Source organism: Rhodococcus sp. GXMU-t2271 (assembly GCF_041414735.1).
Taxonomy (GTDB): Bacteria; Actinomycetota; Actinomycetes; order Mycobacteriales; family Mycobacteriaceae; genus Rhodococcus; species Rhodococcus indonesiensis.
Map to the genome: position 1 here is coordinate 1 of NZ_JAUIZP010000037.1, position 56,985 is coordinate 56,985.

Below are 56,985 nucleotides of genomic sequence, written 5' to 3' on the forward strand. Positions count from 1 at the left end.
GGCCGTCCGCGGGGTGAGCGGTGGTGATCAGTGGTGCGTGGCCAGTCCGCCGTGTCCGTGCATCCGCGCGTTCATCGCGGGCAGTGCTGCTACCGCGACGACCACGGTGAGCACGCCCACCACCCAGGCCGTCCAGGATGCACCGCTGTACTCGGTGTAGCCCATGACCCAGGGGGAGAGGAACAACAGCACGCCGAATACACCCATCGCGTAGTCGATCGCTGCCATCGTGGGCCGGACGATCTGCGCGAGTCCGGTCAGCGCGATCAGCACGCCGAGAACGACGAGGGTCCACGTCGTCGTGGTGTCGGTGGTGACCCACAGGGGGGACAGGGCGGTGAAGACGCCCAGGATCACGGCCACGTAATCCTGTAGCCGGCTGTCGGAGAACATGTCGAGCCTCCTAGTGCGTATCGGGTCCTGTCTTCGGTATAACCCTGATCGACCGGTCGGTCAACGGTCGGGACGTTGCACTGCGGTAACGCTCGAGCGCAGGTGAGAGGCGGTTTTTACAGGGAAGTGACCGGGCGGGGAATGATCTCCGCGCCCGGCATGTTCCACTAGATCGTTGCCTTGGTCAACGAACTGTCGACTGTTCCCGCGAGTTCCGAGGAGGTCCGATGCCGGAGCCGACGCCGGGTCGCTCCCTGCCACGCCGTCACGGTTTCCTGGCGGTCGGCACGGCCAGCTTCCTGCTCACCGCGTCGTCGTCCGCTCCCTCCCCGCTCTATCCGCTGTACCAGCAGCAATGGGGCTTCTCGCCGGGAATGCTGACCGCCGTCTTCGCCGTGTACGCCCTGGCCCTGCTCGCCACCCTGCTGACGATCGGCTCGATCTCCGACCAGGTCGGCCGCCGGCCCGTGCTGATCGGAGCGCTACTGCTGCTCGTGGTGAGCATGGGCGTGTTCATCCTTGCCGACGACGTAGGCTGGCTCGTCCTGGCCCGCGTGCTGCAGGGCCTCGCGGTCGGGGCGGCCACCGGAGCCGTGAGCGCCGCCGTGATCGACCTGCAACCGAGCCCCAGGCTCGGATCGTTCGTCAACAGTGTCGCGCCGTCGCTCGGGCTCGCCCTCGGTGCCGCCGGCGCGGGACTGCTCGTGCAGTTCGCGCCCTTTCCGACTGTGCTCGTCTACGTCCTCGTCGTCCTGATGGCGCTGGCGCTGGCCGCCGTGCTCGTCTTCGTCCCCGACCGGGTACCCGCGCCGGGCTTCGCTACCCGCCGGGCCGCGCTGCGCAGCCTGCTGCCGAGTGCGTCCGTGCCGGCCGGGGTGCGGGGCCCGTACCTGGTGATCCTGCCGGCCCTGCTGTCGGCGTGGTCGCTCGGCGGGCTCTACATGTCTCTCGGACCGTCGATCGTGGGTACGGTCTTCGGGATCGGCAACCGCCTCGTCGGCGGGCTGGCGATCTTCACGCTCTTCGCGTCCGGTTCGGTGGCGGCGACGATGCTCCGCGGTCTCGATCCGCGGCGCGTGGTCGTCGCGGGGACCGCGATCCTGGCCACCGGCGTCGGCGTCGTCGTGACCGCCGTGCTCGGTGGGTGGGCCGTCGCCTACTTCGCCGGGACCGCCGTCGCGGGCTTCGGCTGGGGTGCGGCGTTCCTGGGAGCGATGAACGTCATCGGCGGTCTGGCGGCACCGCACGAACGCGGTCGCCTGTTCGCCACCACGTTCGTCGTCTGCTACCTCGCGTTCTCCGTGCCCGCGGTGATCGCGGGCCTCGCGACCGGCGCGTACGGGCTGACCGCGACGACGCTGGGCTACGGCGGCGCCGTGATCGTGCTCGCGCTCGGCGCCGGGGTGGGTGTGGCGCTGCGCGGCCCGCGAAAGCCGGCCGCCCAGCTGGTCGAGGCGCCGGTCCTCGTCCGCTGAGACGAGGACCGACGAGGGACCCGTCTCAGAAGACGATCTTGACGGTGTCCGTCACCGGGCGGGCCTGGCAGCCCAGGACGTAGCCTGCCTCGATGTCCTCGGGGTCGAGGATCTCGCAGTGCTCCATCTCGACCTTGCCGTCGAGGACGGTGCACGCACACGAGCCGCACTCGCCCTCCTGGCAGGAGTACGGCACGTCGAGTCCCTTGGAGAGCATGATGTCGACGAGGGTCTGCGACCGCGGCCACGGAATCGTGTGGGTCTCCCCGTCCAGCTCGACCTCCACCGTCGCGGCGTCGGCCGCCTCCTCGTCGCTCACCTCGACGGGGGTGTGGTCGGCGAACGGGTCTCCCGCGAGAGAGTTGAACACCTCCGCGTGCACCTGCGTGCGCGGCATGCCGGCGATCTGCAGCGCTCGGTGCACGGCATCCATGAACGGGCCGGGGCCGCACATGAACGCCTCGTGGCTGCTGAACGGGGCCGCCAGGGTGGCGAGCTGCTCGGCGGACGGCAGGCCCTGCACGGACTCGAGCCAGTGCACGACGGTCAGCCGGGTCGGGTACTTCTCGGCCAGGGAGCGCAGCTCCTCGGCGAAGATGACCGACGCCTCGTCGCGGTTGGCGTAGACCAGCACGACCTTGCCGGACCCCTGGGTCAGTGCCGACTTGAGGATCGAGACGACCGGGGTGATGCCGCTGCCCGCGCCGAACAGCAGGAAGTCGTGGTCGAGGGACTTCGGGGTGAAGACGCCCGACGGCGGCAGAACCTCGATGCGGTCACCGGCGGAGATCCGGTCGCACAGCCAGTTGGACCCGTAGCCGTCGACCGTCCGCTTGACCGTGACCTTGGGGGCGTCGTCGGTGTACGGGGAGCTGGCCAGCGAGTAGCAACGGGCCACGGAGCCGGTCTGCTCGCTCGGGATGCGCAGGGTCAGGAACTGTCCGGGCTTGTACGCGAACTTGTCCTGGAGCTCGGCCGGCACGTCGAAGACGATCGAGCGCGAGTCCGGCGTCTCCTCGATGACTGCGGAGACGGTCAGGATCGCGGATCGCGAGCCGTGCGGCACCTCGACTGTCGTCATGGCCAGGTCGGTCCTTCCGTGGTGCGGGTGAAGCAATCTAGAACGCGTTCTAGTTTCAGGATATCAGCAACAGAACGCTACCGGGACGGGGCGCGTCGGGCTGCGGTCGGCTCCCGATCAGCGGGAACGGACCCCTGCCCGATCGGGCAGGCCGGCCCGATCGACCGGACGGCTTCGGGGCCGCGACCGGACGGTTCGGGCGCGAAGCCCTTTCCGTGGGCGTGATCGAGACCGAAGGTGGAGATGCGAAGAGACGCCGGTCACACCGGACGCCGCATTCGAACCACCACTTCCGGCCGACACATCAGGAGAGACGCGATGGCCATCGAACTCAACCAGATCTGGGACTTCCCCATCAAGGAGTTCCACCCCTTCCCGCGGGCACTGATGGGTGTCGGCGCCCACGACATCATCGGTGTCGAGGCGAAGAACCTGGGCTTCAAGCGCACCCTGCTGATGACGACCGGTCTGCGCGGTTCGGGCATCATCGAGGAGCTGATCGGCAAGATCGAGTACCAGGGTGTCGAGGTCGTCCTGTTCGACAAGGTCGAGTCCAACCCCAAGGACTACAACGTCATGGAGGCCGCCGCCCTCTACCAGCAGGAGAAGTGCGACTCCATCATCTCCGTCGGCGGCGGCTCGAGCCACGACGCCGCGAAGGGCGCCCGCGTGGTCATCGCCCACGACGGCCGCAACATCAACGAGTTCGAGGGCTTCGCCAAGTCCACCAACAAGGAGAACCCGCCGCACATCGCCGTCTCGACCACCGCCGGCACCGGCTCGGAGACCTCCTGGGCATACGTCATCACCGACACCTCCGACATGGACCACCCTCACAAGTGGGTCGGCTTCGACGAGGCCACGATCGTCACCCTCGCCATCGACGACCCGCTGCTGTACTACACCTGCCCGCAGCACTTCACCGCGTACTGCGGCTTCGACGTCCTCGCCCATGGCTCCGAGCCCTTCGTCTCGCGGCTGGACTTCGCCCCGTCGCTCGGCAACGCTCTGTACTCGATCGAGCTCGTCGCCAAGCACCTGCGTGAGGCCACCTTCGAGCCGCGCAACCTCAAGGCCCGCGAGGGCATGATGAACGCCCAGTACATCGCCGCGCAGGCCTTCAACTCGGGCGGCCTGGGCATCGTGCACTCCATCTCGCACGCCGTGTCCGCGTTCTTCGACAGCCACCACGGCCTCAACAACGCGATCGCCCTGCCGCGCGTGTGGGAGTACAACCTGCCCTCGCGCTACGAGCACTACGCCCGCATCGCCACCGCGATGGGTGTCGACACCCGCAACATGACCACCGTCCAGGCGGCGGACGCCGCGGTCGAGGCCGCCATCCGGTTGGCCAAGGACGTCGGCATCCCCGACAACTTCGGTCAGGTGCGCGTCGACTCGTACGAGAAGAACCGCATGAACACCGGCAAGTACGCCGGACGCGGCGACGTCATCAAGGGCGACGAGAAGACCGTGCGCGCCATCTCCGAGCACATCCAGGGCGACTGGTGCACGCCGGGCAACCCGCGCGAGGTGACGGTCGAGTCGATGATCCCCGTCGTCGACCACTGCATCAACCGGGCCTACTGACCCACCACCCGACCGATCCGTGTCCGGGGCGGGGCGACCCGCCCCGGACATACCCACCTCGAGTGCCGACGACGACACAGGAGCACCGATGACCAGCTTCACCAGCGGACCGGAACTCGCCGACGCGCTGCGCCGCCACGACTACATCGCCGACGACGAGTTCGCGGTCGTCGTCCACCTCGCCACCGCGCTCGAGCGGCCGCTGCTGCTCGAGGGCCCGGCCGGCGTCGGCAAGACCGAACTCGCCAAGGCGCTCGCCGCCGTCGGCGGGCGCAAGCTGGTACGGCTGCAGTGCTACGAGGGTCTCGACGACAGCCGGGCGCTGTACGAGTGGGACTACGCCAAGCAGCTGCTGCACGTGCAGATGCTGCGGGATCGCATCGGCGAGCAGCTCGCCGCCTACCCCGAGGTCGCCGAGGCGTCCCGCTTCCTCGCCGCGCAGGACTTCGGCCTGTATTCCGAGACATTCCTGGCCGTGCGTCCCCTGCTCGAGGCGATCCTCTCCCCGGAGCCGGTAGTCCTCCTCGTCGACGAGGTCGACCGCACCGAGGAGTCCATGGAGGCGCTGCTCCTCGAGGTCCTCGCGGAGCGGCAGGTGACCATTCCGGAGGTGGGCACCTTCACCGCCCGGTCCGCGCCCTGGGTGATCCTGACCTCCAACGACACCCGCGAACTCTCGCCCGCCCTCAAGCGCCGCTGCCTGCACTACCACGTCGGCTACCCCACCCCCGAACGTGAACGCGAGATCGTCACCGCCCGCGCCCCCGAGGTCGACACCGTCACCGCCGGCGAGGTCGTGGACCTGGCCCGCACCCTGCGCGAACTGCCGTTGCGCAAGAGCCCGTCCATCTCCGAGGTCATCGATGCCGCGCGTGCCGCCACCGTGCTGCGGCGCGGCGGCGGCGACCACACCTCGCTCCGGCAGATCCGGGACATCCTGCTCGCCGCGCTGCTCAAGTACACCGGCGACGCCGACCTCGTCCGCGCCCGGCTGGACGGTGACACCGCACTCGCCGCACCGACGACCACCGCGCCGGCGACCACCGCGCCGGCGACCACCGCACCGAGGACCACTGTGGGGACCACTGTGGCGACGACGACCGCGCCGACGACCACCGAGCCGGCAGGGGAGCGACCCGAGCGGGCCACGGTCGCCTCCCGGCCCGCCAACACCACCACCGCGGTGTTCCGCGGGCGCGGAGGCGGGGGCAGCGGTGTCGGTATCGGTGCGCGGCGGTGACCCCATGCCGGTGACACCGCCCACGACGACGCCCGTGACACCGCTCGCGGCGAAGTCCGTCACGCCGCTCGCGGCGAAGTCCGTCACGCCGCTCGCGGCGATGCACCCGTCGTACCCCCTCGACGTGGTGGCCGCCGTCTTCGGCCGCCTGCTGCGACGGCACGGGGTCTCCGCCTCGCCTGCCGAGACCATCGAGGTCCGCCGTGTGCTCGGACTCGTCGGTGCCCGCGACCGCGAAGTGCTGCGAGCCTGCCTGCGTGCGGTGTGCGCGAAGTACCCGCACGAGCAGGCCGGTTTCGACCGCGCCTTCGACGCGCTGTTCGCCGCGGCGGACAGCGTCGGTGCGGCAGACGGGAAGTCCTCGCCGCGAGCACAATTCGCCGAGTCCCTGCCGACCGCGCTCGAGCTCGACGACGATCCGCAGGTCGCGCGCTACGCCGAGTACAACGAGCGCGCCGCGGAGGTCGGCGACCACTTCGACACCCCGGAGGCGGACAAGGGCTTCAATCCCCACAAGGACGACGACGACGTCTCGATGACCTCGTCCGACGCGGCGCTGTCGGTCGACACGGGCGCCGACTCGGGACGGCGCGGGGTCACCTACACCGTCGACGTGGATCGGGCCGGAGCCGCAGCGGTGGGCGAGCTGGCCGCGAATCCGGGTGCCGCCGTCGTCGGGTCGCTGTCATGGGACGATCCCGAATCCATCCTCGCGTGGCTCGACGCCTACGACCCGCGCCGTGCCTACGGCGACGACCACGCCGACGAGCCACTCAGCGCGGCACAACTGAACCGGCTCGTCGAGGCCGTCGAGGCGTTCGTCGCGGCACTGTCGCAGGCCGGGCTCGGCGGCCCGTTGCCGGACGGCGAGCCCGACGCCCCCGCCACCGCCGGCGACGTCGCGTCCCGAGCCGAGATCGAACTGGCGTGCCACGAGGTGCTGCGCCGCATGCGCGGCCCGGCGCGGCCGGTGCCGCGCGAGCTGACCCGTGGCCGCCTCGACATGCGTCGCACGGCGCGTGCCGGGATGCGCACCGAAGGTGTGCCGTTCCACCTGATCGTGCGCGCCCCACGTCCCGACCGGGTCCGGTTGCTCATCCTCGCCGACGTATCCCTGTCGGTGCGCCCGATCACCGCGTTCACCCTCCGCCTGGCGCAGGCCATGCACGGCCGTGCCCACCGCTGCCGCGTCCTGGCGTTCGTCGACCGGCCCGTCGACGTGACGCGGGAACTGCTGGCCGCCACGGGCGACGGCGCCCTCGCGGCCGTGCTGGCGCATCCCGGCCTCGACCTCGAGGCGAGCAGCGACTACGGCCGGGTGCTCGACGAACTGCTCACCGAGCACGCCGGCATCGTCGACTCGCGCACGAGTGTGCTCGTGGTCGGCGACGGCCGCTGCAACGGCCTGCCCGCCCGCGCCGACCGGCTCGCCGACCTTCGTCGTCGCGTGCACCGGCTCGCCTGGATCACCCCGGAACCGCAGCGCTACTGGGCCCAGGCGACGTGCGCGATGCCCGAGTACGCCCAGGAGTGCGATCGCGTCGTCGTCGCCCGGGACGCCGCCCAGCTGCTGTCGCGGGCGGCGGAACTCGGGCACGCCCTGCGGTGAGCGGGAGGCGGGGTCGCGCAGCCGCGGCCCGGCCGGTCATCCGCTGCTCCTGTCGGATCAGCGGAGAGCCGGGGGCCGAGCGGGTGTTCTCGGCCGACGGCCGGCCCGCGGTAGACCGGCGGTACCTGCCCGAACGGGCAGGTACCGCCCCTGCCGTTCGGCCCGGTGCCACGCCGTCGGGTAGGGGCTAGGCTCGGAAGCCACGTAAGCTGGATCACAGCAATCGGGATCGTCAGGAGTGCGCAGTGGCCGTCGCATCGGAGCACACCGCGACGACGCTGGCCAAGTTCCATGCCCCGGAGATCGTGTTCGGGGTCGGATCGCTGGTCGAAGCGGCGCACGCGGCGGTTCGGCTCGGCGCGGTCCGGCCCCTGCTGGTCACCGACCCGGGGCTGATCGAGGCCGGCTGGGTCGACGAGCTGCACGGCCATCTCGTCGAGCAGGGCCTCACGCCGATCGTGTGGGGTGATCTCACCCCCAATCCCAAGGACCACGAGGTCACCGCCGGGCACGAGACGTACCGCGTGCACGGCTGCGACGTGCTCGTCGCGCTCGGGGGCGGCTCGGTGATCGACGCCGCCAAGGGCATCGCGGTGCTCGCCGCCAACGGCGGCAGCATCCTCGACTACGAGGGCGTGGACCGGGCGGCCGTTCCGATCCCACCGATGGTGGTGGTGCCCTCGACCTCGGGCACGGGCGCCGACGTCTCCCAGTTCTGCGTCGTCACCGACACCGTCCGGGGCACCAAGATCACCATCATCGGTCGTTCGCTGGTCCCGGACCTGACCGTGATCGACCCGCGGCTGCTGACCACCATGCCGGACGAACTGAACGCGGCCACCGGGCTGGACGCGCTCACCCACGGCGTGGAGGCGTTCGTCTCCCGCGCCCACAACCCGCTCACCGACCACCACGCCCTGCGCGCCGTCGGTCTCGTCACCGACACGCTGGTACGCACGATCGAAGAGCCCCGGGAGATGGCGGCCCGATCGATCATGGCCCAGGCCAGTCTCGAAGCCGGGCTGGCGTTCACCAACGCGATCCTCGGTGCCGCGCACGCGATGAGCCACCAGGTCGGCGGGCTGCTCGACCTGCCGCACGGCGTCATCAACGGAGTGCTCCTCCCGCACGTCATCCGGTTCAATGCCGCCTCCGATCCCGAGCCGTTCGTCGCGATCGCCCGGGCTCTCGGGCTCGATGAGCACCGCGGTCCCGCCGTGGAGGCCGCACTCGCCGTCGCAGACCGGGTCGAACGGCTCGCCCGCGAAGTCGGAGTGCCGCGCGGACTGCGGGAACTCGGAGTGCAGGCGACCGACCTCGAACGTCTGGCCGCGGGCGCGCTACGCGACGCGTGCATGTCCACCAACCCCCGCGAAGCGACGCACGAGCAGATGGTCGCGCTGTTCCGGGCGGCGTTGTGACCGCGCCCGACCTGTCGCGACTGACCGGCCTGCGATCCGGCAAACCCACGTTCTATCCCCAGTACCGCGGGGCCGCCGAACGTCTCGAGCGGGTCGTCCACGCGCTCGAGCTGATCTCGCGTGCCCTGGTGCGCACCGTCGAGGGTCCCGAGACCCTGATCTGCGCCGTGGCCGAGGCCGCGCGTGCCCACCTGAGCGCCCGCTGGGTGGTCTTCGCCCTGACCGACCGAACCCTGCCCGACGCAGGGCCGCGCCGGCTGGTCCTCGGACCCGATGCCACCCCGTTCCTCGTCGACAACGTCGAAGGTCCACCCCTGCCCGACGACGTGGTGCGCTGCCTCGAGGACATCCGGTCGGGGTCGATCGGCCGGGACGCCACCGTCGACACCCATCACGCCTTCGTCCCCATCGTCCTCGACGGCGGGGTGGCAGGCGCGATCGCCGCGTGGACGCCCGAACACCGCACCATCGACGGCACCGACCACGCCGTGCTGTCGATCCTCGCCAGCCAGACCGCCGTGGCTCTGCAGAATTCCGCGCTCTACCAGCGGGGCCAGCTGCTGCTCGGACGAGCCGAGCAGGCATACCAGGAAGCGAATCGCGCAGCGGCGGATCTGCAGGCCCGCAACGCCGAACTCGAGGCGACGTTGCGTCAGCTGGAGTTGACCCAACGGCAGCTCGGTGCCGCGCATCGGCACCAGGCGCTCGACGAGGAACGTCACCGCATCGCGCGGGAGCTGCACGACAGCGTCACACAGGCCGTGCTGTCGGCCGGGATGCAGATCGAGGTGTGCCGCAGCGACATTCCCGACACCGAGCGCGGCGAGCGGCTCGACCTGGCCAAGGAGCTCACCCGGCGCGCGGTCGAACAGCTGCGCTCGGCGATCTACGCGCTCAACCACCCGTCCGACTCGGATCGCACGTCGCTGCCGGAGATGCTCGAGCAGCTCTGCGGCGCGCACACGCCGGGCGAACTCGACATCACGGTCCGGGTGGGCGGCCCGCCGGTCGAACTGCCGGGCGAGGCCGAGCATTCGCTGCTGCGCATCGCGGGGGAGGCGCTGTTCAACGCCGCGGTGCACGCCAATGCCCGGCGCGTGGTGCTGCGGCTGACGTACCGGCCGGACTCGGTGCTGTTGTCGGTCGCCGACGACGGGGACGGGGATCCGGCGCGGATGCGGCTGATGCTGCGCCTCGCCGCGGACAACGACTGGGACGGCCGCCATCGCGGGCTGGCCAACATGCAGGCCCGCGCACACGAGCTCGGTGGCACTCTCGAGGTGCGTCGCGCCCGCATCGGCGGGGTCCGGGTGGCGGTGCGCATCCCGGTGCCCCAACCGGCCGTCGACGCGGAGCGGGACGCCGACGAGACGACCGGAACCAGCGGGAACAGTGCGGCGCCGGTACACGCGGCGCGGACAGGAGCACAGCGATGAACGTGGCAACCCCAGCCGGGACGGTGAATCGCACGGTCCGCATCGTCCTCGTCGACGACCACGCGATCCTGCGCCAGGGTCTGCGCTCGATCCTCGAGCGGGAGCCGGACCTCGAGGTGGTCGGAGAGGCCTCGCACGAGGCCGAGGCGCTCACCCTCGTGGGCCGGGTCCGGCCCGACATCGTCCTGATGGACCTGAAGCTCTCCGCCGGGTCGGACTACGAGGGACTGACGTTGTGCGGGCAGCTGTCGGCCGCCCACCCGGGGCTGGGCCTGCTCGTGCTCACCACGTTCCTCGACGAGCAGCTGGTCGTGCGTGCCGTGCACGCCGGGGCACGCGGGTACGTCGTGAAGGACGTCGACACGACCGAGCTGGTGCGCGCGATCCGCGCGGTGTCGCGCGGCGAGAGTGCCTTCGACTCGCGCAGCGCCGCGGCGGTGGTGCGTTCCCTCAACGGGCAGACCACGCCGCAGGAACAACTCACCGAGCGCGAACTCGAGGTGCTGCGGCTGCTCGCAGCAGGCTTGTCCAACGCCAAGATCGGTGAGCGCCTTTTCATCTCGGGTACCACGGTGAAGTTCCACGTGAGCAACATCATGCGCAAACTGAGCGTGAGCCGCCGCGCCGAGGCCGTGTACGCGGCAAGCAAGCGCGGCTTGATCTAGCGCGGCGGCGACGCCGTGGGTCAGCTGCTGCCGAACGCCGGCAGGGTTGCTGGCACGGTGACGACGGGGGAGGCCTGCTGGACCGGGTAGGCGGTGACCGGCATGGGCGCCAGATGGTCTGCGATGCCGGGGTAGTCCGAAACCCACATGGTGGCCAGGCCGTCCGTCGAGCACGAGGCGAGGACGACATAGGTGCCGTCGGGGATCTCGGTCACGGTCTGGGTGGTCACACCCGGCTGTACCCGGCCCGACGTGCCCAAGGTCTGACCGTTGGCGATCACCTCGGCGACCGGCGGCAGTACCCCGCCAGGAGCCGGGGCGAGCCCGGTCATGCAGTCCAGGGGCGTGCCCGAGTCGTTGGTGATCGTGTTCGTCACGGTCGATCCGCTGACGGTGAAGGCGAAGGCGACCTCGCCGGCGTCGGCCGCCGACGCGAAGGCGGGGGCAGCCAGGGACGTGGGAATGACGGCCACTGCTGTGAGCGCGGCACGGGTAATCGATCGCATCGGTGTCCTTCCGGTCGAACGAGCGTCTCCCACGTGATCCTGCCGGAAAAGCGACCGTTCGGCACGATCTTCGGAGGTTCCAGCTCTGTCGGCGCCGCACTCGTTGCGCGGGTGCGTTACCCGACCGAGGACGGACCCGCTCCGAGCACGACCGAGTACCCGGAAGCAGTAGCGCTGTCCGCCGATCAGCGACCCGATACTGCATGTACGCGCAGCTACGCGGCTGTGCAGGCGACTCCGTCGAGGCGCCCGCCGATCCGTTCGGGTCCGGTGGACGTGGACGGGTCAGCAGGTTCCGGTGACCGGTGCTCCGTCGAAACGCTCGCCGAGGAACTCGAACGCGTCCGGCAGGCCGAGCACCGCCGCCGACATGTGGTCGGGGCTGGGGGTCTCGACCCGGCGCACCGGCGCGCCCGCGGCGCAGTACCGGTCGAGCGTGGCGTCGATGGAGTCCACCGGGATGAGTCCGTCGGTGGGGCTGTGCCATTCGAACACGGGCACGGTCGGCACGCCCGGGTACAGCTCGAGGCTGTTCTCCTCTGCGACGGCGACCGCGTCGGCATCGTCGGCCAGGTGGGCATTGGTGCTCACCTGCCGCAGGCTGCCGCCGGCACCGCGCGCGAGGATGTCGTTGGTACAGGCGTTGGCCAGGGCGTCGCGCATCGCCACACCCGCGGGGGTCAGGTCCGCGCTGATCCGCATCCGTTCGGGGTACTCGCGTTCGAGGCCCAGCGCGGCCGCGAACGCCAGACCGAAGGCGGGGTGCGGGTTCTCGCCGAGAGCCTCGGCCATCTTGCGGATGTTCATCGGCACCCCGCCCATCGCCGCACCCACCAGGTTCAGGTCGGGGGCGTAGGTCGGAGCCAGTGCCGCGGCCCACCCGGTGGCCATCCCGCCGCCGGAGTACCCCGCCAGCGCAACCGGGCTGTGGGCGAGCTGCAGCTCGGGTACCTGCTGCACCGCGCGGATGCCGTCGAGGGTGATCTGTCCGCCGAGGCGAGCCGCGCCGTAGGCGCTGTTCGGCCCGAGATGGTCCGGGATCGCGACCGCCCAGCCCCGCCGGAGCACCACGTTGAGGGCCGGCGCCTCCCGCACGGCGAGATCCGGGTCGCTCGTCCACAGCGTCTGCGACGGTGCGCAGTGCGTGCCGAGGGCGTTGATGACGTGCTGGAACGACAGCAGCGGACCGTCCGGAGCCTTGCCGGCGGGGGCGAGAACCGTCGTCACCGCAGGGATCGGACGGCCGGTCGAATCCGTCGACCGGAAGCGGACCTGCCACGCCTCGACGTCGACGATGCCGGGCGGTGCGGGCACGCGCCGCACCTCGAGTGCATCGCCGGCCGGGGCGACGGCGACGTCGGCGGCCGCGCGGTAGAACGGGTCGGCCGGCGGCACCGGATACACGGGCGCGGCGCCCGCGGTTCCCGTGGCGGCGACCGTGGCGCACACCGCCGCCGCGCCGATCAACGCATTGCGGATTCCCCGACCGAACCGTGCGGCCACGTCCCCCACCTCTCCAGCGCACCGACCGGTGCCGTTCCTCGAAAATCAGCGATCCGGGCGAAGCCTAAACGACCGATTTGCGAGGGTTCACCCGACCCCGCATGTTGCGCGAATCGTCGCCGCACGGACCCCCGATTGGGCGTAGCCTCGGCACCATGTCGACGGCGATCTCCGTGGAACAGCTCGTCAAGTCGTTCGGAACCACTCGTGCTCTCGACGGTCTCGATCTCGAGCTCCGCCGAGGCGAGGTGCACGGATTCCTCGGCCCGAACGGATCCGGCAAGTCCACCACCATCCGCATTCTGCTCGGGCTGTTGCGTGCGGACTCCGGCCGGGTCGAGCTGCTCGGGGGTGACCCGTGGCGCAACGCGGTGGACCTGCACCGGCGGCTCGCGTACGTACCCGGCGAGGTCAACCTGTGGCCCAACCTCACCGGCGGGGAGGCGATCGACCTGCTCGCCGGTCTGCGCGGCGGCATCGACGAACGCCGCCGCGCCGAACTGCTCGAACGCTTCGAACTCGATCCGACCAAGAAGGCCCGCACGTACTCGAAGGGCAACCGGCAGAAGGTCGCGATCGTCGCCGCGCTCGCCTCGGACGTGGAGTTGTTCCTCTTCGACGAGCCGACCTCCGGCCTGGACCCCCTCAAGGACGAGGTGTTCCGGGACTGCGTCCGCGAGGTCGTCGCCGACGGGAGCTCGGTGCTGCTCTCGAGCCACGTCCTCGCCGAGGTCGAGGCCCTGTGCGACCGGGTGACCATCATCCGGCAGGGCCGAACGGTCGAGTCCGGCACGCTGACCGAACTGCGGCACCTGACCCGCACGTCCGTGGTGGCCGACACCGTGCGTCCCGTGGCCGGGCTCGAGGCGGTGCCCGGGGTGCACGACCTGCAGGTCGACGGCCTGCGGGTGCGGTGCGAGGTGGACACGGCCCGGATGGACGCGGTGCTGCGCGAGCTGCTCGACTTCGGCATCACGTCGCTCACCAGTACCCCACCCACCCTCGAGGAACTGTTCCTGCGGCACTACGGGGACGACCTGCCGGGCGAGCACATCCACGTCCCCGGCGAGCACCTCGCGCACGGCCGGCCGGCCGTCGGCGACGGGGACAGCGCATGAATGCCGCATTCGTCGGTACCGGCCGGCTGGTGCGTCTGGCAGCCCGCCGCGACCGCGTGCAGCTGCCGGTGTGGCTGGTGACGATCACGATCGTGTACGCGATCTCGGTGTCGAGCCTGAAGGGGCTCTATCCGACACAGGAGGACCTGCACCTCATCGCCGTCAGCTCCGCAGTGTCCCCCGTGGTGCTGGCCACCAACGGCCTGGTCTCGGGGGACAGTCTCGGCGCGGTCGTCGCGGCGCAGACACTGCTGTTCCTGGCCCTGGCGGCGGGCCTGATGAGCACGATGGCCGTGGTCCGGCACACCCGGCAGAACGAGGAGACCGGCCGCGCGGAACTGGTCGGCGCCAGTGTCGTCGGCCGGCGTGCCCTGCTCACCGCGGCCCTGATCGTGGCCACGGCGGCGAATGTCGCACTCGCGCTGCTGCTCACCGTCGTCTCCCTGGGTTTCGGACTGCCGCTGTCCGGATCTGTCGCTCTTGCGGTGGCGACGGCGGCAGCCGGGATCGCGTTCGCGTCGGTCGCGGCGGTGAGTGCGCAGGTCGCCGAGGGGGCCCGGGCCGCGAACGGACTGGCCGGCGCGGCGCTGGGGGTCGCGTTCCTGCTGCGTGCCGTCGGCGACAGCGCCGCCACCGTCGACCCCGGCGGGGTCAGCGTCACGAGCATGTGGGTCTCGTGGCTCTCGCCGATCGGCTGGGCGCAGCAGATCCGGCCGTTCGACGAGGACGCCTGGTGGGTCCTGGTGTTGTTCGCTGTCTTCACGGTCGCGGCGACGTGGACCGCGTACGAGCTGACCGGGCGGCGCGATCACGGCGCCGGGCTGGTGCAACCGCGGCCGGGGCCGGACCGGGCGGCGTCGTGGCTGCCCACCGCGTGGGGCTTCGCGTGGCGGATACAGCGCACGACGTTGATGTGGTGGGCGCTCGGCATCGTCGTTCTCGCCGCGACGTACGGCAGCGTCGCGAACGAGATGAACAACTTCCTCGACGAGGGGGGCGCCGTCGCCGACATGATGAAGCAGCTCGGCGGCGGGGCGCAGGGCCTCACCGACGCGTACTTCGCGATGATCTTCCTGATGATGGCGCTGGTCGGCAGTGGGTACGCGGTGCAAGCCGTGCTGCGGACGCACGGGGAGGAGACGTCCGGGCGGGTCGAGCCGCTGCTCTCGACCGCCCTCGGTCGGGTGCCGTGGATGCTCGCACACATCGGCGTGGTGACGATCGGGGTGATCGTGCTGCAGATCGCCACGGGCGTCACGCTGGCGGTCTCCTACGGCCTGACGGTCGGCGACGTCACCGGATCACTCGGCAACCTGCTGCCGGCGTCACTGGCCTTCGTCCCGGCTGTTCTCCTGGTGGAGGCGATGGCGGTGTTGTGCGTGGGTGTGGTGCCGCGTCGCGCCGCGAGCGTCGCGTGGGGCGTGTTCGCCGTGTGGTTGCTCATCGGGCAGCTCGGCATCCTGCTGGACCTGCCGCAGGCTGTGCTGGACCTGTCGCCGTTCGTCCACGTGCCCCCGGTGCCGGCCGCGGAGGTGCGAGTGCTGCCGTTGCTGGTGCTGCTGGTTCTCGCGGTGCTCACCATGACGGCGGGGATCGGCGCGCTGCGCCGTCGCGATCTCGTCGTCCAGTGACCCGCGCCGGGCGCGCGGCCGAATGTCACATCGCGTCGATGTGACCGACGCGATGTGACATTCGGTCACAAGGGGGTTCGGTCACAAGGGGGTTCGGTTACCGCGCGTCGAGCACGAGCCAGCCGCCGTGGTGCTCGAAGGCCTCGAAGGTGCGGCCGGTCGACTCGCCGAGAGCGTGCAGGGCGGGCAGGTCGAACGTGCGCACGTGGCCGTGGCAGGCCGTGGCTTCGTCCTCGAACGGCACGGCGATCACCACGCGTTCCCGGGCGATCCGCAGCGCCTCGGCGACGACCGCCGCACCGGTGGCCGCGTCGACGTGCTCGAGCAGGTGGATCGCGGTGACGGTGTCGACGCTGTCGTCGGGGACGGGGACGTGGGCCGCGTCGCACACGAGGGTGTCCACCGCGAGGTCGAGGCGGGGCGCGACCGCGTCGAGCAGGGTCATGGTGCCGGGCAGAATGTCGGTGGCGGTCACGGCGATCCCGGCGCGGGCCAGGCGCAGGGGCAGGAACCCGAAGCAGGACCCGAGATCGAGCACACGGCCACGGACGAGGTCGGCGGCCATGTCGTGGATCGGCGCGAACTCGGCTGTGCCGTCGAGCAGTTCGGCCAGCGAGTTGCGGTAGTAGGTGACCCACGAATCGAGGGCACCCGGCACGGTGGAGCGCACCAGCCCGACCATCGTCAGCTCGAACTCCTCCCGGCCGAGGTCGCTGCCGGCGATCGAGGCGGTGACGTCGGCGACGAGGCGTTCGCTGAGGTTCTCCGGTCCGAGGGAATGCGTGACATGCAGTCGTCCCGCGTCGCGCCGCAGCGAGATCGGGCCCGAGGGCACCCGTTCCACCGTGACGTGGGCGTGCGACCATCGGCCGACCGGGCAGGGGGCGAGGGAATCGAGCACAGTCATTGCAGCGCAGCCTTTTTCGAGGAGGTAGGGACGTCGGGGCCGGTGGTGGACGGCGCAGCCGCGTCGAGGCCACTGTAGAGGGCGCGCATGCCGGCCGACAAGAGGTCGGGCAGGGCGAGGGAGTCGTCGGCGAGCCACTGCTCGTACGCCGCCATCGCGACGCCGAGGACGAGATAGCCCACGGTGCGCGGATAGTGGTCCTCCGCGGAGCCCCCGATGCGGTGCGCGACGTACTCCGCGATCACGCGGCGCCAACCCTCGTACATCACCACCGAGTACGCCTGCAGCGCCGGCACCCGCAGGATCAGGTCCATGCGGTCGCGGTGCAACGTCGCCTCCGACGCGGGAAAGGTGTTGAAGTCCAGCATCGCCGAGGTCAGTGCCTCGGCGAGGGGTACCTCGGGCGGCAGGGCGTCGAGGTGGGCGCGCATCTGCTCGAGGTGCGCGTCGAAGTCGCCCCACGGCACGGCGTTCTTGGACGGGAAGTATCGGAAGAAGGTGCGCCGGGCGATCCGCGCGGCCTCCGCGATCTGGTCGACGCTGGTCTCGTCGAACCCCTGGGTGCGGAACAGTTCGATTCCGATCGCACTGAGGCCCTCCCTCGAAGTGGAGGGGCGACGACCTATCCGAGCGGACGGTTTCCGGCGGCTACGCATGGTGTGAGCCTTCCATGGGTGACATTCTGCACTCGATGCCATTACAGTGGTGAACCGAGTCACAGCGCAACAGGCCTGTGATGACCGACTCCGACCGTGGAGTCCCCATCCGAGGAGGAATTTCATGTCCGATCGTGACAACAGCGTCGTCGAGTCCGACCTGGTCGAGGAGTCCCTCGTGGAAGAGGTCTCCATCGACGGCATGTGCGGCGTGTACTGATCGTGCCCGCCGACGCCGCCGCCACCGTGATCGACTCGGCCGAGCACGACTCGGCAGGGTTCGACCCGGACATGACGTGGAGGCTGCACCCGCAGGTAGCGCTTCGCCCCGAGCCGTTCGGGGCGTTGCTCTACCACTTCGGGACCCGCAAGCTCTCGTTCCTGAAGAACACCACGATCGTCCAGGTTGTCGAAACCCTCGATCAGCATCCGTCCGTGCGGGCCGCGCTCGCTGCCCACGGAATCGACGAGCCCGCGCAGCGTCCGTACCTGCGTGCGCTGGCCACGCTGGCCGACTCCCACATGATCGTGCCGGCCTAGACCCCGCCCGCACACCTCCCGCCCGCCACCGACGAGGACGCAGCCCATGACCTCAGTGCTCGAATCCGCCGCAGTACGAGACGCTTCCGCCCCACCGAAGGTCGGCCGCCTGGTCGACCAGTTCGAGAAGGGCCTCGACGCCCCCATCTGCCTGACGTGGGAGCTGACCTACGCCTGCAACCTGTCGTGCGTGCATTGCCTGTCCTCGTCCGGTCGGCGTGACCCGCGTGAGCTGACCACCGAACAGTGCAAGGCCGTCATCGACGAGCTGCAGCGCATGCAGGTGTTCTACGTCAACATCGGCGGCGGCGAGCCGACCGTGCGCTCGGACTTCTGGGAGCTCGTCGACTACGCCACCGAACACCAGGTGGGCGTGAAGTTCTCCACCAACGGCGTCAAGATCGACAAGAAGGTTGCCGCACGGCTGGCGGCCTCGGACTACGTCGACGTGCAGATCTCCCTCGACGGCGCCACCGCCGAGGTCAACGACGCCGTGCGCGGCCCCGGTTCGTTCGCGATGGCCGTGCGGGCCCTCGAGAATCTCGCCGAGGCGGGCTTCCGCGACGCGAAGATCTCCGTCGTCGTCACCCGCCACAACGTCGACCAGCTCGACGAATTCAAGGCCCTGGCCGACCGGTACGGCGCCACCCTGCGCATCACCCGGCTGCGCCCGTCCGGCCGCGCCGTGGACGTGTGGGACGACCTGCATCCCACCCACGAGCAGCAACGCCAGCTCTACAACTGGCTCGTCGCCCACGGCGAGGGCGTGCTCACCGGCGACTCGTTCTTCCACCTGTCCGCGTTCGGCGGCGCCGACGGTGCCGGTGCACTGCCGGGGCTGAACCTGTGCGGCGCGGGCCGGGTGGTGTGCCTGATCGACCCGGTCGGCGACGTCTACGCCTGCCCGTTCGCGATCCACGACAAGTTCCTCGCCGGAAACATCCTGTCCGACGGCGGATTCCAGCAGGTGTGGCAGCATTCTGAACTGTTCACCGAGCTGCGCTCCCCGCAGACCGGCGGTGCGTGCAGCAAGTGCACGTTCTACGATTCGTGCCGCGGCGGCTGCATGGCCGCCAAGTTCTTCACCGGTCTGCCGATGGACGGACCGGACCCCGAATGCGTCCAGGGTTACGGCGAATCCGCGCTCAGCGCCGACCGCACCGTGCCCAAGTCCAGCGTCGACCACTCCCGCACCGGTGAGCGCCGCACCCCGCGCGCCCCCGTCCCCCTGGAGCTGATGGTGCGCCCGCCGTCGCGGGCGTGCGACGAGAACCCGCTCGCCGGTATGCAGTAGCCGGCGTCTTCCCAGCAGTACGAGAGGCAGATTTCCCCATGGGCAACGACTGGTTCGAAACCGTTGCGGTCGCGCAGCAACGCGCGAAGAAGAAGCTCCCCAAGTCCGTCTACGGCGCCCTCGTGGCCGGCTCCGAGAAGGGCATCACCGTCGAGGACAACATGGCCGCGTTCGGCGAACTCGGCTTCGCCCCGCACGTCGCGGGCCTGTCCGACAAGCGCGAGATGGGCACCCACGTCATGGGTCAGGACGTCGGGATGCCCGTGCTGATCTCCCCGACCGGGGTGCAGGCGGTGCACCCCGACGGCGAGGTCGCCGTCGCCCGTGCCGCCGCGGCCCGCGGGGTCGCGATGGGTCTGAGCTCGTTCGCGAGCAAGTCCATCGAGGAGGTCGCCGCCGCCAACGACAAGACCTTCTTCCAGATGTACTGGGTGGGCAGCCGCGACGTGCTCGTCCAGCGGATGGAGCGCGCCCGTGCCGCCGGCGCCAAGGGCCTGATCATGACCCTGGACTGGTCGTTCTCCAACGGCCGGGACTGGGGCAGCCCCGCCATTCCGGAGAAGATGGACCTCAAGGCGATGTTCCGGTTCGCGCCCGAGGGCCTCCTGCGGCCGAGCTGGCTGCTCGACTGGGCCAAGACCGGCAAGGTGCCGGACCTGACCACCCCGAACCTGACCCCGCCCGGTGGCAGCGCGCCGACGTTCTTCGGCGCCTACGGCGAGTGGATGGGCACCCCGTTGCCCACGTGGGAGGACGTCGCGTGGCTGCGCGAGCAGTGGGGCGACGCGCCGTTCATGCTCAAGGGCGTGATGCGGGTCGACGACGCCAAGCGCGCCGTCGACGCCGGCGTCACGGCGATCTCGGTGTCCAACCACGGCGGCAACAACCTCGACGGCACCCCGGCTCCGATCCGCGCACTACCGGCGATCGCCGAAGCGGTCGGCAAAGACGTGGAGGTGCTGCTCGACGGCGGCATCCGGCGCGGCAGCGACGTCGTCAAGGCCCTCGCGCTCGGCGCCAAGGCCGTCCTGATCGGCCGCGCGTACCTGTGGGGCCTGGCCGCCAACGGGCAGGCGGGCGTGGAGAACGTCCTCGACATCCTCGCCGGGGGCATCGGCTCCGCGCTCATCGGACTCGGCAAGACGTCGATCCACGAGCTGACCCCCGACGACGTCGTCGTTCCGCCGAACTTCCGGCGCGACCTCGGAATCTGAGCGGTCCCATCTGCCGATGGGCACTCTCACCGAACCGATCACCCTGGCCGGCCGCGACGCGCCGGCCAGGGTGCTCTTCGGACCGCACGAAACCAACCTCGGTGCGGGAAGGGCCTTCTCCGCCGAGCACGTGGCGTACTACGAACGTCGCGCCCGCGGCGGAGCCGGGCTGCTCGTCACCGAGGTCGCCTCCGTGCACCCGCACGACCAGCCCTACGAGCGGGCACCCCTGGCCGCGGAGGGCGGCCCCGGCTGGGCGTCGATCGTCGCCGCGTGCCGACCCCACGGCACCCTCGTGCTGGCCGGACTCGGCCACGCCGGTCTGCAGGGGTCGAGTGCGTGGACGCAGGCTCCGCTGTGGGCACCGTCGCGCGTGGCCGATCCGGCCGGCCGCGAACTGCCGATGGAGGTCGGCGACGACGAGATCGGGGAGCTGATCGAAGGGTTCCGCGCCGCCGCCGCCGTCGCGGTCGCGGCCGACGTCGACGGAATCGAACTGGACGCCGGGCCGACCTCGCTGCTGTGCCAGTTCCTCTCGGGACTGACCAACCGGCGCGCCGACCGGTACGGCGCCGACCGGTCGTTGCTGCTGCGGCAGGTGATCGCGGCCGTGCGCGCCGAACTCGGTCCCGACCGGATCCTGGCGCTGCGTCTGAGCTGTGACGAGGAGGCGCCCTGGGCCGGCATCACACCGGAGCAGGCCGCCGATCACGCGTCCGTATTCGCCCCCCAGTTGGATCTGCTCACCGTCGTGCGCGGCGGGCTCTACGCCCCCGGTGTGTACCGGCCCGACGCCCACACCCCGGCCGGGTTCAACGCCGGGCTGTGCCGCGCCGTCCGCGCCGCCGTGGGCGGAGCCGTGCCCGTCGTACTGCAGGGCAGCGTCGTCGAGCCCGACGCCGCGCAGCGCGCCCTCGACGACGGGGTGTGCGACCTGGTGGAGATGACCCGCGCGCAGATCGCCGATCCGGACCTCGTCGCCGCCGTGCGCGACGGGCGCGCCCCGCGACCGTGCGTGCGGTGCAACCAGGCCTGCCTCGTGCGCGACTTCCGCAATCCCCGGGTCGGCTGCATCGGCAACGCGGAGGCCGGGCACGAGACCCGTACGCCGCAGCCTCCGGCGGCCGTCGCGCGGGACGTCCTCGTCGTCGGTGGGGGACCGGCCGGGCTCGAGGCGGCCCGCGTCCTGGCCGAACGCGGTCACCGCGTCCGCCTCGTCGAACGCGCCGGACGCGTGGGCGGGATGCTGCGCACCGCGGCGGTGGGCACGGGACGCGACACGCTCTCCGCGCTCGTCGACTGGCTCGAGGTCCGCTGCCGCGCGCTCGGCGTGCGGATCGACACCCGCAGCGCCGTCGCCGCCGCGGACCTCGACGCGGCCGCCGCGCGGGGAACGGTGGTCGTGCTCGCGACCGGCAGCCGCGACCGGCCCCCCGAGTACCCCGTGGAGGACGGGCATGTCGTGACCGCCGCAGGGCTGCTCGCCGGTGGCCCCATCCCCGTGCGGCCGGTGGTGGTGTGGGACCCGGTCGGCGGGCCCGTCGCCGTGGGTATCGCGGAACAACTTGCCGCCCAGGGGTACAGCGTCTCGTATGCGACGACGGACCCGATCGCCGGTGCCCGGCTCGCGCCGACGGGCGACCTGGTCGCGGCCAACGCCCGGCTCCAGCGGGCAGGGGTCACCCGGCATCTGGGGGTCACCGTGCGCCGGGTCGGTGCCGACGCCGTCGAACTCGAGCACCGGCTGACCGGGCAGCGCACCGACGTCGCGGGCGCGCTGCTCGTCGACTGCGCCTCGGGCCTGCCGGAGGACAGTCTCTACCGCACCGGGCTCGCGCGGATCGGTGACTGCCTCGCACCGCGCAGTGTCCACCACGCGGTACGTGAGGGGCACGCACTCGCATCCGAACTGTAACCTGTTCCAAAATGCTGGGGATCGGAAGGATCGGCACATGGGCGAGTTCGACGGCAGGGTCGTGTTCATCACAGGTATCGCGCGCGGCCAGGGCCGCAACCACGCGATCCGGTTCGCGCGGGAGGGCGCCTCGATCATCGGCGTCGACATCGCCGGACCCGTCTCGGAGTACAACTCGTACGCGCCGGTCACGGAAGCCGACTTCCACGAAACCGTCCAGCTCGTCGAGGCCGAGGGCGCGAAGATCCACGCCCGCATCGCCGACGTCCGCGACAGCGCCGCTCTGCAGACCGTCGTCGACGAGGGCGTCGCCCAGTTCGGCCGTCTCGACGTCGTCGTCGCCAACGCCGGCATCTGCAACTGGAACCGCTTCTGGGAGATGCCCGACGAACAGTTCGAACAACTGATCGACATCAACCTCACCGGAGTCTTCAAGACCCTCAAGGCCGCCACACCCGCCATGATCGAGGCCGGCAACGGGGGGTCGATCATCGTCGTCAGCTCCGTCGCGGGCCTGAAGGCCATGCCCGGCCAGGCCAACTACGCCGCGGCGAAGTTCGGTCTCGTCGGCCTGACCCAGACCGCCGCCAAGGAACTCGGCGAGTACCGCATCCGGGTCAACTCCATCCACCCGTACGGTGTGAACACGCCGATGGGCACCGACCAGGGTGCGCTGAAGTTGTTCGAGAAGTACCCGCACTGGTTGCCGAGCTTCGCGCCGATCCTCACCGAGAAACCGATCGCCGACGTCGACGACATCACCGAGGCCGTGCTGTTCCTCGCGAGCGACCGGGCCAAGACGATCACCGGCAGCCAGATGGCTCTCGACCAGGGGAACTCGAAGGTGTGAGCGAGTCCGGCCCCGCCCGGCCGTACCCGCGGCTGGCCGCCCCGCTGCGGCTCGGCCCGGTCACGCTGCGCAACCGGGTGGTGTTCTCCGCGCACCTGACGAACTTCGCCGTCGACGGCCTGCCGACCGCACAGCACGCCGCCTACTACGCCGCGCGGGCGCGCGGCGGTGCCGGTCTGATCGTCTCCGAGGAACACACCGTGCATCCGACGGACCGGCCCTACGAGAAGCTCATCCGGGGCTACGACCCCGCCGTGGTGCCCGGCTACCGGCGGATCACCGAGGCCGTACACGCCCACGGTGGGCGAATCCTCGCACAGCTCAACCACAACGGCGCCCAGGGCTCCGGCATGTACACCGGCCTGCCCCTGTGGGCCCCCAGCGCTGTGCCCGACCCGCTGTTCCGGGAGGTGCCCAAGGCCGTCGAGGAGCACGAGATCCGCGAGCTCGTCGACGGGTACGCCCGCGTCGCCGAACACTGCCGTGCCGGCGGGTTCGACGGTGTCGAACTGCAGTGCTCGCAGGCGTCGATCGTGCGGCAGTTCCTCTCGCCCGGCACCAACCGCCGCACCGACCGGTACGGCGGCCCGCTCCGGAACCGGGCACGGTTCCTGCTCGAGGTCGTCGAGGCGCTGCGCGCGGCGGTCGGGCCCGCCCTGGTCGTGGGGGTCCGGCTCAGCGGGCACGACGGCACCGACGGCGGGATCACCCTCGACGACGCCGTCGCCCTCGCCGCCCTGGTCGAGGACAGCGGGCACGTCGACTACGTCAACACCTCGATCGGTGTGGCCACCGAGACGCTGCACCTGATCGAGGCTTCCATGGCGACGCCGCACGGCTACGCGCTGTTCGTGCCCGACGCGATCCGGCGGCGGGTGCGCCTGCCGGTCGTCGGCGTCGGGCGCTTCACGACCCCGGCGCAGGCCGAGGCGGCGCTCGCCGAGGGGCGCTGCGACCTCGTCGGCGTCGTACGCGGCCAGATCGCCGATCCCGACTTCGCCGCCGAGGCCCTCGCCGGCGACGACGTGCGCCCGTGCCTGGCCTGCAACCAGGAGTGCATCGGCCGGGTCGGCCTCGGGCGGTGGATCGGCTGCGTGGCCAACCCCCGCGCCGGACGCGAGGCGCAGCCGCTGCCCGAGCCCCGCCGTCCCGGCCGGCGGGTCCTCGTCGTCGGGGGCGGACCGGCCGGGCTGCGCGCCGCCGCGACCGCCGCGCAGCGCGGGCACCGGGTCACCCTCTGCGAGAGCACGGACGTGCTGGGCGGGCAGATCCGCACGGCCGCGACCGCGCCGGGCCGCGGCGAACTGGCCGGTCTGGTCCGCAGTCTCGAGGCCGAGTGCCGGCGCGCGGGCGTGGAGATGCGCACCGGCGTGCACGTCGACGCCGCCGTCGTGCGCGACGCGCGTCCCGACGCGGTCGTCGTCGCGACCGGTGCGCGACCGCGGCGACCGGACTGGGCCGGCGACACCGGCCTCGTCGTCGACGTCCGCGACGTGCTCGACGGCCGGGTGTCTCCGCACGGCGACGTCCTCGTCGTCGACGACCTGGGCTTCCACCATGCGACGTCGGTGGCGGAGTTGCTCGCCGAACGCGGCGCCGCGGTCACCGTCTGCACGGCCGGGATGATCGTCGGCCAGGACCTCGGGCTGACCCTCGACATGGAGGGCTGGACCCGCCGGGCGCACGCACACGGCATCGAACAGCTGACCGACACCCTCGTCACCGCCGTCGCCGAACGCGACGGCCGGCTCGACGTCGCGCTGCGGCACCACCCGACCGCCGTCGCGCACCGGCGCACGGTGGCTGCGGTGGTGGTGGCCACCCATCAGGATCCGGTGGACGAACTCTGGGCGGCGCTGCGCGGCAGTGCCTTCCACGTCGTGCGGATCGGCGACGCGGTCACCCCGCGACGCGCGGACGCCGCGATCGTGGAGGGCGAGCGCGCCGCGACCCGCCTCTAGCCGTGCGCATTTCCGGTAGCCACCGCTACCGGAAACACGCACGGGCCGCGCAGCGGCCTATCGGCTCGCGCGCTTGGTGGCCTCGGCCCAGGACTCGACCGCCGCATACCCGTCGCCCACGCCCTGCGTGAACGCGACCAGGGCCCCGTACATCCGGGTGCCCTCCACGGCCAGTTCCGTCTTCGACACCCAGTCCGCGGCCCGGGCCATCACGTGGGCGGAGATGTCGGCACCGTCCTGGGTGCCGCGGGAGGCGTGCAGGAACGACTCGTCGGCGATCTGGAAGGTCTGCACCACGGCGCGCCAGTAGTACTCCGCATCCATCGCCGCGCGGACCTCGTAGTAGTCCGTAGCGCTCTGTCGCGCCACCGCCTCCTGCAGCGTCGTCGCCGCTCCGGAGACGCTGCGCAGCGGCACGTACACGGGATCGTCGGACCCTCCCCGTGCGGTTCGTCTACTCGTCCCCGGCACGATGCTTTCAGTCAATGGCACCCCCTCGATGGTCCACAAGATCATCGCACGCGCAAGTGCCGGCGCGGGTCAGCAGGTGAGCGCACCGCCCGGGCACGCCGGTGCGTGCCGCTCGGGATCGAACGGTTCGAACCAGGCGTCGACGGTCGCGAACAGGGCGCGCTGGGGGATGCGGAAATCGCCGAGCCGCTCCTGTTCGGGCAGCGGCCCGTCGGCACCGAGGTCGACGCCACGCACCGTCGCGGCGAGGGTGCGGACGGACCACAACCGGCGCGGAGCGGCACGGAACCACTGGCCGTTCGGCACGTTGCCGGTGAGGCGGATCCGGCCGGCGCCCAGGACCGAGCCGGCGACGCGTGCCACCCCGGCCAGGACCGCGGGATTGTGCCGTGCCCGGTCGGGCAGGAGCCGGCCGGCCAGGGTCGCCAGGGCGGTGGACGGCGACGAGGTCACCTGCACGTCCCAGACGACGTCGTCGCCCGCCGTGATGTGCAATCGGGACGGGTCGGTCCATTCGGCGGCGACGTCGGTGCGCACCGTCCGGCTGAGGGCGGCGCCGAGGTAGCGGGCGCATCCGTGCTCCGGCGCGGCATCGCTGTAGACGGTCCACCGGCCGTCCGGGGCGCGGTGCCAGACCGCGGTGAAGGCCGGGCCCACCGACCCGGCGGTGAACCGGCGCAGTGCCAGACAGTGCCCGCCGGCGAACGGTGCCCCGATCACCGCGTATCCGGTGAACCGCTCACCGGCGACCCGGGCCAGGGCGCGAGGCTCCTCGGCGGCTGCTTGCGGTGTGGTCTTCATGTCGTCCTCCTTCGGCGTTGCGCGTGTTCCGATCGTGCGCGGCGTCGTGTCCGGAAGGCATGGGGCCGATGCCTCATCTTTGCCCGCCGGGCGCCCCGGCTCCCGCAGCGGAGGACAATGGGGCCGTGCAGCGCAGGAGCGGGTCGTCTCCGGGGCCGCGGGACGGGCCGCGGCGTGCCGAGTTGCTCGCAGCGCTGTCCCTGGCGATCGACCTGGGCCTGGGGCAGCCCATGGAACACATGCTCCGCTCCGCCGTGCTGGCCGGACGGATCGCCGAGCGCATGGGCCTGGACGCCCGGCAGCAGGCCGTCGTCTACTACGCGAACCTCGTCGCCTGGATCGGATGCCACGCCGACTCGCACGAACTGGCGCAGTTGTTCGGCGACGACATCGCGCTCCGCGCCGACACCTACGGGGTCGACATGACGGGGCTGCCGTTCCTGCGGATGCTGACGAGCCACGTCGGGCGCGGGACCGACGGGCCGCGTCGCGGACTCGAGGTCGCCGCGTTCCTGCTGACCGCCCGCCGCCGCATGGCCGAACTGATCGGTTCGCACTGCGCCTCGGCGGGAGCGCTGTCCGACCGGGTGGGCCTCGACCGGCAGGTCGGTGCGGCCCTGGCCTTCGCGTTCGAACGATGGGACGGCGCCGGCCTGCCCGCGGGAGTGCGCGGCGACGACATCCCGCTCGAGATGCACATCGTGCACCTGGCGGAGGTCTGCGAGGTCCATCTGCGGGCCGGCGGGCCGGGGCGGGCCGTCGAGGTCGCACGGGCGCGCAGCGGGACTCAGTTCTGTCCGCGGGTGGCACAGGTGTTCCGGGAGGGCGCGGACGAGTTCACCCACGATCTGCTCGAACAGGACGCATGGGCGGCGGCACTGGGTCGGGCACCCGACCGCGAGTGCGTCCTCGCCGGCGACGAACTCGACGCGCTGCTGCGCGCGATGGCCGACTTCGTCGACCTGAAAGTGCCTTTCCTGCTCGGTCATTCGCGGTCGGTGGCCGATCTGGCGGCGACGGCGGCCCGCCTGCGCGGCCTGCCGGAGACGGACATCGCGGTGCTCTACCGGGCCGGTCTCGTGCACGGTCTCGGGCGAATGGGGGTGTCCAACCGGATCTGGGAGAAGCCCGGCCCGCTCACCGCCACCGAATGGGAACGGGTCCGGCTGTACCCGTACCTGACCGGGCGGATCCTCAGCCGTGTCACCGGCATGGAGGACGTCGTCACCGTCGCGACCACACACCGCGAACGCCTCGACGGCTCCGGATATCCCAACGGCGTCCGCGGCCGCGACCTGAGTGTCGCCGCTCGGCTCCTCGGCGCGGCGGAGACGTACCAGCGCTTCGGCGAACCCCGGCCGCATCGTGATGCGCTCACCCCCGAGCACGCGGCGGAGCGTCTGCGGCGCGAGGCCCGCGGTGGCCGCCTCGACGCCGAGGCCGTCGAGGCGGTGCTGACGGCGGCCGGGCACCGGCAGGTGCGACGCGCGCCTTGGCCGGCCGGCCTGACCGCCCGGGAGGTGGAGGTGCTGCGGCTGGTCGCCCGCGGCCGCTCCAACCGGCAGATCGCCGACGAGCTGTGCATCGCGCAGAAGACGGCCCGCAACCACGTCGAGCGCGTCTACGCCAAGCTCGGGGTGGACAACCGCACGCGGGCCGGTCTCGCCGCCGTCGACCTCGGACTGGCGTGGTGAACCGCGGACGGACGGAGGCTACGAGCGGTGCACGGCCGGGTGTCGCGGTCCTCCCGCCCGGGTTCAGCGGGTCGGATCAGTCCTTGCGCCGCCCGCCCGCTCCGTCAGACTGTTGACGAGTCCGGCGGCGGTCGCGGCGTCGTCGACCACGACCAGGGTGCGCACGCCGTCGCGCCGGTGCAGCACCAGGGCGGGGCCGCCGCGCAGGACGAACCCTCGTGCACCGCGCAGCGGGCCGAGCACCGCGATGCGGTATCCGTAGCCACCGAAGTGTCTCAGCGGTGCCACGTCGGTGACGGAGGCGGAGGCGATGTCACCGAGCGGAGTGTGCAGGTGCGGCCACCCGAACAGTCCCGCGACGGTGACCCCGCGGGCGTCGACGGTGACGCGGATCGAGCAGGTTGCGGCCACCAGCACCGCGAGCAGCACGGCCAGGCCCAGCAGGATCCACAGCCGGGTGAGCACGCCGATCGCGGCGACGAGGCCGATCGCCGCGACCAGCACGCTCGTCGTGACGCTGCCGGTGGCCACCGAGCGGGTCCACACCACGAGTTCGTCTGTGCCGACGGGAATTCGCGGTGCCTCCGCAGCCGGGGGAGCGGCGGGTCCACGCGACCACCGCGGTATCGCCGCGGCGGCGCCGGCCCCGAGGGCGAGGCCGACGCCGAGCGCGGCGAGGAGCGACGTCCCCGGGAGTGCGGCTGCGGCGGCGTCGGCGAGACCCCGTTGCGAGCCGGTCGCCAGCACGATCAGGGTGGTCACGAAAGCGACGGTGCCCGTGACGGTCGCGGCGACCGCGCGGGTGAGGGCGGGGTCGGCGGCGGCAGCCCGGCTGAGACCGAAACCGAGAGCGGCGAACAGCGCACCGAACCCCAGTACCAGTGCGATCGTCGCGGGGAGTCCGGCGAATCCGTCCGCGGCGCCGTCGACGTTCCAGTGTGTCGCGATCGGATCCGGCAGTTGCACACGCCAGTTCCGGAGCACGAGTGCGCCCGCAGCGGCGACGGCCAGCGGGGCGACCGTGGAGGTGAGGAGGATGCGGCCGGCTGGGCGCCGGCCGGTGCCGGGATCGTTTGTCATCTGTACTCCGCTCTGATCAGGTCGACGAGGCCGTCGGCGCTCAGGCCGACGCGCTTGGCGTGCGCGACGACCTGAGTGACGGCGGAATGAACAGCGGCATAACCGGTTTCGGCGCGATCGGTAACGACCGCACCGCGTCCGCGACGCAGCTCCACCAGGCCTTCGTCGCGCAGTTGCTGATAGCCCCGCAGCACGGTGTGGACGTTGAGGCCGAGCGAGGCGGCCAGGTCGCGTGCGCCGGGGAGGCGCTCGCCCGCCCGGACCTCGCCGCGGGCCACCGCGCCGCGCACGGCCGCGGCCAGCTGCACGAACAGTGGGTCCGGCGAGTTCGGATCCAGTCTGATGAGCACGACACGAGCATATTGTTCTATTTGAAATAGAACAAGTCGGTTACCTGCCGAGGCGCGGGCAGGGCGGTCAGTCGCGGGCTTGCCATCCGCGATGGAGCATGTCGAGGGCCTCGTGCAGCAGCGCGTCCCTGTCGGCGGGGACCGAGGCGGGGATCTGGTGCAGTGCGGCCAACCGGGCGATGCCGTAGACGGTGCCCCACGCGGCCGCGCACCGGCGCAGTACGTCGGCTTCGTCGATGCCCGCGGGTTGGCAGGCCGAGACGGTGTCGTGCAGCAACTCCCAGTAGTCGGCCGCGGCCTGCTGCAGGCGGGGATGGTCGGCCTTGCCGACCGTGGGTCCGTAGGCCAGGTCGTGCACGTGCGGGCTGTCCCGCACGAAGCGCACGTAGGCGCCGGCGAGGGCGTGGAGCCGGTGCAGGGGATCGGGGCCCGCGGCTTCGACGGCGACGGCGGCCCTCGCCGCAGCTTGCTGCAGTCCGGTCCCGGCCACCGCCGCGAGGAACCGGCGCTTGGTGCCGAAGTGCACGTAGGGCGCCTGGTGGCTCACGTCCAGCTGCTGCGCCACCCGGCGCAGGCTGAGTCGCTCCGCGGGCTCCTCGCGCAACTGCTCGAGCGCGGTCCGGAGCAGGCGTTCGTCGAGGCCCTCGCCCGGCCGTCCCGCACCCGGGGCCGCATTGACAGTGTCAACCATGTGGAGGACCATAGCACTTGACAGTGTCAACCGGACACGGGAGGCGGTGACGACCATGACGCGGAAGATCTCGACCGGAGTGGGCTCGCTGGCTGTGCGGGTGCGGGGGCAGGGCCCGCCCGCCGTGCTGTGGCACAGCCTGTTCGTCGACGAAAGATCCTGGGGCCGAGTGGAAGAGGAGTGGTCGACCGAACGGCGGGTCGTGTCGATCACCGGTCCGGGGCACGGCGCGAGCGAGGATCCCGGCCGGCGCTACACCACCACCGAATGCGCTGCGGCGGCCGGAACGGTTCTCGACGAACTCGGCGTCGACGAACCCGTCGACTGGGTCGGCAACGCCTGGGGCGGCCACGTCGGCATCGTCTTCGCGACCGACGCGCCATCGCGGTGCCGGACCCTGGTGACGCTGGGGACGCCCGTCCAGGCACTGAACCGGGCGGAGCGCGCACGCACGGTATTCCTCCTCTCCGCCCACCGGATGCTCGGCCCCGTCGGCTTCATCCGCTCGGGGGTGACGAACGTATTGCTGTCCGCCACAACGAGGGAACGCGATCCGGAGGCGGTCGCCCTCGTCGAGGACTGCCTCGTCCGCGCCGACCGGGCGGCACTGCGCAACGCGGTCGTCTCCATCTCGCTGCACCGCCCCGATCTGACCGGTCGCCTGCCCGGGCTGCCGGTGCCGACCCTCTTCGTCACCGGCAGTGACCACAAGGGGTGGACGCCGGAGCAGACGCGCGCGGCGAGCCGCCTGGTGCCGCACGCCTCGTGCGCCGTCGTGGACGGCGCCGCGTACCTCGTCCCGCTCGAAGCGCCCGCCGAGACGACGGACCTGATTCGGCGATTCTGGGCGGCGTCGGTGCCGGGGTACACGTGACCTCGGCCGGCGCCGTTCACAGTTCGCGTCGCATCACCGCCCGCGGCCACCGATCCAGACCGTGGGCGGCCTCCTCGCGACGGATCCGGCGCAGGCCCGGACCGAGGTCGTCGTCGCGCACGAACTCGAATCCGAGCCGCCGGTAGTACGGACCGTTCCACGGCACGTCGGCAAACGTGGTCAGTGTCAGCGCGGGCAGCGCCCGAACGCGTGCCCAGGTCGCGAGGTGATCGATCAGGGCCCGCCCGAGCCCGCGGCGCGCGTGCTCGGGATGCACCGACACCTGTGCGACGTGAGCGGTGCAGTCGACGACCTCGGCGAGCAGGTAGGCCACCGGACGGTCGTCACCGTCGGTGCCCACCCACGCGCGCCCGCCGGTCACGTACGCGCGCATCTCCGCGAGCGTGGGCGGCGCGTCGTCGGCGACGGCGTCCATGCCGAGCCCGGCGAATGCCCGCCCGGCCGCACGTTCGATGTCCTGCAGCAGCCGCAGGTCAGCCTCGGCTGCCGGACGGATGCGGTCGTCTCGCGGCGGCAGGTCCTTGGCGAAGTACAGCGACGACTCCGAGGAGGCGTACCTGCCGAACCGCTCGGCCAGCGGAACGTACCCGGACGCCGCGTACATCGCGAGCGCCTCGGGCTGCTCGGTGCCGGTCTCGAGCACCATGCGGCGCCGGCCCGCCTCGGCAGCGGTGCGCTCGAGTTCGGCCAGGATCCGTCGCGCCACACCCCGTCGGCGCAGGCCCGCGCGCACGTACATGCGTTTGATCTCGGCGTCGCCGTCGTGCAGTCCGGGGTGCGCCGAGTTCCGTTCCCGCCATCCGCCGATACCGGCCGGGACGTCGTCCAGCGACGCCAGCAGGAAGATGCCGTGGGGTGGATCGAACTCCTGCGGGTGCAGAAGCGTGTGGTCGGGACCGCCGTACCGGTGGACGTATTCGAGTTGCACCTCGTCGACGAGGGATTGCACCGCGGCGTCGTCGAGGGAACGCGGTTCGATGTGCACGCCCGCAGGCTAGCGCGCGGAATACTGGGAGCATGAGCACCGTCGACGGCGGGGTGGACTTCGTGGCTGCTCCGTGGCTCTACCCCGGACCCGCCGCGCCGGGAACGGGCCTGCTCACCCGCGACGGCTACCACCGCGCGCGTGCTCGCGCCGAGGTCGGTGCGAGCACCCGCCGGCCCGCCGCGACCGTCGACGGCGCACTCCGGGCCGCCGGCGTCGGCGGCGTCCGGGACCGGCGTCTCGTCGTCGCCGTGGGGTCCAACGCCTGTCCCGCAGTGGTGGCGCGCAAGTTGACCGCCGGAGACGTCGACCCCACCGTGCCGTTCCTGCGCGCGACGGTGACGGGCATGGCGGTCGGGCACAGCGCCCACGTCAGCGTCGCCGGTTACGTCGCGGCGACCGCGTTCCGCCGGCCGGGGGCCCGCACCGCGGTGTTCGCGTCGCTGCTCGACCGGGACCAGCTAGCGTGCCTCGACGCGACCGAGCCGAACTACACGCGCCGTACCGTGACCGCGGACGAGTGCGTCCTCGAGATCGACGGGGGCGGGCGGCCGGTGAGCTTCGACGTGTACGTCTCGAAGTGGGGCACCCTCGCGCCGCCCGGAGGACCGCCGATCCCGCTGCAGACCCAGGAGGTGCTGTTCGGCACGCTGCTGCGCGACTGTGCCGCCTTCGCGGCGCTCGTCGGCCGCCCACCGCACGAGTATCGGTCCGTGATGACGGAACTCGCGGGAGCGGCAGACCTGCGCGCCGCCCTGCGACGGTCGTTCGCCACGTCGGGCTGGGCCGCCCGCAGCGGCTTCGGCGACTGACCGAGGTGCCGGCCGACGGGTGTGGAGCCGCTCGGCCGAGGCGGCGACGACACCGCGAATCGGCCCGCGTCACGATCGGCCCGTCTCCTCCAGACGACGGCGCAGGTGCGCGCGTTCGGGTTCGGTTCCGGCCAGCTCGAGTGCCCGCCGGTAGGCGACGGCGGCCTCGTCGTCGCGGCCGAGCCGGTGCAGCAGCTCCCCGCGTGCCGTGAGATACGGGTGGTAGCTGCGCAGCCGGGGCTCGTCCGCGAGGGCGTCGAGCAGCACCAGACCGGCCTCCGGGCCGTCCCGCATCGCCACGGCCGCGGCGCGGTTGACCGCGACGACAGGAGTCGGCGTCAGGGTGGTCAGGACGTCGTAGAGCGCGACGATCTGCGGCCAGTCCGTGGAGGCGACGTCGGCGGCCTCGTCGTGCAGCGCGGCGATCGCGGCCTGCACCCCGTACGGGCCGGGCGGGCCACCGGTCAGTGCCACGGGCACGAGAGCGGTGCCCTCGGCGACGAGTGCGCCGTCCCAGCGTGCGCGGTCCTGATCCGCGAGCAGAACGACCTCGCCCTCCGGACCGGTCCGGGCGTCGCGCCGCGCGTGGGTCAGCAGCATCAGCGCGAGCAACCCGGTCACCTCCCGCTCACCGGGCAGCAGCCGGTGCAGGATCCGGGCCAGCCGGATCGCCTCGTCGGCGAGGTCGAGGCGCTGCAGGTCCGGTCCGGAACTCGCGGCGTATCCCTCGGTGAAGATCGAGTACAGCACCTGCAGTACGCCCGGCAGCCGCTCCGGCAGTTCGTCCCGGTCGGGCATCCGGAACGGGAGGCGGGCCTGCCGGATCTTCTTCTTCGCCCGCACGATCCGCTGCGCCATCGTCGCGGTCGGGACCAGGAAGGCCCGCGCCACCTCGGGTGTCCCGAGCCCGGCCAGGCACCGCAGGGTCAACGCCACCCGGTCCTCGGCCGCCAGCGCCGGGTGGGCGCAGGTGAAGTACAACTGCAGGCGCTCGTCGGGCACGTCGCTGCCGGCCTCGGGGACGGGAGAATGGGCCGCCCGATCCGAATCCACCTGCAGGACGGCCAGCCGGGCGGCGTAGGCCTGATCCCGCCGGAGCCGATCGACGGCCTTGCGCCGCGCCGTCGTCAGCAACCAGGCCCCCGGCTTGGCCGGCACGCCCCGGACAGGCCAGTGCACCAGCGCCGCTTCGATCGCCTCACCGGCGACGTCCTCGGCCAGGTCGAGGTCGCCGAAACGGTGCACGAGGGCGGCGAGCAACCGTCCCCGCTCCTCCCGGAACACCGCTTCGACGGCCGCGTCGACCCGCGCGCCGGCGCCCGGCCCGTCCGTCGCGCTCACTGCCCGAAGTCGGCGATCGGCCGCACCACGACGGATCCGCCGCCGCGCGCTCCGGGGCAGCGGGCCGCCCAGTCCAGCGCGACGTCGAGATCGGGCACGTCGACGACGTAGAAGCCGCCGAGAACCTCGCGCGTCTCGGCGAACGGTCCGTCGGTGGTGACGGAACGTGCCCCGTCGGGACCGACCTGCACGGTCGTCGCGGTGGTCAGGTCTGCGAGCGATTCCGAGGCGACGACGACTCCGGCCTCCTGGATCTCCTTGTCGAAGACCATCCACTCCTCGACGGTGCACTGGTCGCCCGCCTCGGCCGATGCGGCGTTGATCAGCATCATGTACTTCATGGGGAGCCCTTCCGTGAGTGGTTGTGCCGTGCGGCAGGGTTGCCGTACGCCATGACGACGAACGGGACACGCGCGGATCGACAGGGCGACGGTACGTTCCCGTGAATGCGAGGGGAGGAGGAATCCATGAGTGTGCCGCGACGGCTCGCCGCCCTCGTCTCGATCGTCGCGACGGTGCTCGGGCTCACCGCGCTGATCGCCTCCGCGACGGACGTGGAGAGCAACGCCGTGATCGCGTGGGCGTCGCTGGGGCCGTATCTGCTGCTCGGGACGGCGGCGGGTGCGGTCGTCGCCGCGCTCGCCCGGCGCCCGGTTCTGCTGGCCTCGGCGCTCGTCGTCGTCGCCGCCGGAGCCTGGACCCTGGGACCGTTGTACGTGCCGGGCGTCCGGGGTGACCGGCCGGCCTCGACTTCCGGTCCCACGATCCACGTGATGCAGGCCAATCTCATGGTCGGGCAGGCCGATCCGGATGCGCTGGTCCGGACGGTGCGCGAGCGGCGGGTCGACGTCCTGACCGTGCAGGAACTGACCGAGGACGCGGCGGCCGCGCTGCAGGTCGCGGGGCTCGACGACCTGCTTCCGCACCGCTTCCTCGCCCCGACGCCGACCGGCGGTGCGGGCGCCGGGATCTACAGCCGGTTTCCCCTCTCGGCGGGCCGCACGCTCGACGGGTTCGGGCCGACGAACCTGACCGCGGTTCTGGATACCGGCCCCGGGCGGCCGCTGATCCTGTACGCCGTGCATCCCGCGCCCCCGTACCTGACACCTGCTCCGGCGTGGGCGGCCGAGCTCGAACGCCTGGACGAGGAACTCGAGTCGGTGACCGGCCCGGCGCCGGTCGTGGTCAGCGGGGACTTCAACGCGACGTACTCGCACACCCGCTTCCGCGACCTCCTCGACTCCGGGTACGTGCTCGCCGCGGACCGGGTCGGCGGCGGGCTCGTGCCGACGTATCCGGCGGACCGCCGCTACCCGGCCGTCGTCGGGATCGATCACATCCTCACCCGGGGCGCCACGGCGATCTCCCTCGACCGGATCGAACTCCCGGGTTCCGATCATCACGGCCTCGTCGCCGCCGTCCAGCTCCCGCCGCCGTCCGGCGACGAGAGTTCCGGAGCCGGCGGATAGCGTTCTCACCGCACGACCCGCAGCCGGATGTCCGTCGCAACGGGCCCCCGGGTCATGCCGAGACGTTCCAGCGCGGCGGTGAATCCGTCGACCGACACGGTCGCCGAGTACAGCAGCCTGCTCATCGGCCTGCCTTTCGCTCGCGGTGTGTCGATTCTGTTCGTACCGACCGCCGAACGGACGAAAACTCGTCGCAAGGATGTGTAACTGGTTAGAATGGTTACATGAGTCCGGTCGACATGCGCTCCGCCGAGGGCACCGAGTTCGTCGTCGACACCGGAGCGCCGTGCCTGGATCTGCTCTACACCGGCGGCGAGGGGAAGCGGGCCCGGTGGGAGATACTGCACGCCCCGGGCGACCTCGCGCGCTGGGTCGCGACGCACCTGCTCGGACAGGCCGACGCCGCCGTGGCGGTCGACGTCACCGCCGAGGATCTGATCCCCACCAAGGAGCTACGCGAGGTGTTGTGGCGCACCGCGAACCGGTCCGCGGACGGAGACGGACCGACGGCCGCCGACAGCGCCGCCCTCGACGCGGCCGCCGCCCGCCCGGACATCGCCCCGCAGCTGCGCCCGCCCGGCGTGGTCACCCCCGTCACCGGCAGTCAGGTGCTCTCGACGCTGGCCCGCGACGCGATCACCCTGCTGACCGGCCCGTATGCCGAGCGCATCAAGCGGTGCGCCGCCGACGACTGCGCCATCGTCTTCGCCGACACCTCCCGCGCGGGAACGCGGCGCTGGTGCTCGATGGCGCGGTGCGGCAACCGTGACAAGGTCCGTGCCCATCGGAAGAAGGAGAAATGATGGCGGTCGGGCAGACGAAGGACGCCGGATGGCAGATCGGGGTCTCGAAGACCCTGCCGCATCCGATCGACGCGGTGTGGCGGCTGCTCGTCGGCACACCCGAGCTGTGGCTCGGCCCCGGCGCGACGGTCCCGCTCGTCCCGGGCGCCGAGTGGCGCAGCGACGACGGTGTCACGGGGGAGCTGCGTAGCCGCCACGAGAGGGACCGGGTGCGCCTGACCTGGCAGCCCGCGGCCTGGAACCACGACAGCACCGTGCAGGTGGCCGTCTCGACCGCGCCGCGCGGCACCGTGCTCCGCTTCCATCAGGAGCGCCTGGCCGGCCCGGACGAACGCGCTGCTCAGCGCGCCCACTGGCAGGGGGCGATGGCCCGGGTCGAGCGCGCACTCGCCACTGCCGGCGGCGACCCGAAGGGTGCACCCCTACCATCGGACCGGTGACCCGCGACCTCGCCACCGCCTACTGGCCCGACCTCGAACCGGGCCGCGCGACGGTCGCGGTTCCCGTCGGCGCGCTCGAACAGCACGGGCCACACCTTCCGCTCGACACCGACACCCGGATCGCCCGGGCGCTGACGGCCGCCCTGCCGGGTGTGTTCGTCGCGCCGGCCCTCGAGTACGGGGCCAGCGGCGAGCACGAGGGCTTCCCCGGCACCGTCTCGCTCGGCGCCGAGGCGATGGAGACCGTCTTCGTCGAATACGGACGTTCGGTGTGCCGGTGGGCCGCGCGCCTGCTGTTCGTCAACTGGCACGGCGGCAATGTGCCCGCACTGGCCAGGGCGGTGTCCCGGTTGCGGTACGAGGGCCGCGACGTGGCATGGCTGCCGTTCGCCGTCCCCGGTGGCGACGCCCACGCCGGCGTCACCGAGACCAGCCTGCTGCTGCATCTGGATCCGCACGTGGTGGACACCGCCCGGGCCGAGAAGGGAAACACCGGCACCCTCACCGACCTGATGCCACGAATGCGCGCGGGCGGTATCGTCGCCGTGTCCGCGAACGGCGTGCTGGGGGATCCGACGCCCGCGAGCGCAGCGCAGGGGGCACGATGGTTCGCCGAACTCGTCGATCGAGCGGCGGCACAGACGACCCGGTGGGAGCCGGATGCGAAAGGAAGACTCCGTTGACGAGCACGGCCCGACTGCCCGACGGATTCGGCGTCCGTATCGATCCGCGGGTGCGCGCCTACTCCGACGGTCGCGTCCTCATCGGCGGCTCACCCACCCGCATGCTCAAGCTCGCCCCCGCCGCCGCGGCCATGATCGGTGACGGCTACGTGAAGGTCGTCGACTCGCAGACCGCCGTCGTGGCGCGCCGCCTGCTCGACTCGGGCGTCGGGAACCCCCGTCCCACCGCGTTGCCCGCCACCTCCGAGGTCACCGTCGTGATTCCCGTGAAGAACAACCCGGCCGGGCTCGAACGCCTGCTGGCCGCCGTGGAGGGCCTGACGGTGATCGTCGTCGACGACGGCTCCGACGCCCCGTTGCCCGTCCCGGACAGGGACTCGGTCCGGGTGCTGCGGCACGAGCGGTCCCGCGGCCCGGCCGCGGCACGCAACACCGGACTGCGCGCCGCCACGACGCCGTTCGTCGCCTTCCTCGACTCGGACGTGGTGCCGCGCAAGGGCTGGCTCGAGGTGATGCTCGGGCACTTCTCCGATCCGGCGGTGGCGCTCGTGGCCCCGCGCGTCGTCGCGCTCGAGCCCGACAAGGGCGCCCTGGGACGCTACGAACACGCGCGCTCGTCGCTCGATCTCGGCCGCCGCGAGGCCGCCGTCAAGTCCGGCAGCCCCGTCTCGTACGTACCGAGCGCGGCGATCATCGTCCGCCGCGACGTGCTCACCGCGACCGGCGGATTCGACGAGACCATGCACGTCGCCGAGGACGTGGACCTGTGCTGGCGGCTGCAGGAGGCCGGCTGGCGGCTGCGCTACGAACCGGTCGCGCACGTGGCCCACGATCACCGCGTCGGGTTCCGGAAGTGGTTCACCCGCAAGGCCTTCTACGGCACCGGTGCGGCGCCTCTCGCGAGCCGGCACCGCGGTTCGGTGCCCACCATGTCGATGTCGGGGTCGATGCTGTTCGCGTGCGTGGCCGCCGCGAGCCGCACCCGCCTCGGCGCGGTCGGCGCGGTCGCGTCGCTGTCGGTGACGATGCTCCGCCTGCGCCGGATGTTCGCCGAACTCGACCAGCCGACCCGGATCGCGGCGGTGCTCACCGCGCAGGGCTTCGCGGGCGGAATGTGGCAGGTCGCCTCCGCGCTGTGCCGGCACTACTGGCCGGTCACGTTCGTCGCCGCCGTGATCTCGCCGAAGGTGCGTCGCGCGGTCCTCGGCTTCGCCGTCGCCGAGGGGCTGTGGGACTGGTACGGCCACCGCGAGGACGGCGGCCTCGACCCCCTGCGCTACGTGTTCTACAAGCGTCTCGACGACATCGCCTACGGCGCCGGCCTCTGGTGGGGTGCGGTCGTCGCCCGGGATCCGGCGGCGCTCGCGCCCCGCATCCAGGGCTGAGCGGGGTGTCCGCGCCGCCGTACGCAGACGTCGTCGTCGTGGGCGGCGGCAGTTGCGGCTGCGTGCTGGCAGCCCGGCTCAGCGAGGACCCCGACCGGACGGTCCTGTTGCTCGAGGCCGGTCCGGGTTACCGCTCGACTCCGGGCACTCCGCCCGCGGTGCTCGACGCGACCGTCCTGCCGGTCGGGCCGGACAGCCCGTGGACCTGCACCTACCCGGCCCGGCTGACTCGGCGTCGCCCGTCCGTCGTCGCCCGCGGCCGGTTGCTGGGCGGGTCCGGCGCGGTGAACGGGGCGTACTTCGTGCGGGCCCGCCCGGCCGACTTCGAAGCCTGGCCACCGTCCTGGTCGTTCGATCGGGTGCTGCCGCATTTCCGCGCCACCGAAACCGATGCCGACGCCGGGACGGGTGTGCACCGTCGCTGGCACGGCGCGACCGGTCCCGTGCCCGTCGCCCGTACGCCGTGGGCACAACTGCACCCCGTCGGTTCCGCGTTCCACGACGCGGCGCTCGCCGCCGGGCACCGTCGTGTCGACGACCTGAACGCACCCGGACCGGACGGGGTGGGCCGCGTCCCCCTCAACATCCGCGACGGGATGCGCGTCGGTCCCGCCCACGCGTACCTGCTGCCCGCCCTGACCCGGCCGAACCTGACCGTACGCACCGGAACCCGCGTGCGCCGGGTCGTGCTCTCGGGATCGCGCGCGGTCGGCGTCGAGACCGAGGACGGCGAGACCGTCGACGCCGGCCACGTGGTGCTCGCCGCCGGTGCGATCGGCTCCCCACAACTGCTCATGCTCTCCGGAATCGGCTACGGCGCCGAGCTCACCCGCCACGGCATCACCCCGCGGATCGAGATTCCCGGAGTCGGGACGGGTTTCACCGACCATCCGGAGATCGCCTTCCCCTACCGGTATCGCGTCCCGCAGCCCGGACCGGCCCCGGTCCTGCAGGTCGTCCTGCACACCGGCAATCTCGAGATGCGCCCCTACACCGCACCGTTCGCCGCGTCCGTCCCCGGCAGCGGCGTCGCGGATCCCGTCCTGGGAGTGGTGCTGACCCGTCCCCGCAGCCGCGGCACGATCCGCCTCGATCCGGCCGACCCGACGCGGTCGCCGCTGCTGGACTATCGCTACCTCGAGGACCCGGCCGACCGTGCCGACCTGCGCCACGGGGTCGCGCACGCCGCGCAGCTGCTCGCGGCGATGCCGGAGGTCGTGGACCGGACCGGTTTCGATCCCGATGCGTTCGACCCCGACGACGCGTGGCTCGAACGACACCTCGGGACGTCGCTGCACCTGTCCGGGAGCTGCCGGATGGGCACCGACGACACGGCCGTCGTCGACGACCGATGCCGGGTGCACACCACCGAGGCACTGAGCGTCGTGGACACGTCCGTGTTCCCGCAGGTGCCCGGCCGCGGACCGCACGCGACGGCAGTGATGCTGGCGGAACGGGTGGGCACCCGGACCGACTTGTGACTCGGGTTACAGTTGTCCGGAGGAGGAACCGGCAGATGAGCAGCACCGCATGACCGACGAACGATCCGGCTCGGCCAACCCCTGGGTGGCGCTGCGGCCCGGTGACGACCCGTCGCAGCTGGCGCAACGCGTGTCGTCGGCGCACAGTTCGTTCCTCGACGCGGCCGACGCGTCGGTCGTGCCGGCCTCCGTGCGTTCGGTGGTGCGCGAATCCTGGCTGCGCAGCCGCCGCAACGGGATCAGTCCCGACGCCGTCGAACAACCGAGCCTGCTCACCGGCCTGGATCTCGAGCGGTACCGGGCCGGGCACCCGATGGCGCTGATCCGTCCCGTCGTGCGCAAGCTGCTCGTGGAGGACGCCGCCGACAATGGGCTGCTCGTGGCCATCAGCGACGAGCAGGGCCGGTTGCTGTGGGTCGAAGGCGACCACGCGGCCCGCGACCGGGCACTGTCGATGAGCTTCGTCGAGGGGGCCGACTGGAGCGAGGAGCGGGTGGGCACCAACGCGCCCGGCACCGCGCTCGCCGTCGACCACTCGGTCCAGATCGTGGCCGCCGAGCACTTCAACCGCACCGTGCACGAGTGGAGCTGCTCGGCCGCGCCGGTGCACGACCCGAGCACCGGGCGCATCCTCGGCGCCATCGACATCACCGGCGGTCTGCGTGTCGCCGCACCGGAGGTGCTGCAACTCGTGCGGGCCACGGTCGCCGCCGCCGAGTCGGAGCTGCGACTGCACCTGCTCAGCTCGCCGCGGTTGTTGTCGGCCGCTCGGACGAGCCTCGACACGTTCGGGTCCGGCCGGCCCACGCTGCACCGTGACGGCGAGCGGATTCCGCTCTCGCAGCGGCATGCCGAGATCCTCCTGCTGCTCGCCGAGCATCCCGAGGGTCTGAGCTCGGACCGGCTTGCGGTGCTGCTCGACGAGTCCGAGCTCGACTCCGTCACCATCCGTGCCGAGATGTCGCGGCTGCGCAAGGTGTTCGGATCCGAGGGTCTCGGTTCCCGCCCGTACCGTCTCCTGGGCGAACTCGTCACCGACGTCGCGGAGGTCCGCGGTGCGCTCGACCGCGGTGATGTGGCGACGGCCGTGCGCCTGTACGCCGGGCCGGTGCTGCCCGGATCGGTCGCGCCCGGTGTCGAGGAGATCCGGGACGAGCTGCGCGCCCGGGTGCAGGCGGCACTGCTCCGCGCCGGCGACGCCCAGTTGCTCGCGCGGTGGACGGCCTCGGTGCACGGGCGCGACGACATCGCGGCATGGGAGGCGTACCTGACCACCCTCGATCCGCACTCGACACTGTTCGCCCAGGTCAAGGCCCGGATCGAGCTGCTGGACCGGCAGCTCGGCATCTGAGGTCGTAGCTACGCAACGTAGTTGCAACCCACCGGTTCGTAGTGTTCCGGATCACACGCCCCGTATGGGGTGTGCCAGACCATCCGAGGAGTGAACACCGATGACCGTGTACGCCCGTCCCGGCTCGCCCGACGCCCTGATGTCCTTCCAGTCCCGCTACGACAACTGGATCGGCGGCCAGTGGGTACCGCCTGTGAAGGGTCAGTACTTCGAGAACGTCACCCCGGTCACGGGACAGCCGTTCACCGAGGTGGCCCGGTCCACCGAGGAGGACATCGAGCTGGCCCTCGACGCCGCCCACGCCGCCGCGCCGGCCTGGGGCAAGACCTCCGTCGCCGAGCGGTCCATCCTGCTCAACAAGATCGCCGACCGCATCGAGGAGAACCTCGAGTCGATCGCCCTCGCCGAGACCTGGGACAACGGCAAGCCGATCCGCGAAACCCTCAACGCCGACATCCCGCTCGCCATCGACCACTTCCGCTACTTCGCGGGCGCGATCCGTGCGCAGGAGGGCTCGATCTCCGAGATCGACTCCGAGACCGTCGCCTACCACTTCCACGAGCCCCTCGGCGTGGTCGGCCAGATCATCCCGTGGAACTTCCCGATCCTGATGGCGGTGTGGAAGCTCGCCCCGGCGCTGGCCGCCGGCAACGCGGTCGTCCTCAAGCCGGCCGAGCAGACGCCGGCCTCGATCCTGCACCTCATCTCCGTGATCGGCGACCTGCTGCCCCCGGGCGTGGTCAACATCGTCAACGGCTTCGGCGTCGAGGCCGGCAAGCCGCTGGCGTCGAGCCCGCGGATCCGCAAGATCGCGTTCACCGGCGAGACCACCACCGGCCGCCTGATCATGCAGTACGCCTCGCAGAACCTGATCCCGGTCACCCTCGAGCTCGGCGGCAAGAGCCCGAACATCTTCTTCTCCGACGTGCTCTCGGCCAACGACGACTACCAGGACAAGGCACTCGAGGGCTTCACGATGTTCGCTCTCAACCAGGGCGAGGTGTGCACCTGCCCCTCGCGCTCGCTGATCCAGCAGGACATCTTCGACGACTTCCTGTCGCTGGCCGCGGTGCGCACGAAGGCCGTGCGCCAGGGTGATCCGCTCGACACCGACACGATGATCGGTGCGCAGGCCTCGAACGACCAGCTCGAGAAGATCCTGTCCTACATCGAGATCGGCAAGAGCGAAGGTGCACAGGTGATCACCGGTGGCGAGCGCGCCGACCTCGGCGGTGACCTGTCCGGCGGCTTCTACGTCCAGCCGACGGTGTTCAGCGGCCACAACAAGATGCGCATCTTCCAAGAGGAGATCTTCGGACCGGTGGTCTCGGTGACCTCCTTCCGGGACTTCGACGACGCCATCTCCATCGCCAACGACACCCTCTACGGCCTCGGGGCCGGTGTCTGGTCCCGCGACGGCGGCGTCGCCTACCGGGCCGGCCGTGCCATCCAGGCCGGCCGGGTGTGGACCAACACCTACCACCAGTACCCGGCGCACGCGGCGTTCGGCGGCTACAAGCAGTCCGGCATCGGCCGCGAGAACCACCACATGATGCTCGACCACTACCAGCAGACGAAGAACCTCCTGGTGTCCTACGCCCCGAAGGCCCAGGGCTTCTTCTGATCAGGCCCGGCACCTGTCACGTCACCCCCCTACGACGTGGCAGGTGCCGTTCCCATTCCGCCCCGCCCCGAGTCGAGCGAATGTATCGTTCACTCGATCAGCCGAGGTGAGCGACACGTTCGCTCGGGGGAGGCCCACGTCGACAACCGGAAGGCACCGCATGTCCGTCCCGCTCCGCCTCGTCGCCACCTCCGACGCGGTCGCGCTCCTGCGCCGCCTGGCCGAGCGGCACGGGCCGCTGATGATGCACCAGTCCGGCGGCTGCTGCGACGGATCGGCGCCGATGTGCTACCCGGACGGCGACTTCGTCGTCGGCGACCTGGACGTGCTGCTGGGGATGCTGGACCTGCGTCTCGAGGTGGGACGGACCGCCGACGACCTGCCCGGCGGCACCGACGCCGTCCCGGTGTGGATCTCGGGATCCCAGTTCAAGGCGTGGAAGCACACCCAGCTCGTCCTCGACGTGGTGCCGGGCCGCGGCTCCGGATTCAGTCTCGAATCCCCCGAGGGGCTCCGGTTCCTCAGTCGCGGCCGCGCCTTCACCGCCGAGGAGAACGACGCCCTCGCCCATGACGCCCCCTTGCTCGGCAAGCAGTGGGCCGCCGGCGCCCGCCCGGATCCGGCCACGGAGCCGACCGTCGTGGCCGAGGCCGCCGACGCGTGCCCGGTGCCGACGACCCGGAGCCACTCCTCGTAACACTTCCGTGACCGCGTACTGACGCGGTGTGTACATGCCGCTCGTACCGTGAGTACTCGCGGTGTCCTCGGCGTGCCTGCTCGACACGTCGCCATCCTCCGTCGAGAAGAGAGATCATGTCGTTGACCGACCCGCCCAGGACCGGAACCGCGGCCCACCACGACGGCGCGGACTTCCACGCCGAGAGTCGTGCCTATCTCGAAAAGCGAAGTCTGAGAAAGGGTTCGGCAGGCTGGATTCTGCTCGCGGGGCTGGGGGTCAGCTACGTCATCTCCGGGGACTACGCCGGCTGGAACAACGGCCTGGCCGAAGGCGGGTTCGGTGGACTGCTCGTCGCCGCGGTGATCATCGCGGCCATGTACTTCGCGATGGTGCTCGGCATGGCGGAGCTGTCCTCCGCACTGCCGGCCGCCGGCGGCGGCTACACCTTCGCCCGGCGCGCACTCGGCCCCTGGGGCGGATTCGCCACCGGCACAGCAATTCTCATCGAGTACTCGATCGCCCCGGCGGCCATCGCCACGTTCATCGGCGGGTACGTCGAGTCGCTGAACCTGTTCGGCATCACCGACGGGTGGTGGATCTACCTCGCCGTGTACGCGGTGTTCATCGGCATCCACCTCACCGGCGCGGGCGAAGCCCTCAAGGCGATGTTCGTGATCACCGCGATCGCCCTGGTCGGGCTCGTGGTGTTCGCCGTCTCGGCAGTCGGGCTGTTCGACACCGCCAATCTCACCGACATCGCCGTCGACGAGACCGCCGCCGGCGCGTCGTCGTTCCTGCCCTTCGGTCTGTTCGGCATCTGGGCGGCCGTACCGTTCGCGATCTGGTTCTTCCTCGCCGTGGAGGGTGTGCCGCTGGCCGCCGAGGAGGCGACCGAGCCGGAGAAGAACGTGCCCAAGGGCATCATCGTGTCCATGCTGGTACTGCTCGTCACCGGTGCGACCGTGCTGTTCCTGGCCACCGGTGCGCTCGGCGCCGAGGCCCTGTCCACCTCCGGCAACCCCCTCGTCGAGGCCCTCGGCGACAGCGGCACCGCGAAGGTGGTCAACTACATCGGCCTCGCCGGTCTGATCGCGAGCTTCTTCTCGATCATGTACGCGTACTCGCGGCAGACGTTCGCGCTCTCGCGCGCCGGTTATCTCCCCACGAGCCTGTCGCTGACCAACAAGCGCAAGGCGCCTGTGCTGGCGCTGATCGTCCCCGGCGTGATCGGGTTCGCGCTGTCGCTCACGGGCGAGGGAGCGATGCTGCTGAACATGGCCGTCTTCGGTGCCGCGGTGAGCTACGTGCTGATGATGGTCAGCCACATCGTGTTGCGCCGGCGCGAGCCGAACATGCCGCGGCCCTACCGCACTCCCGGCGGTGTCGTCACCACCTCCTTCGCGCTGGTCGTCGCCGCCGCTGCCGTCGTGGCCACGTTCCTGGTCGACCCGATCGCCGCCCTGTGGACCCTCGGAGCCTTCGCCGCGTTCATGGCCTACTTCGGGCTCTACAGCCGGCACCGGCTGGTGGCGAACTCGCCCGACGAGGAGTTCGCCGCGCTCGCCGAGGCGGAGGCCGAGCTGAAGTGAGCGTCTACACCCAGCACCTCGCCGGCACCACCTACACCTTCGACGGCCTCGTGGATCTGCTCGCCAAGGCCACCCCGCGCCGCTCCGGCGACGAACTCGCCGGCTGCGCGGCCGAATCCGACGCCGAGCGCGCAGCCGCGCAGTGGGTGCTCGCCGACGTCCCGCTCGACGTGTTCCTCGCCGAACCGGTGGTGCCCTACGAGACCGACGAGGTCACCCGGCTGATCCTCGACGACCACGACCGGGACGCCTACCGCGCCGTGCAGCACCTGACGGTCGGGGGACTGCGCGACCTGCTGCTCGACACCGTCACGAAGGCCGATGCGGCCGCGACGTTCGCCGCCCTGTCACCCGGCCTGACGCCCGAGATGGTCGCCGCCGTCAGCAAGCTCATGCGCAACCAGGACCTGATCGCAGTGGCCCGCGCGATCGAGGTCACCTCGGCGTTCCGCACCACCGTCGGCCTGCCCGGCCGCCTCGGCACCCGGCTGCAGCCCAACCATCCCACCGACGACCCGCGCGGCATCGCCGCCGCGACGCTCGACGGGCTGCTGATGGGCTGCGGCGACGCCGTCATCGGCATCAACCCGGCGACGGATTCGCCCCGGGCCACCGCCGACCTGCTGCACCTGCTCGACGAGATGCGGCTGCGCTTCGACATCCCGGTGCAGTCCTGCGTGCTCTCCCACGTGACGACCACCCTCGGCCTCATCGAGGCCGGGGCACCCGTGGACCTGGTGTTCCAGTCGATCGCCGGCACCGAGGGGGCCAATGCCGGCTTCGGGGTGAACCTGGCTCTGCTGCGGGAGGCGAACGAGGCCGGCCGCGCCCTGGGACGCGGCACCGTCGGCGACAACGTCATGTACCTCGAGACGGGGCAGGGTTCGGCGCTGTCGGCCGGTGCGCACCTCGGCACGGGCGGACGTCCGGTGGATCAGCAGACCCTCGAGACCCGGGCGTACGCCGTCGCCCGCGCGCTCGACCCGCTACTGATCAACACGGTGGTCGGTTTCATCGGCCCCGAGTACCTCTACGACGGCAAACAGATCGTCCGGGCGGGCCTCGAGGACCACTTCTGCGGCAAGTTGCTGGGCCTGCCGATGGGTGTGGACGTGTGCTACACCAACCACGCCGAGGCCGACCAGGACGACATGGACACCCTCCTGACGCTGCTCGGGGTTGCCGGCGCCGCGTTCGTCATCGCCGTGCCCGGAGCCGACGACGTCATGCTCGGCTACCAGAGCCTGTCGTTCCACGACGCGCTGTACGTACGGCGCGCGCTCGGGCTGCGCCCCGCTCCCGAGTTCGAGCGGTGGCTCGCCGGCCTCGGCATGGTGGACGGTGCCGGGCACATCCTGCCGGTGGACGCGGCGGCCTCCCCGCTGCGCGCCCTCGCGGGAGGTGCGGCATGAGCGGGTCCGTCGACCGCGACTTCTGGGCGCCGCTGCGGTCGTCGACCCAGGCCCGCATCGGGCTCGGCCGCGCCGGCGACGGTCTCCCGACCGCGCGGGTGCTCGAGTTCCGGGCCGCGCACGCCGCGGCCCGCGACGCGGTGCACCAGCCCCTCGACGTGCCGGCCCTGGCTGCCGACGTCGAACGTCTCGGACTCGGCGCACCGGTCGTCGTCGAGAGCTGCGTACGTGATCGGGGCGAGTATCTGCGCCGCCCGGATCTCGGCCGGCTGCCCGCGGATCTGTCCGCGGTCCCGGTCGTGGACGCCGACGTCGGCGTGGTGCTCGCCGACGGGCTCTCGCCGCGGGCCCTGACCGAGCACGGCGTCGCGCTGCTCGAGGCGATCGTGGCGGCCCTGCCGCGGCACCTGTCCGTGGCGACGCCGGTGATCGCGACGTCGGCGCGGGTCGCGCTGGGCGACCACATCGGCGCAGCCCTGGGGGTGCGCACCCTGCTGGTCCTGATCGGGGAGCGGCCCGGGTTGTCGGTCGCCGACAGCCTCGGGGTGTATCTGACCCACGAGCCGCGGCCCGGTCGCGCCGACGCCGAACGGAACTGCGTATCCAACATCCACCCGCCCGAAGGGCTCGGGTATGCGGCGGCCGCGGCCGTCGTCGCGGGGCTGGTCGACGGGGCGCGCCGGCTCGGGCGGTCCGGGGTGGACCTGAAGGACACCACGCGGGACGACCGGCTCGATTCCGCGAGGACGGGGGAGTTGTAGCGACGAGGACGCTGTAGCGACGAGAACGCGTGGTACCCGCTCGGGAGTTTGACACAGCCGCCGTATCCGCCAAATCATGTACTCCGCCCGACCGGGTGACACGTACGGCCCGCGACCGGGCGACGAGGAGAGGACACGATGGCGTTCGCTGGCAATGTCGACGAGCTGGCTCTGCTGCAGACGGTGCGGCTGAAGCAGACCGTCACCGCGGAAGTGATCGCGGCGCACCTCGGGGTGTCCGTCGCGTCCGGGCGGGCGGCGTTCGACGCCCTCGTCGACCAGGGCAAGGCCAAGGAGACCGGCGACGGCATCTCCCTGACCGACGCGGGGGCCGCGGAACTGACCGATCAGCTCGACGCGGAGCGCGTCTCGATCGACGAGGATTCCCTCGCGGAGCTGTTCGAACAGTTCGGGCCGCTCGACGACGCGCTCACCGCGCTGCTCGCCGACCCGGAATCGGCCAACTTCCTCGACGAACTGATCGAGCTGGACCGCAAGGCGCAGAATCTCTTCGACGACGTGTCGGCCTTCGTTCCGCGTCTGTCGCGCTACCAGGACCTGTTCGCCGAGGCGCTCGGGAAGATCAAGTCCGGCGCGCTGGCATGGGCGACGGCGCCGAACATCGACTCGTACGCGACCGTGTGGCGCGAGATGCGCGCCGAACTCGCCGGCGCCGCCGGTCACTGACGCGCCCGTCACCGGAACGCGGCGACGAAGCGCCGCTGCCCCGGGGTCTCCACTGCTCGGCGCGAATAGTGCTCGCGCACATAGGCAACCGCCTCGGTGGGCGGCACGCCGTCGAAGATCGCCAGGCAGGCCAGGGCGGTGCCCGTGCGTCCGCGGCCCCCGCCGCAGGCGACTTCGACGCGTTCGGCCGCGCACCGCTCCCATGCCTCGAACAGGATCCGGCGGGCGGCCCGGGGATCGGCGGGGAGCCGGAAGTCGGGCCAGCGGATCCACCGCGCCTCCCACGGGACCGTCGGCGGTTTCCGGCCGGTGAGGTAGACCCCGAGTCCGGGGCGCGGGCCGGGCGGGAGGGGCCGGCGGACGCCGCGGCCCCGAACGTACCGGCCCGACGGTAGCGCCAAGATGCCCGGCGTGGCCGGGTCCCAGGTCGTCGCCATGGACGGAGCGTAGACGGCCCGGGTGCGATCGGTCTGCCCGCCGGCCGCGCTACCGGGTGCCCGACGACATGTCCTAGTCATTTGTTCGCCGAACTACGTGATCCGGCTCACAGCCACCCCCCTTTCGGGGGTAGTGGGGGAGTGAGGCGGATCACTACCTTTCCTTCCATCCCGCGGCGCAGGTCCGCCGCGGCTCGGACGGAAATACGGAGGACAGACGTGACCACAGTGTCGACACCGGGGGCCGAACCCCCCGTGGTACCGGCGGGGCACAAGCCCGCCGCGCCGACCGCTCCCGCCCCGGGCGGCCCCGGCATCCGACGCGTCGCCATCGCCAGCTGCATCGGCACCACCATCGAGTTCTACGACTTCTTCATCTACGGAACCGCCGCAGCCCTGGTCTTCCCGACGGTGTTCTTCCCGGCGCTCGGCGCCACCGCCGGTACGGTCGCCTCGTTCGCGACCTTCGCCGTCGCCTTCATCGCGCGCCCGGTCGGCGCCATGCTGTTCGGGCACTTCGGTGACCGCATCGGCCGCAAGAAGACCCTCGTCTCCACCCTGCTGCTGATGGGCATCTCGACCCTGCTCATCGGGTTGCTCCCGGGCGCCGAGACGATCGGCGTCGCCGCCCCGATCATCCTCGTGCTGCTGCGCTTCGCGCAGGGCTTCGCCGTCGGCGGGGAATGGGCCGGCGCGACCCTGCTCACCGCCGAGTACGCGCCACCGGGCAAACGCGGCCTGTATGCGATGTTCCCGCAGCTCGGTCCGGCCATCGCCTTCGCCCTGTCGAGTGGCACCTTCCTGTTCACCGGCCTGGCCCTCGGCGACACCAACGAGGCCTTCCTCGACTACGGTTGGCGAATCCCGTTCCTGCTCAGCATCGTTCTCGTGGCCGTCGGTCTCTACATGCGTCTCGCCATCCAGGAGACCCCGGTGTTCCAGGCCGAGCGAGAGGCCCGCGCCGCCGCCCCGGTCGAGAAGCGCACCCTGCCGTTCCTCGACGCCCTGCGCTACCAGACCAAGGAGATCCTCCTCTCGGCCGGCGCCCTGGCGATCATGTTCGCGTTCTTCTACATGGGCACCGCGTACCTGACCAGCTACGCGACCAAGACCCTCGGCTTCTCCCGGCCGTTCGTCCTGACCGTCGGCATCATCTCGTCGCTCGTGTTCGGCGCCGCGATCGTGCTCTCCGCCCTCTACTCCGACCGGGTCGGACGCCGTCGCGTCATCATGATCTCGTGCGGCTTCTCCGTCGTCTGGGCGCTGGCGCTGTTCCCGCTGCTCGACACCGGATCGCCGGTCGCGTTCGTCGTCGGCATGATGGTCACCCTGGCCATCTTCGGCATCGCCTACGGCCCGTGCGGTGCGCTGCTACCGGAGATGTTCCAGACCCGGTACCGGTACACCGGCGCCGGACTCGGCTACAACCTCGCCGGCGTCCTCGGCGGTGCGATCCCGCCCATGCTGGCCGCGCCCCTGGCCGCGTCCTACGGCGGCATCGCCATCGGCGTCATGCTCTCCGTGCTCGGCGTGCTGAGCTTCGTGTGCACGAAGGCTCTCGTCGAGACCCGGGACCGAGCGCTCTGATCCCGCCGGCGCCCTCCCCGACATTCCGGGGAGGGCGCCTCGTGCTGTCAGCACCCCGTCAACTGTCCAGAATCCGAACACCTGTGGCCCCGGATCGGCGAGCATGGTGGACGGAGTCCTCGAGACCCCGTCGCTCGTCCCGGGCCGCGCACACTGCAGGAGCACCAATGACCGGTTTCACCACACCCGAACTGCCCAGCTATACCTCGGGGGCGTGGAACACCCCGCTGCTCGGGGACACGATCGGTGACAACTTCGACCGCACCGTCGCCCGGCACGGCGAGCGGGACGCGCTCGTCGACCGTGCCGCCGGCCGGCGCTGGACCTACACCGAACTCGCCGCCGAGGTCGACGCCCTCGCGTTCGGACTGCTGCGGGCCGGTCTCGGCAAGGGCGACCGGGTGGGCATCTGGGCGCCCAACTGCGCCGAGTGGGTGTTCGTCCAGTACGCCACCGCGAAGATCGGCGCGATCCTGGTCAACATCAACCCGGCCTACCGCTCGCACGAACTGCAGTACGTGCTCACCCAGGCCGGAATCCGGATGCTGGTCGCGGCCCCGAGCTTCAAGACGTCCGACTACGCGGCGATGATCGGCGAGGTGCGGGGCAACTGCCCGGATCTCGAACAGGTGGTGCTGCTCGGCTCCCCCGACTGGGACGAGCTCGGCGCGTCCGGGCGCGCCGCACTCGCCGACGACCGCACCCGGCTCGACGCCGCGCAGCGTGACCTGTCGGCCGACGACCCGATCAACATCCAGTACACGTCCGGCACGACCGGATTCCCCAAGGGCGCCACCCTCAGCCACCACAACATCCTCAACAACGGGTTCTTCGTGGGCGAGCTGTGCCACTACACCGAGCAGGACAAGGTGTGCATCCCGGTGCCCTTCTACCACTGCTTCGGCATGGTGATGGGCAATCTGGCCTGCACCAGCCACGGCGCGACGATGGTGATCCCGGGACCGGCCTTCGACCCGACCCAGACCCTGGCCGCCGTCGCCGAGGAACGCTGCACCTCCCTGTACGGGGTGCCGACGATGTTCATCGCCGAGCTCGCCGACCCGGGTTTCGACGGCTACGACCTGTCGAGCCTGCGCACCGGCATCATGGCGGGCTCCCCGTGCCCGGTCGAGGTGATGAAGCAGGTCATCGAGCGGATGGGCATGACCGAGGTCTCCATCTGCTACGGCATGACCGAGACCTCGCCGGTGTCGCTGCAGACCCGCAGCGACGACACCATCGACCAGCGGGTGTCCACCGTCGGCCGCGTCGGCCCGCATCTCGAGGTCAAGATCGTCGATCCGGCCACGGGCCTGACCGTCCCGCGCGGTGAGCCGGGGGAGCTGTGCACCCGCGGCTACTCGGTGATGCTCGGCTACTGGAACCAGCCCGACAAGACCGCCGAGGCCGTCGACGCGGCCCGGTGGATGCACACCGGCGACATCGGTGTCATGGACGCCGAGGGGTACGTCTCGGTCACCGGCCGCATCAAGGACATGGTCATCCGCGGCGGTGAGAACATCTACCCGCGCGAGATCGAGGAGTTCCTCTACACCCACCCGGACATCCTCGACGCCCAGGTCGTCGGGGTGCCCGACGAGAAGTACGGGGAGGAGCTCATGGTGTGGATCCGGATGCGGGAGGGGGCAGCGCCGCTCGACGCGCAGTCGCTGCGCGAGTACTGCACGGGCAAGCTCGCGCACTACAAGATCCCCCGCTACGTGCACATCGTCGACGAGTTCCCGATGACGGTGACCGGCAAGATCCGCAAGGTCGAGATGCGGGAGATGTCGACGGCCCTGCTCGGGGAGGCCGGGCAGGGGTGAACGGTCTGCGGCCGGAGATCGCGCTGTCCTGGAAGCGCTCACAGTTGAGCGGGATAGACCCGGGACGGCTTCCCGCACCGACGCTGCTGGGCCCCTCGGACGCGGCCGGGCGGCTGCTCGACGCCGCCCGGCCGGTGCTCGACGAGCTGCGCACACAGCTCGCCGGCACGGGCTGCTGCATCCTCCTCGTGGACCGGGACTGCCGGATCGTGGCCCGGTTGTTCGACTCGGCACCCATGCAGCGGGCCATGGAGGAGATCGGCGTGGTCCCCGGCGCCGCCCTGAGCGAGGACACCTACGGCACGAACGCTCTCGGCACCCCGTTCGAAGTGCGGCAGAGCCTCGTGGTGCACGGCGAAGAGCACTACCTCGAGTCCCTCAAGGACTTCAGCTGCTACGGGCATCCACTCGTGCATCCGGTCACCCGCCGCATCGAAGGCATCCTCGACATCACCGCCGCCGGCAAGACGGCCAATCCGCTGTTCGCGCCGTTCCTCGCCCGGGCGGCCCGCGACATCGAGGCACGGCTGCTCGAGGGCGCCCGCGAGTCCGACCGCCGGGTCGTCGATGCATTCCAGCGGGCCGCGCAGCAGCGCGGCGTCGCGGTCGCGGCCATGGGCGAGGACATCATGCTCACCAACAAGGCCGCCGTCGAACTGCTCCTACCCGCCGATCACGCAGCCCTGCGCGCGATCGCGGTCGATCTACCCGCCGGGGAGTCCCGCACCATGGATTTCGCGCTGTCCGCCGGCGGCAGCACCCGGTTGCGGATCGACCGCATCCAGGGCATCGGCAGCGGTGCGCTGTTCCTGCTCGACGCCTCCGGGGCACGCGAACCCGTGCCCCGCAGCGATGTCGCGCAGGATGTGACGACGCGGTTGCGGCGACGGCTCGGGCGGCTGCGCGACGGCGCCGGTGGCGTGGCGATCGTCGGTGAGCCCGGGAGTGGACGAACCTGGGCTGCAAGGGAACTCGTCCGGGGTGAGGGCACGTTCCTGGACGCCGCCCGGATCGTCGGTGAGGGTGAACGCGAATGGTCGGCCCGGTTGCTCACGGTCGCGGCCGCCGCGACGGACCGCGGATTCGTGGTCGTCGAACACGTGCACCTGGCTCCGGATCCGGTGCCGGCGCTGCTCTCGTCGATGCTCTCCGACCCGGCCGCACCGCGGCTCGTGCTCACCGCCGACCCCCTCGACGACATCCGCCCGCCGGTACGGGAACTGTTGGCACGCTGCCCCGGTCAGGTCCGGGTCCCGGCCCTGCGGCAACGGACCCGGGAACTCGGTGACCTGGCCGCCGCGCTCGCACAGGAACTCGGCCGAGGAGATCTGCGCTTGGGTCCGAGTGCCCTGACGGCCTTGTCGGAACGTTCGTGGCCCGGCAACCTCGCCGAGCTGCGGGCGGTGCTCGCCGCCGTCCCGGTGCGGGAGTCCCCGCTGCCGGTGCGACGAGAGGATCTGCCGGTCGACTACCGGGCGACGAGCCGGGTCTCCCGCCTGGGCGGGCGCGAACGCGCCGAGCGGGAGGCCATCATCGAGGCGTTGCGTGAGAGCGGCGGCAACAAGGTGCACGCCGCGGCGCAGCTCGGCATCAGCCGCACCACGCTCTACAGCCGGATCCGCGCGCTCGGCATCGCGGGCTGACGGTCGTATGCGCATGTGCGCACTGTCCAATCCTTGAACAGTTCCCGCGGTCCCACCCGAAGCAGTATGACCCGTGTCACACTACTTCAGGAGGTTGGGCATGACAGCTGTTGCCGAGCACATCGTCGCTCCGCGGGTCCGGGAATTCCTCTCCGGACCCAAGCAGCTCTACATCGGCGGCGAATGGCTCGACGCCGCCTCGGGCCGCGTCTTCGCGACCTACGACCCCGCGACCGGGGACAAGCTCACCGACGTCGCCCACGGCGGCGCCGAGGACGTCGACCGGGCCGTGCGGGCCGCCCGCAAGGCCTTCGACGAGGGCCCCTGGGCGACGATGAAGGCCGCCGAGCGGGAGCGCATGATCTGGCGGGTCGGTGATCTGCTCACCGAACGTGCCGAGGAGTTCGGCCAGCTCGAAGCGCTCGACAACGGCAAATCCGCCGTGATCGCCGCGGCCGTGGACACGGCATGGTCGGCGGACATCTTCCGCTACTACGCCGGGTGGGCCACCAAGATCGAGGGCAGCACGGTGAACGTCACGATGCCGTTCGTGCCCGGCGGTGAGTTCCACGCCTACACGCTGCGCGAACCGGTGGGCGTGTGCGGACTCATCGTGCCCTGGAACTTCCCGCTGCTGATGGCCGCGTTCAAGCTCGCCCCAGCCCTGGCCGCCGGCAACACGGTCATCCTCAAGCCCGCGGAGCAGACGCCGCTCACCGCGCTGCTGCTCGCCGAGATCTTCGAAGAGGCCGGGTTCCCGCCCGGGGTGGTGAACATCGTGCCCGGCTTCGGTGACGCCGGCGCCGCCCTCGCCGCGCACGACGACGTCGACAAGATCGCCTTCACCGGGTCCACCGAGGTGGGCAAGAAGGTCGTCGACGCCGCCAAGGGGAACCTGAAGAAGGTCTCGCTCGAACTCGGCGGCAAGAGCCCGAACATCGTCTTCGCCGACGCCGACTTCGATGCGGCCGTGCAGGGTTCCCTCGATGCGTGGCTGTTCAACCACGGCCAGTGCTGCGTTGCCGGCACCCGCCTGTTCGTCGAGCGCCCCCTGTTCGAGAAGTTCACCGAGGCCGTCGCCGAGGCCGCGAGCAAGGTGAAGATCGGACCCGGTCTCGACCCGGCCACCCAGCTCGGCCCACTGGTCTCCCAGGAGCAGCTGGATCGGGTCACCGGGTATCTGCGTGAGGGGCTGACCGACGGGGCGCGCGCCCTCACCGGGGGAAAGCGTTGGGGCGACAAGGGCTTCTTCGTCGAGCCGACCGTGCTGGTGGACGTGCAGCCCGATTTCAGCGTGGTGCGCGAGGAGATCTTCGGTCCGGTCGTCGCCGCCCTGCCCTTCGACGCCGACGACGGCATCTCCGCCGCCGCCAACGACTCGATCTACGGACTGGCCGCGGGCATCTGGACGCGGGACCTGTCGAAGGCGCACCGCACCGCGCGGCGGCTCAAGGCCGGTTCGGTGTGGATCAACCAGTACAACGGCTTCGACACCGCCATGCCGTTCGGCGGGTTCAAGCAGTCCGGATGGGGACGTGAGCTCGGTGCGGGAGCGCTGGACCTCTACACCCAGACCAAAGCCGTGAACATCGCCCTCTGAGCCGACCCACACCCCGACACACCCGAGGAGAACAACGATGAAGACCAAAGCTGCAGTCCTGCTCGAGACCGGCAAGCCCTTCGAGATCATGGAACTCGACCTCGACGGCCCCGGTCCCGGCGAGGTGCTGATCAAGTACACCGCGGCGGGGCTGTGCCACTCGGACCTGCACCTGACCGACGGGGACCTGCCCCCGCGCTTCCCGATCGTCGGCGGTCACGAGGGCTCCGGCATCATCGAGGAGGTCGGTCCCGGTGTCACCAAGGTCAAGCCGGGCGATCACGTCGTGTGCAGTTTCATCCCGAACTGCGGCACCTGCCGGTACTGCTCGACGGGCCGGCAGAACCTGTGCGACATGGGCGCGACCATCCTGGAGGGCTGCATGCCGGACGGCTCGTTCCGGTTCCATTCCGGGAGCACCGACTTCGGCGCGATGTGCATGCTCGGCACGTTCGCCGAGCGCGCGACCATCTCGCAGCACTCGGTGGTCAAGGTCGACGACTGGCTCCCGCTCGAGACCGCCGTCCTCGTCGGCTGCGGTGTGCCGTCCGGCTGGGGCACCGCGGTGTACGCCGGGGACGTCCGCTCCGGCGACATCGTCGTGATCTACGGCATCGGCGGCCTCGGCATCAACGCCGTCCAGGGTGCCGTGCACGCGGGCGCCAAGTACGTCGTGGTCGTCGACCCGGTGGAGTTCAAGCGCGAGACCGCCCTGAAGTTCGGGGCCACGCACGCGTTCGCCAGTGCCGCCGAGGCGGCCGAGAAGGTCAACGAGCTGAGCTGGGGCCAGGGCGCCGACGCCGCCCTGATCCTTGTGGGCACCGTCGACGAGGAGGTCGTCTCGGCGGCGACCTCGATCGTCGGCAAGGGCGGCGCCGTCGTCATCACCGGCCTGGCCAATCCGGAGAAGCTGACCGTGCACGTGTCCGGAACGGAACTGACCCTGTTCCAGAAGACCATCAAGGGCTCGCTGTTCGGCTCGGCCAACCCGCAGTACGACATCGTGCGGCTGCTGCGCCTGTACGACGCGGGCCAGCTGAAGCTCGACGAGCTGGTCACCCATCGGTACAGCCTCGAGGAGGTCAACCAGGGCTACCAGGACCTGCGCGACGGCAAGAACATCCGCGGAGTCATCGTGCACGACGCGTGACCCCTGGGCCCCGGCCGTCCCGGCCGGGGCCCACCCGCGCGGCCCGCCGCAACATTTTGCAGAAGATTTACCGGAATTCACCCGAAACGTGCATGTTCCGCGCACTCTTGGGCATACCGTCCCCACGGTTCGATGTTCCGAGAGAGGAGCCCGTGATGGGAGAAATCATCGGCACGATCATCTTCGGTGCGGTCATCGGTGTGCTCGCACGGCTGGTGATTCCGGGGAAGCAGGCGATGGGTTGGATCATCAC

At 71.3% G+C, this 56,985-nt stretch carries 53 protein-coding genes (1 of these 53 only partly in view); 38 read left to right on the plus strand and 15 right to left on the minus strand.

The genetic code is table 11. The features are described 5' to 3' along the window. Positions 1-27: 27 nt before the first annotated feature. Positions 28-393, minus strand: a complete 366-nt coding sequence (locus QYS60_RS14775) for an SPW repeat protein (protein WP_003937674.1) — start codon at positions 391-393, stop codon at positions 28-30. A 227-nt stretch (positions 394-620) separates the two neighbouring features. Here QYS60_RS14775 and QYS60_RS14780 point away from each other — a divergent pair, with 227 nt between their 5' ends. Next, positions 621-1,868 (plus strand): MFS transporter, encoded by a 1,248-nt coding sequence (locus QYS60_RS14780; protein ID WP_289378834.1) that lies wholly within the window; start codon positions 621-623, stop codon positions 1,866-1,868. 25 nt (positions 1,869-1,893) lie between these two features. On the opposite strand, the gene QYS60_RS14785 is transcribed toward QYS60_RS14780, so the two are convergent. Continuing rightward, the gene (locus QYS60_RS14785; protein ID WP_289378833.1) at positions 1,894-2,949 is read right to left on the minus strand and encodes a ferredoxin--NADP reductase; all 1,056 of its coding nucleotides are present in this window, start codon (positions 2,947-2,949) and stop codon (positions 1,894-1,896) included. A gap of 318 nt (positions 2,950-3,267) precedes the next feature. On the opposite strand from QYS60_RS14785, the gene mdo reads away from it, so the two are divergent. The 6 genes from mdo to QYS60_RS14815 all read left to right on the plus strand — a co-directional run bounded on the left by mdo (position 3,268) and on the right by QYS60_RS14815 (position 10,910). After that, the gene (gene mdo / locus QYS60_RS14790) at positions 3,268-4,539 is read left to right on the plus strand and encodes an NDMA-dependent methanol dehydrogenase (RefSeq protein WP_289378832.1); all 1,272 of its coding nucleotides are present in this window, start codon (positions 3,268-3,270) and stop codon (positions 4,537-4,539) included. Between the two features lie 88 nt (positions 4,540-4,627). Further along, the gene (locus QYS60_RS14795; RefSeq protein WP_371383514.1) at positions 4,628-5,779 is read left to right on the plus strand and encodes an AAA family ATPase; all 1,152 of its coding nucleotides are present in this window, start codon (positions 4,628-4,630) and stop codon (positions 5,777-5,779) included. Between the two features lie 100 nt (positions 5,780-5,879). Beyond that, positions 5,880-7,388 (plus strand): VWA domain-containing protein, encoded by a 1,509-nt coding sequence (locus QYS60_RS14800; protein ID WP_289378837.1) that lies wholly within the window; start codon positions 5,880-5,882, stop codon positions 7,386-7,388. Positions 7,389-7,633: 245 nt separating this feature from the next. Then, complete coding sequence (locus QYS60_RS14805; protein WP_289378829.1) at positions 7,634-8,809, plus strand: iron-containing alcohol dehydrogenase; 1,176 nt, start codon at positions 7,634-7,636, stop codon at positions 8,807-8,809. Then, positions 8,806-10,245, plus strand: coding sequence for a histidine kinase (locus QYS60_RS14810; protein WP_371383515.1), 1,440 nt, complete (start codon positions 8,806-8,808; stop codon positions 10,243-10,245). Before QYS60_RS14805 ends, QYS60_RS14810 begins: the two co-directional genes overlap by 4 nt. After that, positions 10,242-10,910: a response regulator transcription factor gene (locus QYS60_RS14815; RefSeq protein WP_003937682.1), complete on the plus strand. Its 669-nt coding sequence runs from the start codon at positions 10,242-10,244 to the stop codon at positions 10,908-10,910. Before QYS60_RS14810 ends, QYS60_RS14815 begins: the two co-directional genes overlap by 4 nt. A 20-nt stretch (positions 10,911-10,930) precedes the next feature. Here the strand turns inward: QYS60_RS14815 and QYS60_RS14820 are convergent, their stop codons facing one another. Beyond that, the gene (locus tag QYS60_RS14820; RefSeq protein WP_371383516.1) at positions 10,931-11,416 is read right to left on the minus strand and encodes a hypothetical protein; all 486 of its coding nucleotides are present in this window, start codon (positions 11,414-11,416) and stop codon (positions 10,931-10,933) included. A 285-nt stretch (positions 11,417-11,701) separates the two neighbouring features. After that, a complete protein-coding gene (locus tag QYS60_RS14825) occupies positions 11,702-12,919 on the minus strand; it encodes a lipase family protein (protein WP_371383517.1) in 1,218 nt (405 codons plus the stop codon). A gap of 155 nt (positions 12,920-13,074) precedes the next feature. Here QYS60_RS14825 and QYS60_RS14830 point away from each other — a divergent pair, with 155 nt between their 5' ends. Next, on the plus strand, positions 13,075-14,037 hold the full coding sequence (locus QYS60_RS14830; protein WP_371383518.1) for an ATP-binding cassette domain-containing protein: 963 nt from the start codon (positions 13,075-13,077) through the stop codon (positions 14,035-14,037). Beyond that, positions 14,034-15,668, plus strand: a complete 1,635-nt coding sequence (locus tag QYS60_RS14835; protein WP_289378825.1) for an ABC transporter permease — start codon at positions 14,034-14,036, stop codon at positions 15,666-15,668. The genes QYS60_RS14830 and QYS60_RS14835 overlap by 4 nt, the downstream gene beginning before the upstream one ends. A 97-nt stretch (positions 15,669-15,765) precedes the next feature. Here QYS60_RS14835 and mftM read toward each other — a convergent pair whose 3' ends face one another. Further along, positions 15,766-16,575, minus strand: coding sequence for a mycofactocin oligosaccharide methyltransferase MftM (gene mftM / locus QYS60_RS14840; RefSeq protein ID WP_371383519.1), 810 nt, complete (start codon positions 16,573-16,575; stop codon positions 15,766-15,768). Continuing rightward, positions 16,572-17,231: a mycofactocin system transcriptional regulator gene (gene mftR, locus QYS60_RS14845; RefSeq protein ID WP_371383520.1), complete on the minus strand. Its 660-nt coding sequence runs from the start codon at positions 17,229-17,231 to the stop codon at positions 16,572-16,574. Before mftR ends, mftM begins: the two co-directional genes overlap by 4 nt. Before the next feature lie 124 nt (positions 17,232-17,355). On the opposite strand from mftR, the gene mftA reads away from it, so the two are divergent. From mftA to QYS60_RS14880, 7 genes are read left to right on the plus strand one after another with little or no spacing between them, the layout of a single operon-like run. Then, positions 17,356-17,451 carry a mycofactocin precursor MftA gene (gene mftA / locus QYS60_RS14850; RefSeq protein ID WP_003937689.1) on the plus strand — a complete coding sequence of 32 codons (96 nt, stop codon included), beginning with the start codon at positions 17,356-17,358 and terminating at the stop codon, positions 17,449-17,451. Next, positions 17,436-17,771 carry a mycofactocin biosynthesis chaperone MftB gene (gene mftB, locus QYS60_RS14855; RefSeq protein ID WP_371383521.1) on the plus strand — a complete coding sequence of 112 codons (336 nt, stop codon included), beginning with the start codon at positions 17,436-17,438 and terminating at the stop codon, positions 17,769-17,771. Before mftA ends, mftB begins: the two co-directional genes overlap by 16 nt. Before the next feature lie 46 nt (positions 17,772-17,817). After that, positions 17,818-19,065: a mycofactocin radical SAM maturase gene (mftC, locus tag QYS60_RS14860; RefSeq protein WP_003937691.1), complete on the plus strand. Its 1,248-nt coding sequence runs from the start codon at positions 17,818-17,820 to the stop codon at positions 19,063-19,065. 38 nt (positions 19,066-19,103) lie between these two features. After that, positions 19,104-20,279, plus strand: coding sequence for a pre-mycofactocin synthase MftD (mftD, locus tag QYS60_RS14865; protein WP_371383522.1), 1,176 nt, complete (start codon positions 19,104-19,106; stop codon positions 20,277-20,279). Positions 20,280-20,295: 16 nt separating this feature from the next. After that, positions 20,296-22,194 carry a mycofactocin system FadH/OYE family oxidoreductase 1 gene (locus QYS60_RS14870; protein WP_371383523.1) on the plus strand — a complete coding sequence of 633 codons (1,899 nt, stop codon included), beginning with the start codon at positions 20,296-20,298 and terminating at the stop codon, positions 22,192-22,194. A 37-nt stretch (positions 22,195-22,231) separates the two neighbouring features. Next, the gene (locus tag QYS60_RS14875; RefSeq protein WP_371383524.1) at positions 22,232-23,044 is read left to right on the plus strand and encodes a mycofactocin-coupled SDR family oxidoreductase; all 813 of its coding nucleotides are present in this window, start codon (positions 22,232-22,234) and stop codon (positions 23,042-23,044) included. Further along, positions 23,041-25,005, plus strand: coding sequence for a mycofactocin system FadH/OYE family oxidoreductase 2 (locus QYS60_RS14880; protein ID WP_371383525.1), 1,965 nt, complete (start codon positions 23,041-23,043; stop codon positions 25,003-25,005). The genes QYS60_RS14875 and QYS60_RS14880 overlap by 4 nt, the downstream gene beginning before the upstream one ends. Before the next feature lie 57 nt (positions 25,006-25,062). Here QYS60_RS14880 and QYS60_RS14885 read toward each other — a convergent pair whose 3' ends face one another. Then, positions 25,063-25,491: a hypothetical protein gene (locus tag QYS60_RS14885; protein ID WP_289378814.1), complete on the minus strand. Its 429-nt coding sequence runs from the start codon at positions 25,489-25,491 to the stop codon at positions 25,063-25,065. 54 nt (positions 25,492-25,545) lie between these two features. Further along, a complete protein-coding gene (locus QYS60_RS14890) occupies positions 25,546-26,277 on the minus strand; it encodes a hypothetical protein (RefSeq protein ID WP_371383526.1) in 732 nt (243 codons plus the stop codon). A gap of 125 nt (positions 26,278-26,402) precedes the next feature. On the opposite strand from QYS60_RS14890, the gene QYS60_RS14895 reads away from it, so the two are divergent. Continuing rightward, entirely contained in the window at positions 26,403-27,971 is a 1,569-nt protein-coding gene (locus QYS60_RS14895; protein ID WP_371383527.1) for an HD domain-containing phosphohydrolase, read from the plus strand. A 63-nt stretch (positions 27,972-28,034) separates the two neighbouring features. On the opposite strand, the gene QYS60_RS14900 is transcribed toward QYS60_RS14895, so the two are convergent. From QYS60_RS14900 to QYS60_RS14910, 3 genes are all read right to left on the minus strand, one after another. Then, the gene (locus QYS60_RS14900) at positions 28,035-29,051 is read right to left on the minus strand and encodes a DUF1648 domain-containing protein (RefSeq protein ID WP_371383528.1); all 1,017 of its coding nucleotides are present in this window, start codon (positions 29,049-29,051) and stop codon (positions 28,035-28,037) included. Next, complete coding sequence (locus QYS60_RS14905) at positions 29,048-29,401, minus strand: GntR family transcriptional regulator (RefSeq protein WP_054374136.1); 354 nt, start codon at positions 29,399-29,401, stop codon at positions 29,048-29,050. The genes QYS60_RS14900 and QYS60_RS14905 overlap by 4 nt, the downstream gene beginning before the upstream one ends. A gap of 67 nt (positions 29,402-29,468) precedes the next feature. Continuing rightward, the gene (locus QYS60_RS14910; RefSeq protein ID WP_289378811.1) at positions 29,469-30,092 is read right to left on the minus strand and encodes a TetR/AcrR family transcriptional regulator; all 624 of its coding nucleotides are present in this window, start codon (positions 30,090-30,092) and stop codon (positions 29,469-29,471) included. A 55-nt stretch (positions 30,093-30,147) separates the two neighbouring features. Between QYS60_RS14910 and QYS60_RS14915 the strand changes: the two genes are divergently transcribed. Further along, positions 30,148-30,966, plus strand: a complete 819-nt coding sequence (locus QYS60_RS14915; protein ID WP_371383529.1) for an alpha/beta fold hydrolase — start codon at positions 30,148-30,150, stop codon at positions 30,964-30,966. A 16-nt stretch (positions 30,967-30,982) separates the two neighbouring features. Here the strand turns inward: QYS60_RS14915 and QYS60_RS14920 are convergent, their stop codons facing one another. Next, positions 30,983-31,972, minus strand: coding sequence for a GNAT family N-acetyltransferase (locus QYS60_RS14920; protein WP_371383530.1), 990 nt, complete (start codon positions 31,970-31,972; stop codon positions 30,983-30,985). Positions 31,973-32,004: 32 nt separating this feature from the next. Between QYS60_RS14920 and QYS60_RS14925 the strand changes: the two genes are divergently transcribed. Continuing rightward, complete coding sequence (locus QYS60_RS14925) at positions 32,005-32,784, plus strand: hypothetical protein (RefSeq protein ID WP_371383531.1); 780 nt, start codon at positions 32,005-32,007, stop codon at positions 32,782-32,784. Between the two features lie 69 nt (positions 32,785-32,853). On the opposite strand, the gene QYS60_RS14930 is transcribed toward QYS60_RS14925, so the two are convergent. After that, positions 32,854-34,125 carry an RNA polymerase sigma factor gene (locus QYS60_RS14930; RefSeq protein WP_371383532.1) on the minus strand — a complete coding sequence of 424 codons (1,272 nt, stop codon included), beginning with the start codon at positions 34,123-34,125 and terminating at the stop codon, positions 32,854-32,856. Next, entirely contained in the window at positions 34,122-34,466 is a 345-nt protein-coding gene (locus QYS60_RS14935; RefSeq protein WP_003937362.1) for a YciI family protein, read from the minus strand. Before QYS60_RS14935 ends, QYS60_RS14930 begins: the two co-directional genes overlap by 4 nt. Before the next feature lie 126 nt (positions 34,467-34,592). Here QYS60_RS14935 and QYS60_RS14940 point away from each other — a divergent pair, with 126 nt between their 5' ends. From QYS60_RS14940 to QYS60_RS15000, 13 genes are all read left to right on the plus strand, one after another. Beyond that, positions 34,593-35,594: an endonuclease/exonuclease/phosphatase family protein gene (locus QYS60_RS14940; protein WP_371383533.1), complete on the plus strand. Its 1,002-nt coding sequence runs from the start codon at positions 34,593-34,595 to the stop codon at positions 35,592-35,594. A 224-nt stretch (positions 35,595-35,818) separates the two neighbouring features. After that, on the plus strand, positions 35,819-36,397 hold the full coding sequence (locus QYS60_RS14945; RefSeq protein ID WP_289378805.1) for an ABATE domain-containing protein: 579 nt from the start codon (positions 35,819-35,821) through the stop codon (positions 36,395-36,397). Further along, positions 36,394-36,837, plus strand: a complete 444-nt coding sequence (locus QYS60_RS14950) for an SRPBCC domain-containing protein (protein ID WP_289378804.1) — start codon at positions 36,394-36,396, stop codon at positions 36,835-36,837. Before QYS60_RS14945 ends, QYS60_RS14950 begins: the two co-directional genes overlap by 4 nt. Further along, positions 36,834-37,520, plus strand: a complete 687-nt coding sequence (mftE, locus tag QYS60_RS14955) for a mycofactocin biosynthesis peptidyl-dipeptidase MftE (protein ID WP_289378803.1) — start codon at positions 36,834-36,836, stop codon at positions 37,518-37,520. The genes QYS60_RS14950 and mftE overlap by 4 nt, the downstream gene beginning before the upstream one ends. Continuing rightward, a complete protein-coding gene (mftF, locus tag QYS60_RS14960) occupies positions 37,517-38,905 on the plus strand; it encodes a mycofactocin biosynthesis glycosyltransferase MftF (protein ID WP_289378802.1) in 1,389 nt (462 codons plus the stop codon). Before mftE ends, mftF begins: the two co-directional genes overlap by 4 nt. 5 nt (positions 38,906-38,910) lie before the next feature. Beyond that, the gene (mftG, locus tag QYS60_RS14965) at positions 38,911-40,386 is read left to right on the plus strand and encodes a mycofactocin system GMC family oxidoreductase MftG (protein WP_371383534.1); all 1,476 of its coding nucleotides are present in this window, start codon (positions 38,911-38,913) and stop codon (positions 40,384-40,386) included. A 49-nt stretch (positions 40,387-40,435) separates the two neighbouring features. Further along, positions 40,436-41,737 carry a transcriptional regulator gene (locus QYS60_RS14970; RefSeq protein ID WP_371383535.1) on the plus strand — a complete coding sequence of 434 codons (1,302 nt, stop codon included), beginning with the start codon at positions 40,436-40,438 and terminating at the stop codon, positions 41,735-41,737. 100 nt (positions 41,738-41,837) lie between these two features. After that, entirely contained in the window at positions 41,838-43,361 is a 1,524-nt protein-coding gene (gene adh / locus QYS60_RS14975) for an aldehyde dehydrogenase (protein ID WP_003937356.1), read from the plus strand. Between the two features lie 160 nt (positions 43,362-43,521). Next, the gene (locus QYS60_RS14980; protein WP_371383536.1) at positions 43,522-44,058 is read left to right on the plus strand and encodes a DUF779 domain-containing protein; all 537 of its coding nucleotides are present in this window, start codon (positions 43,522-43,524) and stop codon (positions 44,056-44,058) included. Between the two features lie 116 nt (positions 44,059-44,174). Beyond that, positions 44,175-45,629, plus strand: a complete 1,455-nt coding sequence (gene eat / locus QYS60_RS14985; protein ID WP_371383537.1) for an ethanolamine permease — start codon at positions 44,175-44,177, stop codon at positions 45,627-45,629. Further along, positions 45,626-47,041 (plus strand): ethanolamine ammonia-lyase subunit EutB, encoded by a 1,416-nt coding sequence (locus QYS60_RS14990; RefSeq protein WP_003937353.1) that lies wholly within the window; start codon positions 45,626-45,628, stop codon positions 47,039-47,041. Before eat ends, QYS60_RS14990 begins: the two co-directional genes overlap by 4 nt. Continuing rightward, a complete protein-coding gene (gene eutC, locus QYS60_RS14995) occupies positions 47,038-47,802 on the plus strand; it encodes an ethanolamine ammonia-lyase subunit EutC (RefSeq protein ID WP_289378798.1) in 765 nt (254 codons plus the stop codon). Before QYS60_RS14990 ends, eutC begins: the two co-directional genes overlap by 4 nt. Before the next feature lie 138 nt (positions 47,803-47,940). After that, entirely contained in the window at positions 47,941-48,489 is a 549-nt protein-coding gene (locus QYS60_RS15000) for a hypothetical protein (RefSeq protein ID WP_371383538.1), read from the plus strand. 8 nt (positions 48,490-48,497) lie between these two features. Here the strand turns inward: QYS60_RS15000 and QYS60_RS15005 are convergent, their stop codons facing one another. After that, positions 48,498-48,926, minus strand: coding sequence for a protein-tyrosine phosphatase family protein (locus QYS60_RS15005; RefSeq protein ID WP_371383539.1), 429 nt, complete (start codon positions 48,924-48,926; stop codon positions 48,498-48,500). 219 nt (positions 48,927-49,145) lie between these two features. Between QYS60_RS15005 and QYS60_RS15010 the strand changes: the two genes are divergently transcribed. The 6 genes from QYS60_RS15010 to QYS60_RS15035 all read left to right on the plus strand — a co-directional run. After that, positions 49,146-50,513, plus strand: coding sequence for an MFS transporter (locus QYS60_RS15010; RefSeq protein ID WP_371383540.1), 1,368 nt, complete (start codon positions 49,146-49,148; stop codon positions 50,511-50,513). Between the two features lie 167 nt (positions 50,514-50,680). Further along, positions 50,681-52,339, plus strand: coding sequence for an AMP-binding protein (locus QYS60_RS15015; RefSeq protein ID WP_371383541.1), 1,659 nt, complete (start codon positions 50,681-50,683; stop codon positions 52,337-52,339). Further along, positions 52,336-53,982, plus strand: a complete 1,647-nt coding sequence (locus tag QYS60_RS15020; protein ID WP_371383542.1) for a sigma-54-dependent Fis family transcriptional regulator — start codon at positions 52,336-52,338, stop codon at positions 53,980-53,982. The genes QYS60_RS15015 and QYS60_RS15020 overlap by 4 nt, the downstream gene beginning before the upstream one ends. Before the next feature lie 100 nt (positions 53,983-54,082). Beyond that, a complete protein-coding gene (locus QYS60_RS15025; protein ID WP_003936314.1) occupies positions 54,083-55,582 on the plus strand; it encodes an aldehyde dehydrogenase family protein in 1,500 nt (499 codons plus the stop codon). 37 nt (positions 55,583-55,619) lie between these two features. Then, on the plus strand, positions 55,620-56,732 hold the full coding sequence (locus tag QYS60_RS15030) for an NDMA-dependent alcohol dehydrogenase (protein ID WP_371383543.1): 1,113 nt from the start codon (positions 55,620-55,622) through the stop codon (positions 56,730-56,732). Positions 56,733-56,887: 155 nt separating this feature from the next. Further along, positions 56,888-56,985: the 5' portion of a GlsB/YeaQ/YmgE family stress response membrane protein gene (locus QYS60_RS15035; protein WP_371383544.1), read on the plus strand. It continues 169 nt past the right edge of the window; the window shows 98 of its 267 coding nt (coding positions 1-98); its start codon is at positions 56,888-56,890; its stop codon lies off the right edge, out of view.

Excerpts from the sequence above, each read along its gene's own strand:
- QYS60_RS14775 (WP_003937674.1), bottom strand. The coding sequence starts at position 393 with ATGTTCTCCGACAGCCGGCTACAGGATTACGTGGCCGTGATCCTGGGC.
- QYS60_RS14780 (WP_289378834.1), top strand. The coding sequence starts at position 621 with ATGCCGGAGCCGACGCCGGGTCGCTCCCTGCCACGCCGTCACGGTTTC.
- QYS60_RS14785 (WP_289378833.1), bottom strand. The coding sequence starts at position 2,949 with ATGACGACAGTCGAGGTGCCGCACGGCTCGCGATCCGCGATCCTGACC.
- mdo (WP_289378832.1), top strand. The coding sequence starts at position 3,268 with ATGGCCATCGAACTCAACCAGATCTGGGACTTCCCCATCAAGGAGTTC.
- QYS60_RS14795 (WP_371383514.1), top strand. The coding sequence starts at position 4,628 with ATGACCAGCTTCACCAGCGGACCGGAACTCGCCGACGCGCTGCGCCGC.
- QYS60_RS14800 (WP_289378837.1), top strand. The coding sequence starts at position 5,880 with ATGCACCCGTCGTACCCCCTCGACGTGGTGGCCGCCGTCTTCGGCCGC.
- QYS60_RS14815 (WP_003937682.1), top strand. The coding sequence starts at position 10,242 with ATGAACGTGGCAACCCCAGCCGGGACGGTGAATCGCACGGTCCGCATC.
- QYS60_RS14820 (WP_371383516.1), bottom strand. The coding sequence starts at position 11,416 with ATGCGATCGATTACCCGTGCCGCGCTCACAGCAGTGGCCGTCATTCCC.
- QYS60_RS14830 (WP_371383518.1), top strand. The coding sequence starts at position 13,075 with ATGTCGACGGCGATCTCCGTGGAACAGCTCGTCAAGTCGTTCGGAACC.
- QYS60_RS14835 (WP_289378825.1), top strand. The coding sequence starts at position 14,034 with ATGAATGCCGCATTCGTCGGTACCGGCCGGCTGGTGCGTCTGGCAGCC.
- mftM (WP_371383519.1), bottom strand. The coding sequence starts at position 16,575 with ATGACTGTGCTCGATTCCCTCGCCCCCTGCCCGGTCGGCCGATGGTCG.
- mftR (WP_371383520.1), bottom strand. The coding sequence starts at position 17,231 with ATGCGTAGCCGCCGGAAACCGTCCGCTCGGATAGGTCGTCGCCCCTCC.
- mftA (WP_003937689.1), top strand. The coding sequence starts at position 17,356 with ATGTCCGATCGTGACAACAGCGTCGTCGAGTCCGACCTGGTCGAGGAG.
- mftC (WP_003937691.1), top strand. The coding sequence starts at position 17,818 with ATGACCTCAGTGCTCGAATCCGCCGCAGTACGAGACGCTTCCGCCCCA.
- mftD (WP_371383522.1), top strand. The coding sequence starts at position 19,104 with ATGGGCAACGACTGGTTCGAAACCGTTGCGGTCGCGCAGCAACGCGCG.
- QYS60_RS14870 (WP_371383523.1), top strand. The coding sequence starts at position 20,296 with ATGGGCACTCTCACCGAACCGATCACCCTGGCCGGCCGCGACGCGCCG.
- QYS60_RS14875 (WP_371383524.1), top strand. The coding sequence starts at position 22,232 with ATGGGCGAGTTCGACGGCAGGGTCGTGTTCATCACAGGTATCGCGCGC.
- QYS60_RS14890 (WP_371383526.1), bottom strand. The coding sequence starts at position 26,277 with ATGAAGACCACACCGCAAGCAGCCGCCGAGGAGCCTCGCGCCCTGGCC.
- QYS60_RS14900 (WP_371383528.1), bottom strand. The coding sequence starts at position 29,051 with ATGACAAACGATCCCGGCACCGGCCGGCGCCCAGCCGGCCGCATCCTC.
- QYS60_RS14910 (WP_289378811.1), bottom strand. The coding sequence starts at position 30,092 with ATGGTTGACACTGTCAATGCGGCCCCGGGTGCGGGACGGCCGGGCGAG.
- QYS60_RS14915 (WP_371383529.1), top strand. The coding sequence starts at position 30,148 with ATGACGCGGAAGATCTCGACCGGAGTGGGCTCGCTGGCTGTGCGGGTG.
- QYS60_RS14925 (WP_371383531.1), top strand. The coding sequence starts at position 32,005 with ATGAGCACCGTCGACGGCGGGGTGGACTTCGTGGCTGCTCCGTGGCTC.
- QYS60_RS14935 (WP_003937362.1), bottom strand. The coding sequence starts at position 34,466 with ATGAAGTACATGATGCTGATCAACGCCGCATCGGCCGAGGCGGGCGAC.
- QYS60_RS14940 (WP_371383533.1), top strand. The coding sequence starts at position 34,593 with ATGAGTGTGCCGCGACGGCTCGCCGCCCTCGTCTCGATCGTCGCGACG.
- QYS60_RS14945 (WP_289378805.1), top strand. The coding sequence starts at position 35,819 with ATGAGTCCGGTCGACATGCGCTCCGCCGAGGGCACCGAGTTCGTCGTC.
- QYS60_RS14950 (WP_289378804.1), top strand. The coding sequence starts at position 36,394 with ATGATGGCGGTCGGGCAGACGAAGGACGCCGGATGGCAGATCGGGGTC.
- QYS60_RS14970 (WP_371383535.1), top strand. The coding sequence starts at position 40,436 with ATGACCGACGAACGATCCGGCTCGGCCAACCCCTGGGTGGCGCTGCGG.
- adh (WP_003937356.1), top strand. The coding sequence starts at position 41,838 with ATGACCGTGTACGCCCGTCCCGGCTCGCCCGACGCCCTGATGTCCTTC.
- QYS60_RS14980 (WP_371383536.1), top strand. The coding sequence starts at position 43,522 with ATGTCCGTCCCGCTCCGCCTCGTCGCCACCTCCGACGCGGTCGCGCTC.
- eat (WP_371383537.1), top strand. The coding sequence starts at position 44,175 with ATGTCGTTGACCGACCCGCCCAGGACCGGAACCGCGGCCCACCACGAC.
- eutC (WP_289378798.1), top strand. The coding sequence starts at position 47,038 with ATGAGCGGGTCCGTCGACCGCGACTTCTGGGCGCCGCTGCGGTCGTCG.
- QYS60_RS15000 (WP_371383538.1), top strand. The coding sequence starts at position 47,941 with ATGGCGTTCGCTGGCAATGTCGACGAGCTGGCTCTGCTGCAGACGGTG.
- QYS60_RS15005 (WP_371383539.1), bottom strand. The coding sequence starts at position 48,926 with ATGGCGACGACCTGGGACCCGGCCACGCCGGGCATCTTGGCGCTACCG.
- QYS60_RS15015 (WP_371383541.1), top strand. The coding sequence starts at position 50,681 with ATGACCGGTTTCACCACACCCGAACTGCCCAGCTATACCTCGGGGGCG.
- QYS60_RS15025 (WP_003936314.1), top strand. The coding sequence starts at position 54,083 with ATGACAGCTGTTGCCGAGCACATCGTCGCTCCGCGGGTCCGGGAATTC.
- QYS60_RS15030 (WP_371383543.1), top strand. The coding sequence starts at position 55,620 with ATGAAGACCAAAGCTGCAGTCCTGCTCGAGACCGGCAAGCCCTTCGAG.